The 57,671-nt window shown below is 38.5% G+C and carries 56 protein-coding genes, 15 tRNA genes, 2 rRNA genes and 1 other annotated feature (1 of these 74 running past the window's edge); of the genes, 22 read left to right on the top strand and 51 right to left on the bottom strand.

Annotated features, from left to right (window positions below; translation table 11 throughout):
- Positions 1–526 carry the 5' portion of an ABC transporter ATP-binding protein gene (locus QI30_RS14020; protein WP_126991228.1) on the bottom strand. Its footprint begins 215 nt before the window's first position, so the window shows 526 of its 741 coding nt (coding positions 1–526); its start codon is at positions 524–526; the stop codon falls past the left edge of the window.
- A 125-nt stretch (positions 527–651) separates the two neighbouring features.
- On the opposite strand from QI30_RS14020, the gene QI30_RS14015 reads away from it, so the two are divergent.
- The 7 genes from QI30_RS14015 to QI30_RS13985 all read left to right on the top strand — a co-directional run bounded on the left by QI30_RS14015 (position 652) and on the right by QI30_RS13985 (position 5,122).
- On the top strand, positions 652–1,071 hold the full coding sequence (locus QI30_RS14015; protein ID WP_126991227.1) for an HIT family protein: 420 nt from the start codon (positions 652–654) through the stop codon (positions 1,069–1,071).
- Between the two features lie 186 nt (positions 1,072–1,257).
- A complete protein-coding gene (locus QI30_RS14010; protein ID WP_126991226.1) occupies positions 1,258–1,785 on the top strand; it encodes a tryptophan transporter in 528 nt (175 codons plus the stop codon).
- A 201-nt stretch (positions 1,786–1,986) separates the two neighbouring features.
- On the top strand, positions 1,987–2,391 hold the full coding sequence (locus QI30_RS14005; protein WP_126991225.1) for a YtxH domain-containing protein: 405 nt from the start codon (positions 1,987–1,989) through the stop codon (positions 2,389–2,391).
- A gap of 157 nt (positions 2,392–2,548) precedes the next feature.
- A complete protein-coding gene (locus QI30_RS14000) occupies positions 2,549–3,067 on the top strand; it encodes an HTH-type transcriptional regulator Hpr (protein ID WP_186439678.1) in 519 nt (172 codons plus the stop codon).
- Positions 3,068–3,229: 162 nt separating this feature from the next.
- Positions 3,230–3,769, top strand: coding sequence for a DUF3267 domain-containing protein (locus QI30_RS13995; protein WP_126991224.1), 540 nt, complete (start codon positions 3,230–3,232; stop codon positions 3,767–3,769).
- Positions 3,770–3,832: 63 nt separating this feature from the next.
- Entirely contained in the window at positions 3,833–4,018 is a 186-nt protein-coding gene (locus QI30_RS13990) for a hypothetical protein (protein WP_029500876.1), read from the top strand.
- Between the two features lie 189 nt (positions 4,019–4,207).
- Positions 4,208–5,122: a peptidylprolyl isomerase gene (locus QI30_RS13985; protein ID WP_126991223.1), complete on the top strand. Its 915-nt coding sequence runs from the start codon at positions 4,208–4,210 to the stop codon at positions 5,120–5,122.
- 88 nt (positions 5,123–5,210) lie between these two features.
- Here the strand turns inward: QI30_RS13985 and yhaM are convergent, their stop codons facing one another.
- Entirely contained in the window at positions 5,211–6,146 is a 936-nt protein-coding gene (gene yhaM / locus QI30_RS13980) for a 3'-5' exoribonuclease YhaM (protein ID WP_126991222.1), read from the bottom strand.
- Positions 6,147–6,347: 201 nt separating this feature from the next.
- On the opposite strand from yhaM, the gene QI30_RS13975 reads away from it, so the two are divergent.
- On the top strand, positions 6,348–6,533 hold the full coding sequence (locus QI30_RS13975; protein ID WP_126991221.1) for a YhzD family protein: 186 nt from the start codon (positions 6,348–6,350) through the stop codon (positions 6,531–6,533).
- Between the two features lie 51 nt (positions 6,534–6,584).
- On the opposite strand, the gene QI30_RS13970 is transcribed toward QI30_RS13975, so the two are convergent.
- A complete protein-coding gene (locus tag QI30_RS13970) occupies positions 6,585–7,367 on the bottom strand; it encodes an enoyl-CoA hydratase (protein ID WP_126991220.1) in 783 nt (260 codons plus the stop codon).
- 369 nt (positions 7,368–7,736) lie between these two features.
- Positions 7,737–7,977 (top strand) — a binding site (T-box leader).
- A 72-nt stretch (positions 7,978–8,049) separates the two neighbouring features.
- Between QI30_RS13970 and QI30_RS13965 the strand changes: the two genes are divergently transcribed.
- Positions 8,050–9,222, top strand: a complete 1,173-nt coding sequence (locus QI30_RS13965) for a pyridoxal-phosphate-dependent aminotransferase family protein (protein ID WP_126991219.1) — start codon at positions 8,050–8,052, stop codon at positions 9,220–9,222.
- Positions 9,223–9,236: 14 nt separating this feature from the next.
- Complete coding sequence (serA, locus tag QI30_RS13960) at positions 9,237–10,823, top strand: phosphoglycerate dehydrogenase (protein ID WP_126991218.1); 1,587 nt, start codon at positions 9,237–9,239, stop codon at positions 10,821–10,823.
- A gap of 243 nt (positions 10,824–11,066) precedes the next feature.
- Here the strand turns inward: serA and QI30_RS13955 are convergent, their stop codons facing one another.
- The 14 genes from QI30_RS13955 to QI30_RS13890 all read right to left on the bottom strand — a co-directional run bounded on the left by QI30_RS13955 (position 11,067) and on the right by QI30_RS13890 (position 28,469).
- A complete protein-coding gene (locus QI30_RS13955) occupies positions 11,067–11,858 on the bottom strand; it encodes an HAD family hydrolase (protein WP_126991217.1) in 792 nt (263 codons plus the stop codon).
- A 170-nt stretch (positions 11,859–12,028) separates the two neighbouring features.
- Positions 12,029–13,660: a peptide ABC transporter substrate-binding protein gene (locus QI30_RS13950; protein ID WP_126991216.1), complete on the bottom strand. Its 1,632-nt coding sequence runs from the start codon at positions 13,658–13,660 to the stop codon at positions 12,029–12,031.
- Between the two features lie 200 nt (positions 13,661–13,860).
- The gene (locus QI30_RS13945; protein ID WP_126991215.1) at positions 13,861–14,778 is read right to left on the bottom strand and encodes an ABC transporter ATP-binding protein; all 918 of its coding nucleotides are present in this window, start codon (positions 14,776–14,778) and stop codon (positions 13,861–13,863) included.
- A 1-nt stretch (position 14,779) separates the two neighbouring features.
- On the bottom strand, positions 14,780–15,859 hold the full coding sequence (locus QI30_RS13940; RefSeq protein WP_126991214.1) for an ABC transporter ATP-binding protein: 1,080 nt from the start codon (positions 15,857–15,859) through the stop codon (positions 14,780–14,782).
- Positions 15,860–15,870: 11 nt separating this feature from the next.
- Positions 15,871–16,788: an ABC transporter permease gene (locus QI30_RS13935; protein WP_126991213.1), complete on the bottom strand. Its 918-nt coding sequence runs from the start codon at positions 16,786–16,788 to the stop codon at positions 15,871–15,873.
- Positions 16,785–17,717: an ABC transporter permease gene (locus tag QI30_RS13930; RefSeq protein ID WP_126991212.1), complete on the bottom strand. Its 933-nt coding sequence runs from the start codon at positions 17,715–17,717 to the stop codon at positions 16,785–16,787. Before QI30_RS13930 ends, QI30_RS13935 begins: the two co-directional genes overlap by 4 nt.
- A gap of 192 nt (positions 17,718–17,909) precedes the next feature.
- Positions 17,910–19,553 carry a peptide ABC transporter substrate-binding protein gene (locus QI30_RS13925; protein WP_126991211.1) on the bottom strand — a complete coding sequence of 548 codons (1,644 nt, stop codon included), beginning with the start codon at positions 19,551–19,553 and terminating at the stop codon, positions 17,910–17,912.
- A gap of 284 nt (positions 19,554–19,837) precedes the next feature.
- Entirely contained in the window at positions 19,838–20,737 is a 900-nt protein-coding gene (locus QI30_RS13920) for an ABC transporter ATP-binding protein (protein ID WP_126991210.1), read from the bottom strand.
- 1 nt (position 20,738) lies between these two features.
- Positions 20,739–21,818 carry an ABC transporter ATP-binding protein gene (locus QI30_RS13915; RefSeq protein ID WP_126991209.1) on the bottom strand — a complete coding sequence of 360 codons (1,080 nt, stop codon included), beginning with the start codon at positions 21,816–21,818 and terminating at the stop codon, positions 20,739–20,741.
- A 20-nt stretch (positions 21,819–21,838) separates the two neighbouring features.
- The gene (locus QI30_RS13910) at positions 21,839–22,774 is read right to left on the bottom strand and encodes an ABC transporter permease (protein WP_126991208.1); all 936 of its coding nucleotides are present in this window, start codon (positions 22,772–22,774) and stop codon (positions 21,839–21,841) included.
- Entirely contained in the window at positions 22,774–23,703 is a 930-nt protein-coding gene (locus QI30_RS13905) for an ABC transporter permease (RefSeq protein ID WP_126991207.1), read from the bottom strand. The genes QI30_RS13910 and QI30_RS13905 overlap by 1 nt, the downstream gene beginning before the upstream one ends.
- An 86-nt stretch (positions 23,704–23,789) precedes the next feature.
- Positions 23,790–25,418 carry a peptide ABC transporter substrate-binding protein gene (locus QI30_RS13900; RefSeq protein WP_126991206.1) on the bottom strand — a complete coding sequence of 543 codons (1,629 nt, stop codon included), beginning with the start codon at positions 25,416–25,418 and terminating at the stop codon, positions 23,790–23,792.
- Positions 25,419–25,971: 553 nt separating this feature from the next.
- The gene (locus tag QI30_RS13895; protein ID WP_126991205.1) at positions 25,972–26,802 is read right to left on the bottom strand and encodes a DUF2785 domain-containing protein; all 831 of its coding nucleotides are present in this window, start codon (positions 26,800–26,802) and stop codon (positions 25,972–25,974) included.
- A 143-nt stretch (positions 26,803–26,945) separates the two neighbouring features.
- The gene (locus QI30_RS13890) at positions 26,946–28,469 is read right to left on the bottom strand and encodes a coproporphyrinogen III oxidase (RefSeq protein ID WP_126991204.1); all 1,524 of its coding nucleotides are present in this window, start codon (positions 28,467–28,469) and stop codon (positions 26,946–26,948) included.
- A 213-nt stretch (positions 28,470–28,682) separates the two neighbouring features.
- Here QI30_RS13890 and QI30_RS20265 point away from each other — a divergent pair, with 213 nt between their 5' ends.
- Together QI30_RS20265 and QI30_RS13885 are read left to right on the top strand one after the other, a co-directional pair.
- Positions 28,683–28,880 carry a protoglobin domain-containing protein gene (locus tag QI30_RS20265; RefSeq protein WP_233600604.1) on the top strand — a complete coding sequence of 66 codons (198 nt, stop codon included), beginning with the start codon at positions 28,683–28,685 and terminating at the stop codon, positions 28,878–28,880.
- On the top strand, positions 28,831–29,862 hold the full coding sequence (locus QI30_RS13885; protein ID WP_233600599.1) for a globin-coupled sensor protein: 1,032 nt from the start codon (positions 28,831–28,833) through the stop codon (positions 29,860–29,862). Before QI30_RS20265 ends, QI30_RS13885 begins: the two co-directional genes overlap by 50 nt.
- A 54-nt stretch (positions 29,863–29,916) precedes the next feature.
- Here QI30_RS13885 and QI30_RS13880 read toward each other — a convergent pair whose 3' ends face one another.
- Together QI30_RS13880 and QI30_RS13875 are read right to left on the bottom strand one after the other, a co-directional pair.
- Positions 29,917–30,264, bottom strand: coding sequence for a YlbF family regulator (locus tag QI30_RS13880; protein WP_126991203.1), 348 nt, complete (start codon positions 30,262–30,264; stop codon positions 29,917–29,919).
- A gap of 12 nt (positions 30,265–30,276) precedes the next feature.
- Positions 30,277–31,419, bottom strand: coding sequence for a DUF445 domain-containing protein (locus QI30_RS13875; RefSeq protein WP_126991202.1), 1,143 nt, complete (start codon positions 31,417–31,419; stop codon positions 30,277–30,279).
- 142 nt (positions 31,420–31,561) lie between these two features.
- On the opposite strand from QI30_RS13875, the gene QI30_RS13870 reads away from it, so the two are divergent.
- Positions 31,562–31,765, top strand: a complete 204-nt coding sequence (locus tag QI30_RS13870) for a DUF5342 family protein (RefSeq protein WP_126991201.1) — start codon at positions 31,562–31,564, stop codon at positions 31,763–31,765.
- On the opposite strand, the gene QI30_RS13865 is transcribed toward QI30_RS13870, so the two are convergent.
- From QI30_RS13865 to QI30_RS13855, 3 genes are all read right to left on the bottom strand, one after another.
- A complete protein-coding gene (locus QI30_RS13865; RefSeq protein ID WP_370323620.1) occupies positions 31,756–33,024 on the bottom strand; it encodes an MFS transporter in 1,269 nt (422 codons plus the stop codon). The two genes, QI30_RS13870 and QI30_RS13865, sit on opposite strands and share 10 nt — an antisense overlap.
- A gap of 62 nt (positions 33,025–33,086) precedes the next feature.
- Positions 33,087–34,814, bottom strand: coding sequence for an ABC transporter ATP-binding protein (locus tag QI30_RS13860; RefSeq protein ID WP_126991199.1), 1,728 nt, complete (start codon positions 34,812–34,814; stop codon positions 33,087–33,089).
- On the bottom strand, positions 34,807–36,552 hold the full coding sequence (locus tag QI30_RS13855; protein ID WP_126991198.1) for an ABC transporter ATP-binding protein: 1,746 nt from the start codon (positions 36,550–36,552) through the stop codon (positions 34,807–34,809). The genes QI30_RS13860 and QI30_RS13855 overlap by 8 nt, the downstream gene beginning before the upstream one ends.
- A gap of 438 nt (positions 36,553–36,990) precedes the next feature.
- Between QI30_RS13855 and QI30_RS13850 the strand changes: the two genes are divergently transcribed.
- The gene (locus tag QI30_RS13850; RefSeq protein ID WP_233600598.1) at positions 36,991–38,334 is read left to right on the top strand and encodes a hemolysin family protein; all 1,344 of its coding nucleotides are present in this window, start codon (positions 36,991–36,993) and stop codon (positions 38,332–38,334) included.
- Between the two features lie 36 nt (positions 38,335–38,370).
- Here the strand turns inward: QI30_RS13850 and QI30_RS13845 are convergent, their stop codons facing one another.
- From QI30_RS13845 to QI30_RS13835, 3 genes are all read right to left on the bottom strand, one after another.
- Positions 38,371–39,021 (bottom strand): response regulator transcription factor, encoded by a 651-nt coding sequence (locus QI30_RS13845; protein WP_126991197.1) that lies wholly within the window; start codon positions 39,019–39,021, stop codon positions 38,371–38,373.
- 14 nt (positions 39,022–39,035) lie between these two features.
- Positions 39,036–40,151: a GAF domain-containing sensor histidine kinase gene (locus tag QI30_RS13840; protein ID WP_126991196.1), complete on the bottom strand. Its 1,116-nt coding sequence runs from the start codon at positions 40,149–40,151 to the stop codon at positions 39,036–39,038.
- Between the two features lie 127 nt (positions 40,152–40,278).
- A complete protein-coding gene (locus QI30_RS13835) occupies positions 40,279–41,826 on the bottom strand; it encodes a bifunctional GNAT family N-acetyltransferase/carbon-nitrogen hydrolase family protein (RefSeq protein ID WP_126991195.1) in 1,548 nt (515 codons plus the stop codon).
- A 132-nt stretch (positions 41,827–41,958) separates the two neighbouring features.
- Here QI30_RS13835 and QI30_RS13830 point away from each other — a divergent pair, with 132 nt between their 5' ends.
- From QI30_RS13830 to QI30_RS13820, 3 genes are all read left to right on the top strand, one after another.
- Entirely contained in the window at positions 41,959–42,387 is a 429-nt protein-coding gene (locus QI30_RS13830) for a disulfide oxidoreductase (RefSeq protein ID WP_126991194.1), read from the top strand.
- A gap of 3 nt (positions 42,388–42,390) precedes the next feature.
- Positions 42,391–42,963: a thioredoxin family protein gene (locus tag QI30_RS13825; protein ID WP_126991193.1), complete on the top strand. Its 573-nt coding sequence runs from the start codon at positions 42,391–42,393 to the stop codon at positions 42,961–42,963.
- Positions 42,964–43,424: 461 nt separating this feature from the next.
- The gene (locus QI30_RS13820; RefSeq protein ID WP_126991192.1) at positions 43,425–44,102 is read left to right on the top strand and encodes a DUF554 domain-containing protein; all 678 of its coding nucleotides are present in this window, start codon (positions 43,425–43,427) and stop codon (positions 44,100–44,102) included.
- Between the two features lie 46 nt (positions 44,103–44,148).
- On the opposite strand, the gene QI30_RS13815 is transcribed toward QI30_RS13820, so the two are convergent.
- Entirely contained in the window at positions 44,149–44,997 is an 849-nt protein-coding gene (locus QI30_RS13815) for an aldo/keto reductase (RefSeq protein WP_126991191.1), read from the bottom strand.
- 160 nt (positions 44,998–45,157) lie between these two features.
- Between QI30_RS13815 and QI30_RS13810 the strand changes: the two genes are divergently transcribed.
- Both QI30_RS13810 and QI30_RS13805 read left to right on the top strand, forming a co-directional pair.
- On the top strand, positions 45,158–46,462 hold the full coding sequence (locus QI30_RS13810; protein ID WP_126991190.1) for an NCS2 family permease: 1,305 nt from the start codon (positions 45,158–45,160) through the stop codon (positions 46,460–46,462).
- Positions 46,463–46,551: 89 nt separating this feature from the next.
- Entirely contained in the window at positions 46,552–46,953 is a 402-nt protein-coding gene (locus tag QI30_RS13805; RefSeq protein ID WP_126991189.1) for a hypothetical protein, read from the top strand.
- 35 nt (positions 46,954–46,988) lie between these two features.
- Here QI30_RS13805 and QI30_RS21130 read toward each other — a convergent pair whose 3' ends face one another.
- The 3 genes from QI30_RS21130 to queG all read right to left on the bottom strand — a co-directional run bounded on the left by QI30_RS21130 (position 46,989) and on the right by queG (position 48,833).
- The gene (locus QI30_RS21130) at positions 46,989–47,123 is read right to left on the bottom strand and encodes a hypothetical protein (protein ID WP_255411574.1); all 135 of its coding nucleotides are present in this window, start codon (positions 47,121–47,123) and stop codon (positions 46,989–46,991) included.
- 84 nt (positions 47,124–47,207) lie between these two features.
- Positions 47,208–47,684 (bottom strand): tRNA (uridine(34)/cytosine(34)/5-carboxymethylaminomethyluridine(34)-2'-O)-methyltransferase TrmL, encoded by a 477-nt coding sequence (trmL, locus tag QI30_RS13800; RefSeq protein ID WP_126991188.1) that lies wholly within the window; start codon positions 47,682–47,684, stop codon positions 47,208–47,210.
- A gap of 15 nt (positions 47,685–47,699) precedes the next feature.
- Positions 47,700–48,833, bottom strand: a complete 1,134-nt coding sequence (gene queG, locus QI30_RS13795; RefSeq protein WP_126991187.1) for a tRNA epoxyqueuosine(34) reductase QueG — start codon at positions 48,831–48,833, stop codon at positions 47,700–47,702.
- A gap of 59 nt (positions 48,834–48,892) precedes the next feature.
- On the opposite strand from queG, the gene QI30_RS13790 reads away from it, so the two are divergent.
- Together QI30_RS13790 and QI30_RS13785 are read left to right on the top strand one after the other, a co-directional pair.
- Positions 48,893–49,582, top strand: a complete 690-nt coding sequence (locus QI30_RS13790) for a B3/B4 domain-containing protein (protein WP_126991186.1) — start codon at positions 48,893–48,895, stop codon at positions 49,580–49,582.
- Positions 49,583–49,593: 11 nt separating this feature from the next.
- A complete protein-coding gene (locus QI30_RS13785) occupies positions 49,594–50,106 on the top strand; it encodes a hypothetical protein (RefSeq protein WP_126991185.1) in 513 nt (170 codons plus the stop codon).
- 215 nt (positions 50,107–50,321) lie between these two features.
- Here QI30_RS13785 and QI30_RS13780 read toward each other — a convergent pair whose 3' ends face one another.
- The 3 genes from QI30_RS13780 to QI30_RS13770 form a co-directional block, all read right to left on the bottom strand.
- Positions 50,322–51,227, bottom strand: a complete 906-nt coding sequence (locus tag QI30_RS13780; RefSeq protein ID WP_126991184.1) for an NlpC/P60 family protein — start codon at positions 51,225–51,227, stop codon at positions 50,322–50,324.
- Positions 51,215–52,303 (bottom strand): mandelate racemase/muconate lactonizing enzyme family protein, encoded by a 1,089-nt coding sequence (locus tag QI30_RS13775; RefSeq protein WP_126991183.1) that lies wholly within the window; start codon positions 52,301–52,303, stop codon positions 51,215–51,217. Before QI30_RS13775 ends, QI30_RS13780 begins: the two co-directional genes overlap by 13 nt.
- Positions 52,304–52,515: 212 nt before the next feature.
- A complete protein-coding gene (locus QI30_RS13770; protein ID WP_126991182.1) occupies positions 52,516–53,436 on the bottom strand; it encodes a S66 peptidase family protein in 921 nt (306 codons plus the stop codon).
- Between the two features lie 121 nt (positions 53,437–53,557).
- Between QI30_RS13770 and QI30_RS13765 the strand changes: the two genes are divergently transcribed.
- Positions 53,558–54,238, top strand: a complete 681-nt coding sequence (locus tag QI30_RS13765) for a gamma-glutamyl-gamma-aminobutyrate hydrolase family protein (RefSeq protein WP_126991181.1) — start codon at positions 53,558–53,560, stop codon at positions 54,236–54,238.
- 37 nt (positions 54,239–54,275) lie between these two features.
- On the opposite strand, the gene QI30_RS13760 is transcribed toward QI30_RS13765, so the two are convergent.
- From QI30_RS13760 to QI30_RS13670, 19 genes are all read right to left on the bottom strand, one after another.
- On the bottom strand, positions 54,276–54,758 hold the full coding sequence (locus tag QI30_RS13760; RefSeq protein ID WP_158621039.1) for a GGDEF domain-containing protein: 483 nt from the start codon (positions 54,756–54,758) through the stop codon (positions 54,276–54,278).
- 177 nt (positions 54,759–54,935) lie between these two features.
- Complete coding sequence (locus QI30_RS13755; protein WP_126991179.1) at positions 54,936–55,667, bottom strand: hypothetical protein; 732 nt, start codon at positions 55,665–55,667, stop codon at positions 54,936–54,938.
- Between the two features lie 144 nt (positions 55,668–55,811).
- Positions 55,812–55,893 (bottom strand) — tRNA-Leu (locus tag QI30_RS13750).
- Positions 55,894–55,922: 29 nt separating this feature from the next.
- Positions 55,923–55,996 (bottom strand) — tRNA-Cys (locus QI30_RS13745).
- Positions 55,997–56,015: 19 nt separating this feature from the next.
- A tRNA-Gly gene (locus QI30_RS13740) sits at positions 56,016–56,090 on the bottom strand.
- A gap of 3 nt (positions 56,091–56,093) precedes the next feature.
- Positions 56,094–56,168 (bottom strand) — tRNA-Gln (locus QI30_RS13735).
- Positions 56,169–56,172: 4 nt separating this feature from the next.
- Positions 56,173–56,248: transfer RNA gene (locus QI30_RS13730), tRNA-His, on the bottom strand.
- A 67-nt stretch (positions 56,249–56,315) separates the two neighbouring features.
- Positions 56,316–56,389: transfer RNA gene (locus QI30_RS13725), tRNA-Trp, on the bottom strand.
- A gap of 5 nt (positions 56,390–56,394) precedes the next feature.
- A tRNA-Tyr gene (locus QI30_RS13720) sits at positions 56,395–56,478 on the bottom strand.
- A 7-nt stretch (positions 56,479–56,485) separates the two neighbouring features.
- Positions 56,486–56,558, bottom strand: a tRNA-Thr gene (locus tag QI30_RS13715).
- A 3-nt stretch (positions 56,559–56,561) separates the two neighbouring features.
- Positions 56,562–56,637: transfer RNA gene (locus QI30_RS13710), tRNA-Phe, on the bottom strand.
- 18 nt (positions 56,638–56,655) lie between these two features.
- A tRNA-Asp gene (locus QI30_RS13705) sits at positions 56,656–56,732 on the bottom strand.
- 2 nt (positions 56,733–56,734) lie between these two features.
- Positions 56,735–56,809 (bottom strand) — tRNA-Met (locus tag QI30_RS13700).
- 19 nt (positions 56,810–56,828) lie between these two features.
- Positions 56,829–56,904 (bottom strand) — tRNA-Val (locus QI30_RS13695).
- Positions 56,905–56,908: 4 nt separating this feature from the next.
- Positions 56,909–56,983: transfer RNA gene (locus QI30_RS13690), tRNA-Glu, on the bottom strand.
- Positions 56,984–57,040: 57 nt separating this feature from the next.
- Positions 57,041–57,132 (bottom strand) — tRNA-Ser (locus QI30_RS13685).
- Positions 57,133–57,147: 15 nt separating this feature from the next.
- A tRNA-Asn gene (locus tag QI30_RS13680) sits at positions 57,148–57,224 on the bottom strand.
- Between the two features lie 20 nt (positions 57,225–57,244).
- A 5S ribosomal RNA gene (gene rrf / locus QI30_RS13675) occupies positions 57,245–57,360 on the bottom strand.
- Between the two features lie 119 nt (positions 57,361–57,479).
- Positions 57,480–57,671, bottom strand: a 23S ribosomal RNA gene (locus tag QI30_RS13670); the annotation flags it as partial.

The following is a 57,671-nucleotide window of genomic DNA, read 5'->3' as shown; positions in this document are numbered from 1 at the left end:
GTTCTAGCAATAAACTAATCGCAAGCGGATCAAGTCCTAAGAAAGGTTCATCAATAATGTAAAGTGATGGGTTGACTAAAAATGCACACATAATCATTACTTTCTGGCGCATTCCTTTTGAAAAATGTGATGGAAACCAATTCAAACGTTTTTCCATACGAAATTCTTTTAATAAAGGTGCAACGCGTTCTTCCATAATATTAAGTGGGATATTATAAGCCATTGCTGTCATTTCTAAATGCTCACGTAATGTTAATTCGTCATATAGTACTGGTGTTTCTGGAATGTATGAAAACGATGTACGATAAACATCCATATTTTCTTGCATCGTTTTCCCGTTAATACGAATTTCACCTTTTTGCGGCTGCATCATTCCAATAATATGTTTAATCGTTGTACTTTTCCCCGCACCATTTAAACCAATTAAACCAACAAGCTCACCAGGTTCTAGCGAAAAATCCAAATCGTGAATGACCGGCTTACGCGTATAGCCCCCTGTTAAATCTTTTACTTCTAAAACTGTCATTAATATCGTCACTCCATTTCGAGTCGTACTTTTCAAACTCCTGCCATTAGTTTAGCAAAAATCATCCTATCACGCAGTTGTCATATGGTAAAATAGAAACAAATCATTGAAAGGTGTGAATTTACATGTCAGATTGTCTATTTTGTAAAATCATTGCTGGAGATATTCCAAGCACGAAAATTTATGAGGATGAGCATGTATTTGCCTTTATGGATATCGGTCCATTAACAAAAGGCCATACATTACTTATTCCAAAAGAACATGCAGCAAATGTTTTTGAAATGTCAGAAGAAGTTGCAAGTCATCTATTCTCTGTCGCTCCCAAAATTGCAAATGCTATTAATAAAACGTTCAATCCAGTCGGCATGAACTTATTAAATAATAATGGTGAAGCTGCTGGACAAAGTGTTTTCCATTTTCACCTACATTTCATTCCTCGCTATGATGAAACAGATGGCTTCAAAGCTACATGGAATACAAAACAAGATGAATTTACACCAGCGATTTTAGCTGAGCTTTCTGAAAAAATCAAAGCAAATCTATAAACTGTACATAACCTCGCATAATGCGGGGGTTTTATTGTGACAAATTATTTTTCAAAATGTTCACGCTTTTAAGATTTGGAACCTTGCTTTTACATGCTTCGAAATGTAGAATCATAGTAAGTTTCGCTAATGCTCATAGGAGACATTAGGAGACAAACACAAGCATAGCTTAGGAGAGATGAGATTATGAAAACGAAAAATTTAGTGTTAATGGCTTTACTGGTTGGGGTTGGATGCGCATTGTATCTAGTAATTCCTGGCATTATGGGTGGAATGAAACCAGACTTTATGTTAACGATGATGTTTGTCGGCATTCTATTATTCCCAAATACGCGTGATGTCTTTTTACTAGCTTTAACAACGGGTATTTTATCTGGTCTATTTTCTACATTCCCTGCAGGTTTTGTACCAAATATTATCGATAAATTCGTCACAGCATTTATTTTCTTTGCATTAATTGTCGTACTGAAAAAAGTATCACAAAAAGTTGCAGTATCTGCTGTTCTTGTCGGTATTGGTACATTTATTTCAGGCAGTGTCTTTTTAGGATCAGCCATCTTAGTCGTTGGTGCAGAGATTCCATTCACAGCATTGCTCGTTTCTGTTGTATTACCAGCAATCGTCATTAATATTGTAGCTTTTGTGATTATCTATCCGATTATCACAGGCTTAGTCAAACGTTCAAACTTTGATACTGCTGCCTCTCACGCGTAGGTACTCTAAAAGAACCTTTATCTTAAAAGATGAGGTTCTTTTTTATGCTCCGATAATGAAACCCAGCTTTTTCAAATCTTTTTTTTGCGTTGAAATCGCGCTACGACGCTTATTTCATGGCCAAGCATAGCTTTATATTGTAATAATATGTTTTAATAGAGTAAATCAAGGCAATAATATGTTTGAAAGGGGTCGTAACATATGAATATGAAATCATCACTTTTAGGTCTAGCAGTCGGAATCGTTGGAGGAGCTACAGCTATGCTACTATCAACGCCCCAATCAGGTAAAGACGTCCGCCAATCATTTAAATCGACAAAAGAAGCTAGTCAGGAAGTCGGTAGTGAACTACAACAACGTTTTTCTAGTATAAAGGATGCAGTAGATATGATTAAGTCTGAAGTACAGACAACTCTGCCAAATGTAGTCGCTGATGTCAAAACTTCTGTGCAGAAATTCCAAGAAGACACTGCACCAATTCAAAATCGTTTAAAAGGTAATATTGATGCAGCAAGCCAATCTGCTAACGAATTAGGTCAGGCAGCGAGCGAAATGTCGATGGAAGTAGAAAAATTAGTCAATCGATTAACATTTAAAAAACAATAAAACGTGCAATAAAAAACATTCATGACATGTAGTGGATTACAATACATGTCATGAACCATAAATTTTTAGAATTATTCGTATTTTTATTAAAACCAACTTGTATACTTTTGGGAAATAATGTTATAATATAAAGAAAATTGCGAAAGTGGTGATAGCTATGTCTGAAGAAATAAACTCGGCACAAGAAGCCATGTTATATACTCAACGCATCGCTCATCTTTCAAAGGCGCTTTGGAAAGCTGTCGAAAAAGATTGGCAAGCGTGGATTAAACCATTCGATTTGAATATTAACGAACATCATGTCCTAAGCATCGCAGCAAATTTACAAGGTGCTTCTATTTCGGATATTGCAAAGTTTGGCGTAATGCATGTTTCGACTGCGTTCAATTTTTCTAAAAATTTAGAAGAACGTGGCTTGCTATCATTCTCAAAACGTGATGATGACAAACGAAATACATATGTGGAGATTACAGAGAAGGGTCAAGCGTTATTGAAAGAAATCGATGACAGCTTCAATTCTACTAACCACGCTGTATTAGAGGGGTCTCTTCCTTTAAAAGAAATGTACGGCAAGTTCCCGCAATATCTAGAATTAATGGCTGTTATTCGTAATATTTATGGCGACGATTTTATGGATATTTTCGAAAAATCATTCAAAGACTCTGAGAATGGCTAAATAAATTGTTCCAAGTAATCCCTCTATTGTAGCAACTACAATAGAGGGGTTATTTTGTCTTTAAATCATTTTTTATCTGATAGTAGTTAAAAAGCTTGCTTTTCACTATGAAAAAGATTAATGTTATGTATCGAGAATTTTAAATGAATGGAGATGCGTAACTTGCATTGCTGGAAAACCATTAATGTACAAAAACACTATGGCCACGATCGTATTTTATTGATGTCAATCATAAGTATGCTCGCTGTATTTTCTGTTTTTTATATCGCATTAAATGTATTTCGCCATGAACCAGTTTCAGATAAACTGTTTCCATTGTTCATCATTGTATTATTGATGATCTATCCCGTGCATAAATTATTACATTTCTTGCCGCTAATTAAAGAAAAAAAACATATTCGTTTTCATATAAAGTATTATTTAAAAATCGTACCAATATTAAAGTTACACGTAACAGAACCTGTCCTTAAATCTCGTTATATCACATCATTAATCGTACCATTTATCGTAATCAATATAATTTTGATTATAGGTGCACTAGTGTACCCATCATTCCGTCATTATTTCACACTTTTACTCGCTTTTCATAGCGGATTATGTTTAATTGACTTGTTATATGTGAAACATTTACTAAAGGCACCTAAAAAAGCATTAATCGAAGAAAATGATAAAGGTTTTCAAATCTTAATTCCCTTGCGTTAATGTTGTGTTTTTGCCCTGGCATTTGATATGCTTAGTAAATAGTACGAGAGAGGAGGAATGGACATGATCGTATTATTCGTTATTTTATTTTCTGTCTTTTATTTATTCCAAATTAATAAAATGACAGCGACTTTATGTGCAAGACGTGAAATCCCTGAGGAGAAGCAACCTAAAGTCTACAAAACGATTAATATTTTAATCACGATCCTGCTCGTTTCTTTCTATATTGAAGTGACGATGGCTGTATAAGAAAAAGAAGCAATTATGTAGATATACATAGTCGCTTCTTTTTTTATGCTATTTTATACCAACTTTTGTCATAGTAAAATCAGTTTATAATTATAATATAGGCAACCTTTTCCTTTTTTAAAACGTTTATGTTATAGTTACAAAAGTAGATATATTCTGAAGCAAAAGTTGGGAGAGAAAACGATTATTATGAACATCAAAAAAGGTATTTTAGCAGCAACATTAGCTACATCTGTACTTACTCTTGCAGCATGTGGTAATGGCGGCATGGATGAAAAAGTAGCAACATCTAAAGTGGGCGACGTTACAGTCGAACAATTATACAAAGAAATGAAAACATCAGCTGGTAGCCAAGCACTTCAATTAATTATGCTTGAAAACGTATTGTCTGATAAATATAAAGTTACTGATAAAGAAGTAGACAAAAAAGTTGAAGACCAAAAGAAACAAGTGGAAGCACAAGGAACAGACTTCAAAACATACTTAACTTCTCAAGGTATGACTGAGGATACGTTTAAACGTTATGCAAAACTTTCTTTACTACAAGAAGCGGCTCAACGTGATGGCGTAAAAGTTTCGGATGAAGAAATTAAAACATATTACGATCGTCTAGGTAAAGAAGTAAAAGCAAGCCATATTTTAGTAGCTGATGAAAAAACAGCGAAAAAACTTAAAAAACAATTAGATGATGGTGCTGATTTTGCTAAATTAGCGAAGAAAAACTCAACAGATACAGGTTCTGGCGCTAACGGCGGTGAACTAGGTTGGTTCGGTCCTGATGAAATGGTTGGCGCATTCACTGATGCTGCTTACTCAATGAAAAAAGGCGAAATTTCTGACCCTGTAAAATCTGATTATGGTTACCACATCATCAAACTTGAAGGTACAAAAGACAAAAAAGTCGATGGTACTTTAGACGAGAAAAAAGATGAAATCAAAAAGACTCTTCAGTTAACAAAAGCAAAAGCAGAAGATCCTAACCAAACAAAACTACAAGAAAAAGTTTCAAAACTGATGAAAGATGCAGACGTTAAAATCGAAGATAAAGATTTAAAAGACGCATTAGCTAGCTTCTTAGGCTCATCAACTACTGAAAGTAAATAATTTTATAACGAGAAAGTCGGTTCTCTATTGAGAGCCGACTTTTTTGCATACAAAAAAAAGAACTGCCAAAGCAGTTCTTTTCGTAGTATTAAATAGTTGGTTTATAGAATGAACGGTTATCTAACGCAAATAGGCGCTCTGTAAATTCACCAGGCTCTGTTTTGCTTAATGCACGTTTTAGCATATTCATCTTCGCATCGATATTGTCAATGTAGAATAACATTTCTGCCTCTTGCAGCATTGGTTTTTTCGGGCTGCCATATTCTTCTTTACCATGATGAGACAGTACCATATGCTCTAATAACATGACTTCTTCTCCATCGATTTCAAGCTCTGCGGCTGCCTTTTCGATTTCAGATACCATAATGTTAATATGCCCAAGTAAGTTCCCTTTTGCCGTGTAAACTGTCGAAATCGGACCTGATAATTCAATTACTTTACCGATATCATGTAAAATAACTCCTGCATACAATAAATCGCGATTTAATGTTGGATATAGGTCACAAATCGACTTTGCAAGACGTAGCATTGATGTTTCATGCTCTAAAAGTCCAGAAGCATACTCATGGTGATTTTTTGTAGCTGCAGGGAATGTCATTAGTTGCTCTTGGAATTTGCGTACGATATGACGTGTGATACGTGAAATATTTGGATTTTTAATTTCAAAGAAATATTGACTAAATTCTTCGTATAATTGTTCTTTTGGTGTTTCAGATGATTGAATTAAATCTTCTACGCCAATTGTTTCGTCTGGGCGTAATGGGCGAATTTGTTTAATACGCAGTTGCAATTTACCACGGTAATCTTGAATTTCCCCACCAATGTGTACAACAATTCCTGCTGGATAAAGACGTACTTGTTCTTCGCCTGCATCCCAAAGTTTGGCCTCAATACTACCACTTTTATCTTGTAAAATCAGTGTCATAAATGGTTTCCCCATTGTTGTGACACCTTTTGTTGATTGTTTAATCAATAGATATTGATCGACTGAATCTCCTACTTTTAACGTTGCAATACCGCTCATGTGGAGTTCGTCCCCCTTCATTTTCAGCTTGCCAAATAATTCGGCTTCACTTCATTTATTTACATTATTTATTGTACCATTTTGCCCGATTGAGTAACATAAAAATGCCGAAACCAATTGTTTTTTGATGAATTATTTTCCATTTTTTTGTATAATGAATATAAGTTCATTTACAATTTTAAACAATTAGGGGTGGAGAAAATGACATCATATCGTTTTACAGCATTTGAGAAGACAGGCGAATCATTATTCGATGAGGATTGGGAATTCGAATCAGACGATATCGCAAAAGAACAAGGTGCACAAAAGATTGAAGAACTAGGACTGACAGATAAAACACATCGTCTAGTGAATAATAAAGGAAAATTAATTGTTTTTCATGTGTAACGCGAAATAAAAGGAGAATGCGCACGAATCAGTTGCGCATCCTCCTTTTTTCTATTCTCCATTAAATACTGGCTGGCGTTTTTCTACAAAGGCTTGAATTCCTTCTAAATGATCTTTCGTTGCACGCATACGCGGTTGTATTTCCGCTTCCTGTGCTAAATATTTGTCTAGTTTATTTTCTTGCGAACCGTTTAATAAAAGCTTTGTTTCAATCTTCGCTACTAATGGTGTTTGAAGTTGTTGTGCAACAAACTGCTGCGCTACTTCTTTTGCCATACCATTTTCTACTACAATATCTGCCAAATCCCATTCAACAGCCTCTTCACCGTCCATAACGCGACCTTCCCAAATCATTTGCTTCGCCTTCACAGCGCCTACACGTTCTTTCATAAAGAAATGGCCGCCACCATCTGGAATAAGTCCAATGCCGATAAAATTCATCGCTAACTTTGCATCTTGCTCAACAATCACATAATCACAAGCAAGCGCCAAACTTAAACCAAAACCTGCTGCTGCACCGTGTACGACCGCTACCGTCACCGCTGGAAGCATATACAACGCCTTAATCGCACGCGTTAAATACGTCATGACCTGTTCGGTATCCGCTCCTACTGAAGCACCTTTTAACATTTCTTTAATATCACCACCTGCTGAAAAAACTTTTTCAGCTCCTTGTAGCATGAGAATCTGAACATTCTCTTTGTATAGTGCTTCAAAACATTCAGCTAAATCTACGGCCATTTGTTCATTTAATGTATTCATCGCCTGTGGACGGTTTAAGGTAACAACTGCTACCTTATCATTCACTTCACATAAGATTGTTTCGTATGTCATTGTTAACACTCCTTTATGAATAGTCATTCACTTCTTTTGCTATATTCGCTACATAACCGAGAAATTCCTTTAATATTCGTAGAATTTTCTAATTATTTAAACTTTTATTGCTTTAGGAAAATGAAGTTTTCTTAACCAGTCTCTATTGTAAAAGATTCGATAGTTGTATAGGTTGATTTTTTTGTTTTCAATAAAAATGCTTAATTTATGTCCTCTCATAAAGGACGAACATTAATTACAATAAAAACGTTATTTGTTCGTTTTTTATCTTTTTAGTTACCTTTTTCTAGTTATTTTAAAATTAATAATGAAATAAATATTGACATTACTGAATAATCGCTTTAATATTGTGTTAAATTCAAATCACGCAAAAATACGTTGAAAGAGACATACTTATATTTTTGAAAGCCTCACAGCGAGCTGGTGGTCGGTGCAAATCAGCGGTTTCAATTATAAGTTCCACTCCCGAGTAGATCTTCTGAAAATTCCAAAGTAGGAAGATTCGTCACATGCACGTTACGCATAAAGCAAAGCCTCGTTCTTATTTTGAACAGGAAAATTAGGGTGGTACCGCGTTACTAGATTGTTAATTTAGCCTTTCGCCCCTACAGTCATAGACACACGTCTGCGATTGTATGGGATGAAAGGCTTTTATTTTTAACTTTGAGAGGAGCTTTTGTTTATGTTACAAGATTATCAAGTGTTACGTATTCCAGGTCCAACTCCAGTTCCACCACGTGTGAACCGCGCAATGACACAGTCAATGGCTGGGCATCATGCGCCGCAAACTTATCAAATTATTCAAAATATTAAACCTAGACTGAAAAATTTTTTTGGGACATCGCAAGATATTTTAATGATTGCAGGTAGCGGTACATCCAGTCTTGAAGCTGCTGTCGTCAATGTAACGACGAAGGGCGATAAAGTACTTGTTCTTTCAACAGGTGTTTTTGGCCATCGTTTTACAGAGATTTGCGAAAGCTATGAATTAGATGTAGACGAATTTACTACCGAGTGGGGCCAACCGTTCCCACTTGATGAAGTAATTGAACACATCAAACAACATTCTGATATTAAAGCAGTGTTCTCAACATTTTGTGAAACGTCAACAGGTGTTCTAAACCCTGTTGGTGAACTTGCTAAAGCCGTCCATGCCATTAATGATGACATCATCGTTATTGCTGATGGTGTTTCAGCCGTTGCTTGTGCTGAAACAAAAATGGACGAATGGGGTCTCGACATTGTCGTTACTGGCTCACAAAAAGGCTTTATGCTCCCTACTGGTTTAGCATTTATTGCCGTAAGTGACCGCGCTTGGAAAGCTATTGAACAAAATGATACAAAGGGCTACTACTTAGACCTAACAAAACATCGCGATGCCCTCGAAAAAGGTAACACCCCTTTTACACCTGCTCTTGGCCTTTTCCATGGTCTTGATGCAGTCCTGGATCAATTAGAAGAAGAAGGCGTTGAAGAAGTATATGCTCGTCACACGTTAATGCGTGACATGACACGTGCAGCTTTAAAGGCGCTCGACGTGAACTTACTTGTTGAAGATGCTTATGCATCCCCTTCTGTGACGGCTGTTGCCCCTACAGATTTTGATGCACAGGCCTTCCGCAAAGTGCTGAAAGAAGATTTCAATATCGATGTCGCAAGCGGGCTTGATAAAATGACCGATACCATTTTCCGCATTGGTCATATGGGCTATTGCTCACCTGCTGACGTACTTCAATATATTAGTGCATTTGAAATTGCCTTAACGAAAGTTGGAAAAACAATCGAGCTTGGCGCCGGTACTCGCGCCGCTCAAGAAATTTACTTACAAAAAACTACAACAACTGTGACACAATAAGGAGAGAATTAACGATGGCTATTAACATTTTAATCAGTGACCCACTAAGCGAAGATGGTATTTACCCACTACGTCAAGAGAAAGAATTAGATTTAAATATTGACATTAAAACTGGCCTTCAACCAGAAGAATTAAAAGCGATTATTGCTAACTATGATGTATTATTAGTACGTTCTCAAACAAAAGTAACGCGTGACATTATCGAAGCTGCTGACAACTTAAAACTTATCGGACGCGCTGGCGTTGGTGTGGACAACATCGACCTTGAAGCTGCAACTGAAAAAGGGATTATCGTTGTTAACGCTCCAGATGGTAACACAAACTCTGCTGCTGAGCATACAACAGCGATGATTTTCGCTCTTGCTCGCCACATTCCACAAGCGTTCATTACACTAAAAGAAGGCCGTTGGGATCGTAAAAAATTCGTCGGCGTTGAGCTTAAAAACAAAACGCTTGGTGTTATCGGCTTCGGTCGTATTGGTCAAGAAGTGGCACACCGTGCAAAAGGTAACCGCATGAACGTTATCGCATACGATCCATTCTTAACTGCTGAAAAAGCTGAAAAAGCGGGCGTAGATTACGGTTCAGTAGAAGATGTTGCGAAGGTAGCAGATTTCATTACTGTTCACACACCATTACTTGATTCTACTCGTCATATGATTAACGAAGATATCTTTAACGTCATGAAAGATGGCGTTCGTATCATCAACTGTGCACGTGGTGGTATTATCGATGAGGAAGCACTATATAATGCAATCGAATCTGGTAAAGTAGCGGGCGCTGCATTAGATGTTATGGAGGAAGAACCATTCGTAGGTAACCGCCTATTAGATCTTCCACAAGTTATCGCAACACCTCACTTAGGTGCATCTACAGTAGAAGCACAAGAATCTGTAGCAGTAGACGTAAGTAATGATATTCTATCTTACTTCAACGTTGGTACAGTTCAAAACCCTGTAAACATGCCTTCAGTTCCTAAAGATGTTGTAGCAAAAGTTGAACCATTCTTTGAATTAGGTGAAAAAATCGGTGCATTCGCAATGAACTTAACAGAAGAAGCTGTAAATGAAATCAACATCTACTACTCTGGTGACGTCGCAAACTATGATGTGCGTCCATTAACGAATAATACAGTAAAAGGTGTACTTACTCGTAACTTAGGTAACCATGTAAACAACGTAAACGCTCGCTACCTTGCTGATCGCAACGGCATCAAAATTAGCGAACAAAAATCTACACAAGCTCGTGCATTCTTAAGCTCAATTACAGTTGAAGTTATCACTGAAAACGAAAAACATTCTGTAAAAGGAACATTACTAAACGGCCTTGGTGCTCGTATCGTACAAGTTGACCAATATGTAGTAGACGTTGTTCCTGAAGGTAACTTACTATTCATCAAGCACACAGATAAACCTGGTGTAATTGGTCGTGTAGGTACTTCATTAGCTGAGCAGAACGTCAACATTGCAACAATGCAAGTTGGTCGTGCTGATGAAGGTGGCGATGCAATTATGATGTTAGCAATTGACAACACAGTTGAAAGCTTAGACTTCGTTATCGCAACAGAAGGCGTATTCGACGCAAAAGAAATCAAACTATAAAGTATACGTAAAAGAGGCTTAGGAAAATTCCTAAGTCTTTTTTTATGCGCTAAAAAAGCATGTCTTGCGAAATAATTCCGTAAGACATGCTCAGTAGCACTAACTATATAATCGATACAAAACAATCGCAATTGTTAAAATCATCGCAATAACTGCCATAGACATTTTTTTATTTGATTTGTTAGGCATCGCTCCCACTCCTTTTCTATTCGTTTAGAACGTTTAAAAAAGGTGATAAGTTCATTATAATGAGTCGATTAATGGTTTTAATTTTGTTAAGGTATCAATTTCATATGTAGGTACGACAACATCGTTAGGTGCCTTATCCTCACGGTTTATCCATACATTACGCATATTGACGCGAGATGAGCCTAGAATATCTGTCATTAAGTTATCGCCTACCATAAGACATTCTTCCGCATTCCCATCTGCAAATGTCAAAACATGTTCAAAAATAGAGGCATCTGGTTTCCCGATACCAAAATCACCAGAAATAATAATTTTATCGAAATAAGGTACAAGCTCTGGTGTAATTTCTAATTTTTTATTTTGAAGGCTCGGTGCCCCATTTGTTAAAAGAATTAATTGATAGTCTTCTTTTAAACTATCTAACACCGCGTATGTTTCATCATATACACATGGACTTGCAATACGATTCTCGACAAATTTTTCACCTAGCTCATGTCCAAAATCCTTATCATCAATACCATATTCTTTTAAACCTGCTGTCCATGCATCACTACGATATGTTGGCACGATGGCTTTCATCTTTTGAAAATCCTCTGTCGGGTCATCAAAATGGCCCCATAAACCTTCAAATGGATTAATTCCGATTTGTACCGTATAATCATATGTTTCATAGCCTTCATAAAGTGTACGTGCTGCACTGCGCACATAGTCTTCTAATTTCGCTCCATCAATTTGAGGATATTTTTGCGCTGCTTGTACACAAGTCTTCGCAAAGGCATCTGCAATACTTTTTTTATCCCATAAAAGCGTATCATCTAAATCAAAAATTACTGTTTTAATTGCCACTAAAGCCAGCTCCTTTAAGCATTATGTATGTTTGTATCGTATCATAATTCTCCGCTTAAAAGTCTGAAATTTCAAAGAATAATAGAATCTCTGCATAACAAAGGAATAGATTATTATTGTTCGTAACAAAAAAACAAGAGCTGCATTATGCAACTCTTGTTTCATCTTCATTATTTTTCTACTGAAACCCATTTTAAATCGATGAAGCCCATTAAGTTTGGTTCCATATTTTTCACATAATCTTTTTGTACATAGGTTGTTGTGTAGTAGTAAACAGGAATGACTGGGAATTGCTTCATCGCAATATCCTCTGCTTGTTGTAAATACTCTAAGCGCTTGTCTGTATCTGTTTCTTTTACAATTTTACCCATTAACTCTTTATATTCTGCATCTTCCCAGCCTGTATCGTTATTGCCGTTATTTGCAGATGTAAACATTTCTAAGAATGTGTATGGGTCGTTAAAGTCAGCAATCCAACCTTGGCGACCAAGATCGTATTCTTTTGCACTTAATTTATCTAAGTACACTTGCCATTCTGAGTTATCGATTGATACATCGATACCTAGATTTTTGTGCCAGCCTTCTTGGATATATTGTGCAATCGCTGAATGTGCTTCAGATGTGTTGATTGAAATACCAATTTTAATATCTTTTGCATCTTTAATACCTAATTCTTTCATTCCTTCAGCTAAAGCTTTTTTCGCACCTTCAATATCATTATCTTTGAAGTATTCTTTTTCTTCATAGTTTTGAATTGCTGGTGGTACCATGCCTAGCGCTGGTTTTTGGTCTGCTTTTAATACGTTATCAATTAATCCTTGACGGTTGATTGATAATGCTAAGGCTTTACGGATATTCACATTTTCCATGTATTTCGCTGTTGTGTTCACTTTGTACCAGTATTCTGCTGCAAAGTCTTGTACTTGTAATGATTTATCTTTTTTGTAGCCTTCAATTGCATCAAGTGGAATCGCTTGGAAGTCACCACCAATGAAATCGATGTCACCACTTGTGAACATACGATTTGCTGTTGCTTGTGATTCGATCATTTGGATATTTACGTTGTCTAATGATACGTTGTCTTTATCCCAGTAGCTATCGCTTTTAGCTAGAACAATTTTGTCATTATGCTTCCACTCTGAAAGCTCAAATGCACCATTTGTTACGAAGTCTTTACCTGCATCAGAGAACCATTTGTCATTCCCTTCAGCAACTTTATGATTGATTGGCATATATGTGTAGAATGCTGTTAATTCTAAGAAATAAGGTGTTGGGTTTGTTAATGTTACTTTTAATGTTTTATCATCAACTACTTCGATGCCAACATCTTCAACTTTCCCTTTACCTTCATTGTAGTCTTGTGCACCTTTAATCGCATATAAGATTGAAGCGTACTCTGAAGCGTTTTTTGGATCTAATGCCCATTTCCACGCATAAGCAAAGTCTTCAGCAACAACTGCGTCACCATTTGACCATTTTGTATCACGTAATGTAAATGTATATGTAAGTTTATCGTCACTTACTTGTACATCTTCTGCTGCTGCATTTTCTGGCTTTCCGTCTTTACCAACGCGTGTTAAGCCTTCAAATACGTTTTTAATAACTGTTCCTGATGTTGCATCTGTTGCCATCTGTGGATTTAATGATGGTGGCTCAGACATAATGGATACATTTAATTCTTGTGCTTTTTCTCCATTTTCTTTTGTACCAGAATCTTCTTTTGAATCGCCGCCGAAATTACATGCTGCTAAAATACTCATAACAAGTACTAACAATAATAAAGGTAATAAGCGTTTCTTCATGTTGTCATCCCCTTTGTTGTTAGAAAATAATTAATTTTCTAAAAAATTATAACTCTAAAAGTATTTTACCATAAATATCTATAATTTGAATATGCTGATTTTCGATTCATTTATTCTCAGAACGAGAAGTGTCTATAGACTTATTTGTGCTACATAAAAAAATCAGCACGTGATAAGCACATGCTGACTTCATTAAAAAATTATTGTAGTTTAACTTTCTTACCAGTATACCAACGACCAATTTGCTCATCTGTGGCATATACAAAATGTCCCTCGAACACTTCATGCATAGACAATTCTCCTTCAGGCTCTTCATCCTTATAAGGAATACGCTTACGCGTCGCCTCTGATAATGGATCAGGTAACGGAATTGCTGATAATAATGACTTCGTATATGGATGCACTGGATAATTATAAATATCTTCAGATGTTCCAATTTCAACGAGCTTACCACGATGCATTACTGCAATACGGTCTGAAATATATTTAACCATCGATAAATCATGTGCAATAAATAAATACGTTAAATCGCGCTCTTTTTGAAGTTGCTTTAATAAATTGACGACTTGTGCCTGAATCGATACATCCAGCGCCGAAATCGGTTCATCCGCAATAATAAACGATGGTTCAAGACTAAGCGCGCGTGCAATGCCAATACGTTGACGCTGACCACCTGAAAATTCATGCGCATAACGATTAGCATGCTCTCGGTTTAAGCCAACCGCCTCTAGTAGCATCCCTACACGCTCACGACGTTCTTTTTTATTTTTATACATCCCATGAATTTCAAAGCCTTCTGAAATGATTTCACCGGCAGTCATACGTGGATTAAGTGATGCGTATGGATCTTGGAAAATCATTTGCATTTCTTTATTAAAACTACGTAGCTCTTTTGACGACATTTTATCCTGTACATTGCGTCCATTAAATTTGATTTCACCGCCTGTAATATCATACAAACGAATGATTGAGCGTCCTGTTGTAGATTTACCAGAGCCTGATTCTCCTACAAGGCCAAGTGTTTCACCTTTATATACATCAAAACTAATACCATCAACTGCTTTAATGGTGCCAAAGTGCTGCTTCAAATCTTTTACTTCTAAAATCTTCTCCGCCATACTATTCACCGCCCTTTCCAAGTTCAATACTAGTTTCATCATTTTTTTCTAAATACCCTTCAATACGCTTACGCACCGCTTCTGGTACTGGTACATGAGGTGCGTCTGGATGAAGTAACCATGTTTTCGCAAAATGCGTCTCACTTACTTGGAACATTGGTGGCTGCTGCTCATAGTCAATCTGAAGAGCAAATTCATTTCGTGCCGCAAAAGCATCCCCTACTGGTGGATGAATTAGATCGGGTGGAGATCCGGGAATCGTACGTAATAATTCATCTGCATCATTATCAAGGTCTGGCATAGAGCCAAGTAATCCCCAAGTATAGGGATGCTTTGGATTGTAGAAAATTTCATTTGCAGTACCATATTCAACAATTTGTCCAGCATACATAACTGCCACAGTATCGGCTACATTAGCAACAACACCAAGGTCATGGGTAATGAAAATAATCGACGTATCACTCGTACGTTGAATTTGCTTCATCAGTTCTAAAATTTGAGCTTGAATCGTTACATCAAGTGCCGTTGTTGGTTCATCTGCAATTAGAATTTTGGGTTCTGCTGCAAGCGCTATCGCGATTACTACACGCTGACGCATCCCACCTGAAAACTCATGTGGATATTGTTTAAACCGTTGTTCTGGAAATGGAATGCCTACCTCATCTAATAATTCAATCGCACGTTTTTTTGCTTCTTCTTTTGTAGCTGCTTTTTTATGCTTCAAAATTACTTCCATGATTTGTTTTCCGACACGCATTGTTGGATTTAATGCTGTCATCGGATCTTGGAAAATCATTGCAATATCATTCCCACGAATTTTCGTCATTTCCTTCTCTGTTGCCTTCACTAAATCCTTACCCTCAAATAAAATTTCACCTTCTGCATAGATTGCTGGTGGCTGTGGTATTAACTTCATAATCGCATTACTCGTCACTGATTTTCCTGAGCCCGATTCTCCTACGATTGCAAGAGTCTTCCCTTTTTCAAGTGAAAAATCAACTCCGCGTACGGCTTGGACAAGGCCCGCATACGTTTTAAAATTAATCTTTAAATTCTTTACTTCTAAAATCGTTTCACCCATTGTCGTCACCTCTATTTTCGTAGTTTAGGATCGAGCGCATCACGAAGACCATCGCCGACTGCATTAAATGCAAAGATTGTTATTGAAATTAAAATAGCTGGGAAAATTAAACGCCAAGGCGCTGTATCAATGGCATTATTACCATCTGATGCCATCGTCCCCCAAGAAGCCATTGGTTGTGGTACACCTAAGCCTAAAAAGCTTAAAAATGCTTCCGTAAAAATCGCACTTGGAATTGTTAATGTCATCGTTACCAAAATGGCCCCTAATGCATTCGGAATTAAATGTTTCGAAATAATATGCCCTGTCGAAGCTCCGAGTGTACGTGCCGCTAAAACATACTCTTGATTTTTTATTGATAATACTTCCCCACGCACAATACGAGCCATATTTACCCAACCTGTAATTGATAGCGCGATAATGATTGGCACTAAACCTGGCTTTAACACAACTAACAAAATAATCACGACTAATAAATATGGAACCGCTGTTAATACATCGGCAATACGCATCATGATATCATCGACACGACCGCCAACAAGTCCTGAAATAGAGCCCCATAAAACACCGATGATTAAATCAATGACAGCGGCTGTAATTCCGATAAATAATGAGATACGCGCGCCAAACCACACACGTGTAAAAACATCCCGCCCAAGGTCATCTGTACCGAACCAATTTTTCGCAGATGGCGGTCCATTATAGACACCTAGTTGCTGACTATATGTGTACGGTGAAAATATTGGCACAAAAATTGCCATTAATGCAACAATCGCTAAAATAATAATGCCAATGATTGCAAGCTTATTATGACCAAAGCGCAGTCGCACTTCCTTCCAAAATGATACGGATTTTTCAGCAAGCTGGTCAGTTGCTGCATGGTTTCCGCCTACAACAGTGAATTTTTCTCTTGGAATTTGTTGTGTCATGCTTTTTTGCCTCCTTTGAGCTTGATACGTGGGTCAATAAAGCCGTATAAAATATCAACTAATAATACTGCTAAGAGTAAAATAATCGAATAGAATACGGTCGTCCCCATAATAACGGTATAATCACGGTTTGTAATACTCGTTACGAAATACTTACCAAGCCCTGGGATAGCAAAAATTTGTTCAACGATGAAACTACCTGTAATAACCCCCGCAAATAATGGCGCTAAATACGTGACAACGGGTAGTAATGCATTACGTAATGAGTGCTTAAATAATACGCCCCATTTTGACAAACCTTTTGAACGTGCCATCTTCACATACTCACTATTGTTTTGCTCAAGCATCGATGAACGAACAAGTTTCGCGATAAAGCCCATATGTGTAACCGCTATCGCTGTTGCAGGTAAAATACTGTAAATAAACCCGTTCCAACCACTGATTGGGAAGAGCTGTAATTTGAGGCCGAGGAAATATTGCAAGAGTCCAGCCAAGATAAAGGATGGTACAGATATGCCGAGCACAGCAATGGTGGTGACAACATAGTCTACACCCCGATTATGATAGAGCGCCGCAACGGATCCAAAAAGCACACCGAGCCCGACAGCAAGTATCATTGCTTCAATCCCAAGTGTTAATGAAATTGGGAAACTTTCCGCAATCATATCGTTTGTTGAGCGACCTTTGTATTTCATTGATTCACCAAAATCTAATTGTGCTGTTGATACTAAATAATCCTTATATTGAATATACCAGGGATTATCGAGACCATACTCAGCATTTAATTGCGCTTCAATTTCTGGTGGGAAGCTTTTCTCGGATGCAAATGGACTACCAGGAGCTAAACGCATGAGGAAGAATGTAATTGTAATAATGAGAAACAGCGCGATAAATATATACACAAACCGTTTCATAATATACTTAAGCATAAAAACCCTCCATTCTGTTGTACGTCAGTCATTTTATTTGAATGACTGGTTCCCGTTGACTGATACGACACTACTTCGACAATCTATACCACAAACCCATAAATTTCATGTCTAATTTCACAATAACAAAAGCTGTTCATAATCAATGATTATAAACAGCTTTGTCAGTGTGATTATGTGTTACTCATAATCTTATTTTTCGATATCTACATCTTTCAAGTTTACGTTACCAAGTTTATCTGGTCCCATGTTCTTCACATAGTCTTGAGCTACGTATTCATTAGAATAGAAGTAAATTGGAATAACGGGCATTTCATCCATTAGGATTTTTTGACCGTCTTTTAAGAATTCTGTACGTTTTGCTTCATCTGTTTCTTTCATAGCTTTAGCCATTAACTCTTTGTATTCTTTATTTTCCCAACCAGTATCGTTGTTACCATTCTTAGCTGTATCATAACGCTCTAAGAATGTGTAAGCATCGTTGTAGTCAGCAATCCAACCCATACGAGCTACTTGGTAATCAAGAGCAGATACTTTATCTAAGAATACTTGCCACTCAGCATTATCGATTGTTGTTTCGATACCTAAGTTTTTCTTCCAACCTTCTTGAATGAACTGTGCAACTGCAGCATGTGCTTCAGAAGTGTTGATTGAAATACCAATTTTTAAATCGGACGCATCTTTAAGACCTAGCTCTTTAAGACCTTTTTCAAGGTATTTTTTCGCTTCGTCTGTATTGTTACCTTCAAATAAGTTGTTGTCATTTTCGTAGCCTTCGATTGCTACAGGAACATCAGCTAATGCTGGTGTTTGACCACCTTTTAATACATTTTTAATTAAGCCTTCACGATCGATTGACATCGCTAATGCTTTACGGATGTTAACATTTTTCGTTGGACCTTCTTTAGTGTTTAATTTGTATTCATAAACAGCCGCATAAGGTTCAGATTTTAAGATACCTTTGTCTTTGTATGTGTTCATTTTGTCTAAAGATACCACATTATATGGAGCACCTAAATAATCTAAGTTACCGCTATCGAATTCACGGTTAGCAGTTGCTTCAGATTCGATCATTTTTACGTTTACTGTAGATAGAGCTACATTGTCTTTATCCCAGTAATCTTCGTTTTTCTTCATTGTGATTGAATCATTGTGTTTCCATTCGTCTAATGTGAATGGACCATTTGTTACATACGTATCGCCTGCTTCAGCAAACCAGTTATCATTTTCAGAAACTACTTTTTCATTTACTGGCATATACGTATAGAATGCTGTTAATTCTAAGAAGTATGGTGTTGGATTTTCTAGTGTTACTTCTAATGTTTTATCATCTACAACTTTAATACCTAAATCTTCAACTTTCCCTTTACCTTCATTGTAAGCTTGAGCGCCTTTAATTGGGTATAGGATTGAAGCATACTCCGATGCATTTTTTGCATCTAATGCCCATTTCCAAGCATAAGCGAAGTCGCCTGCTACTACTGGGTCGCCATTTGTCCATTTTGCATCACGAAGTGTGAATGTATACGTTAATTTATCATCGCTAACTTTCACATCTTCCGCTGCTGCGTTTTGAACCTTACCATCGCTATCCACACGCGTTAAACCTTCAAAAACATTTTTTACGATGGCACCAGAAGTGCTATCTGTTGCTTTTTGTGGATTTAATGACGGTGGTTCTGAAGTAATTGATAAGTTCAATGTTTTGTCAGCTGATTTGTCGCCGCCAGATGATTTATCGCCATCTGACTTATCATCGCTGCCGCCAAAGCCACAAGCTGCTAGTACAAGCATTAATGCTGCTAATAAAGCAAGTAATGAGAACTTTTTCTTCATTGTTATCCCCCTTGTCTGTTCGACACGTTTTTTCCGTTACCACCCGAATCAGTAACTACTTATACTATACCAAAATCTTTTTCAGAAAAAAACAAATATATTAATTTTTCCGAAAATTATCTTATTTAAACTTACTTATGCTCTTCTGCCCATTTTAAAACTATTTAAGAATATTATGACTTCCGTAATAATTATGCAAAAAAACGTATTAAAAAAGCGCTCCAACAACTGTTGAAACGCTTTTTTTGACTATTAAATGAATACATTATTTTCTAGTAAAAAAATTAATGTTTATACCATTGTTTTACTTGCGCATCTGTACCGTATACAAAGTGTCCTGGGAATACTTCATGACTTTTCGCATCGTCTCCTACTTCTTCGTGTTCATATGGAATACGTGTACGAGTTGCTTCTGAAATTGGATCTGGTAATGGGATTGCTGATAGTAACGATTTCGTATAAGGATGAACCGGATAATTGTAAATATCATCCGCAGTTCCTAATTCGACAATTTGACCGCGACGCATTACCGCAATACGATCCGAAATATATTTAACCATTGATAAATCATGAGCAATAAATAAATACGTTAAGCCACGCTCTTTTTGCAGTTGACGTAGTAAGTTTACTACTTGTGCCTGAATCGATACATCAAGCGCCGAGATTGGTTCATCCGCAATAATAAATGATGGGTCTAAGCTTAGTGCACGTGCAATACCGATACGTTGACGTTGACCACCTGAAAATTCATGCGCATAACGATTCGCATGTTCTCGGTTTAAACCTACTGATTCGAGTAATGTACCGATCTTTTCTTTACGTTCTTTTTTATTCTTATACATACCATGAATATCAAAGCCTTCAGAAATGATTTCACCAGCTGTCATACGAGGGTTAAGTGATGCATATGGATCTTGGAAAATCATTTGCATATCTTTATTAAATTGTTTTAATTCTTTTGCTGATTTTTTTCCGTGAATATCTTTCCCTTGGAATATAATCTCCCCGTCTGTAATATCGTACAGACGAATAATTGAACGACCCGTTGTTGATTTACCACAGCCAGACTCACCTACAAGTCCAAGTGTTTCACCTTCATAAACATCGAAACTGATACCATCTACGGCCTTGATTGAACCAAAATGCTGTTTTAAATTTTTTACTTCTAAAATTTTTTCAGGCATTTTATTCACCAACCTTTCCTAAATCAATACCTGCTTCTTTATTCTTTTGAATATACCCTTCGATACGTTTAAGCACCGCTTCTGGTACTGGTACATGAGGTGCATCCGGGTGAAGTAACCATGTTTTTGCAAAATGCGAATCACTAACTTGGAACATTGGTGGATCTTGTTCGTAATCGATTTGCATCGCAAATTCATTACGTGCTGCAAAAGCATCCCCTACTGGTGGATGGATTAAATCTGGTGGTGAACCTGGAATCGTACGCAATAATTCATCCGCATTATTATCAAGGTCTGGCATTGAGCCAAGTAAACCCCAAGTGTATGGATGTTTTGGATTATAGAAGATTTCGTTCGCTGTACCATATTCAACAATTTGACCCGCATACATAACAGCCACACGATCCGCAATATTTGCGACAACACCAAGGTCATGAGTAATGAAAATAATCGCTGTATTACTTGTACGTTGAATTTCTTTCATTAACTCAATGATTTGTGCTTGAATCGTTACATCAAGTGCCGTTGTTGGTTCATCCGCAATTAGTAATTTTGGTTCCGCTGCAAGCGCAATCGCGATAACAATACGTTGACGCATACCACCCGAAAATTCATGTGGGTATTGTTTAAAACGTTGCTCTGGGAATGGAATACCGACTTGATCAATTAATTCAATTGCACGTTTTTTCGCTTCTGCTTTTGATGTATTTTTTTTATGTTTTAAAATAACTTCCATGATTTGCTTACCAATACGCATTGTTGGATTCAACGCTGTCATTGGATCTTGGAAAATCATCGCAATTTCATTACCACGGATTTTCGTCATTTCTTTTTCAGTCATTGGTACAAGGTCACGACCATCAAATAAAATCTGGCCTTCTGCATAGATACCAGGTGGCTGAGGAATGAGTTTCATTAACGCATTACTTGTTACAGATTTACCTGAACCTGATTCACCTACGATACAAAGAGTTTCACCTTGTTTGACTTCGAAGTTTACGCCACGTACGGCTTGTACGATACCTGCATATGTTTTGAAGTTGATTTTTAAATTTTTTACTTCTAATAAATTTTCACTCATTTTCTCACCTACTTTATTATTTACTTACGAAGTTTTGGATCTAGCGCATCGCGTAAGCCATCGCCTACTGCATTAAATGCAAAGATTGTGACAGAGATTAAAATAGCTGGGAAGATTAAACGCCACGGCGCTGTATCTAACGCGTTGTTACCGTCAGATGCCATCGTACCCCAAGAAGCCATTGGTTGTGGTACACCTAAACCTAAATAACTTAAGAATGATTCTGTGAAAATCGCGCTTGGAATCGTTAATGTCATTGTTACTAAAATAGCACCTAATGCATTGGGTACTAAGTGTTTCATAATAATATGTGTTGTATTAGCACCTAATGTACGGGCTGCTAATACATATTCTCGACTCTTAATAGAAAGAACTTCGCCACGAACAATACGAGCCATGTTTACCCAACCTGTGATTGAAAGTGCAATAATCATTGGTAATAAACCTGGTTGTAATACAACTAAAAGGATGATTACTACTAATAGGTAAGGTACTGCAGTTAATACATCGGCAATACGCATCATGATATCATCCACACGACCACCTACAAGACCTGCAATAGAACCCCATGCAACACCGATAATTAAATCGATAACTGCAGCTGTAATACCAATGAATAGAGAAATACGGGCACCCATCCAAGCACGTACAAAGATGTCACGACCAAGGTCATCTGTACCGAACCAATGTGAAGCTGAAGGTGGTGCATTGTAGACACCTAATTGTTCGCGATAGCTATAAGGAGATAACCATGGTACGAAAATAGCCATTAACGCAACGATGATTAAAATAAAGAACCCAACAATCGCTAGTTTATTATGCATGAAGCGTAAACGCACTTCTTTCCAGAACGATACTGATTTTGCGGCTAGCTGATCTGTTTGATCATGCTTACCACCAACAACCGTAAATTTATCTTTTGAAATTTTCGGTAAATTCTCATTTGATTGAGTCATTATTTTTTTCCTCCTTTCAGATTAATTCGTGGATCGATTAATCCATAAATAATATCGACGATTAATACTGCTAATAATAAGATAATTGAGTAGAACACTGTCGTACCCATGATAACCGTGTAATCACGGTTTGTAATACTTGTTACGAAGTATTTACCTAGACCAGGAATCGCGAAGATTTGTTCGACGATGAAACTACCTGTGATAACCCCTGCAAATAGTGGTCCTAAGTAAGTAACTACTGGTAGAAGTGCATTTCGAAGGGTATGTTTGAAGACGGTCGTCCATTTACCGAGCCCTTTTGCACGTGCCATCTTCACATATTCACTACTGTTTTGTTCAAGCATAGATGAACGCACAAGTTTAGCGATAAAGCCCATATGTGTAACGGCGATTGCAAAGGCCGGCATAATACTGTAGATGAAGCCGTTCCATCCACTAATTGGAAGGAGCTGCATTTTCAGACCTACGAAGTACTGTAGAAGACCCGCTAATATAAAGGAAGGGACGGATATTCCTAGCACGGCAATTGTCGTACCGAGATAATCCGGGAATCTATTATGATACAGCGATGTAATAACTCCGACTAAAACGCCGAGTCCGACCGCTAAAATCATCGCTTCAACACCTAGTGTTAACGAAATTGGGAAACTTTCCGCAATCATATCATTTGTTGAGCGACCTTTGTATTTCATTGATTCACCAAAATCAAATTGTGCTGTAGATACTAAATAGTCCTTATACTGGATGTACCAAGGATTGTTTAAACCATATTCTTCTTGTAGCGCTGCTTCAATTTCTGGCGGTAAGCTTTTTTCAGAAGCAAACGGGCTACCAGGGGCAATTCTCATTAGGAAGAATGTTAGTGTTACGATGACGAATAATGCGGCAACAATGTACAATAAACGCTTGAAAATATATTTAATCATTCTTTCAGCCTCCTTAACCTCTTAATAATAGAATAAGAGGACTGCTAGGCTTAGCCTGCAGTCCATTGGTAAATCTAGTGTGCGAATTATTTCGCAATTTTTACATCTTTAAGGTTGATGTTACCTAATACATCTGGCTCCATACCTGTGATTCCGTCTTTCACTACGAATAGAGAAGTGTAATCATAGATTGGTGCAGCTGGATAATCAGCCATAAACACAGCTTCTGCTTTTTGTAAGAATGCTAGACGTTTTTCAACATCTGTTTCTTTTTGTGCTTTCGCCATTAATGATTGGTATTCTTTGCTTTCCCAACCAGTTTGGTTATTGCCGTTATCAGCTGTTGTGTAAAGATCTAAGAATGAAGTTGAATCATTGTAGTCAGCTGTCCAACCCATACGAGCTACTTCGAAGTCACCGCCGTCCACTTTGTCTAAGTAAACTTGCCATTCAGAGTTGTCAATTGTTACATTCACACCTAAGTTTTTATGCCAGCCTTCTTGAACATATTGTGCAATTGCAGCATGTGCTTCATCTGTGTTGATTGAAAGTTTGATGTTGATGTCAGAAGCATTTTTGATGCCAAGTTCTTTCATCCCTTTAGCAAGTGCTTCTTTCGCACCTTTCATGTCGTTATCTTTAAAGAATGTTTGTTGAGAATCCCATCCATTGATTGACATTGGTACGATACCATTAGCAGGTTTTTGTTCACCTTTAATTACATTGTCAATTAATCCTTGACGGTTGATTGCTAATGTTAAAGCTTTACGAATGTTTTTGTTTTTCATTACGTCATCTTTTGTATTGAATTTGTATAGGTATACAGATGCAATATCCGAGATTTGTAGTGATTTGTCTTTTTTGTATGTATCAATTTTATCAAGAGATACTGATTGGAATGGAGAGCCTAGGAAATCTAAGTCGCCACTTTCAAACATACGACTAGCTGTTGCTGAAGATTCGATCATTGCAATGTTGATTGTATCAACATCTACACTGTCTTTATCCCAGTAGCTATCTGATTTAGCTAATGTTACTTTGTCGTTGTGTTTCCATTCTTTTAGTGTGTATGGTCCGTTTGTTACGTAGTCTTCACCAGCATCTGCGTACCATTTATCATTTTTCTCAGCCACTTTTTTATTGATTGGCATATAAGAATAGAATGCTGTTAATTCTAAGAAATAAGGTGTTGGGTTATTAAGTGTTACTTCTAATGTTTTATCATCAATCGCTTTCACACCAACAGCGTCTGCTTTACCTTTACCTGTGTTGTAAGCTTCTGCGCCTTTAATAGCGTAGAAAATGTAAGAGTATTGAGACGCATTTTTAGGTTCTAAAGCCCATTTCCAAGCGTACTCGAAATCTCCTGCTGTTACTTGGTCACCATTTGACCATTTTGCATCGTCACGTAATGTGAACGTATAAGTAAGTTTATCATCGCTAACTTTTACATCTTCTGCGATTGCGTTTTCAACTTCACCTTTTTCATCTACACGAGTTAAACCTTCGAATACCCCGTTTAAGATTGATCCAGATTGTGTATCTGTCGCTAATTGCGGATGTAAGCTAGGTGGTTCTGAAGCAATTGAAAGATTTAATGTTTTGCCATCAGATTTAGAATCTTCAGACTTTTCATCTCCGCCGCCAAAGCCACATGCACCGAGCACTAATGTAAGAGCTGCGAGGATTGCTACCCATAAAAAGTTTTTCTTCATGTTGTGTTCCCCTCTAATGCCTATAAAGATTTGCGTTATATTTATAACGTATTAATACTATATCAAACAAATAAATAGAAAGAAAGAAGTATTCCGAAAATTTTCAAATCAGAAACAATTTATTTAATTTAGAACAGTTTATTTTAATGAAACATTTTTAAAGATTATGTATTTTTATAAAATAATTCTCTTTCAAACGGCTTTTTAATGCTATTTTTATTAATTTCACTGCATTTTTATAGTTTTCTGAATAGAATGAATATCGTCACAATTCAATAAAATAATTTACCATATTTTTTATAAAGTCACTTTTTTTATGTCTTTTCTATTTTTTATATCTTTTTTTCATCTCTATTACCTATAAATTTTTTGAATTATTGCTATTATAATAATATTTTTTCTGAATTTTACGATAATTTTGTCGTTATCAGATGTCATTTTTTAGTATTTAAAAATAAAATCATTTAATTATTATACAAATATATCTTTCTTATGAATATTCAAATAAAAAAGGCTACGTCAAACGTAGCCTTTTTGTTTATTTAATATCTTTTTATTTCATGGAAGGTACTAATTTCTCTAAGCAATGTTCAATGCTTTTGAGTAGCGAATTATGCATATTTCTACGATAAATGTACAAATGGAATACATATAAAAAACCCGTAACATTTTTATACAAATACAATTGCTCGTCTGAACGTAACTTTTCATTCTGTGAAGTCATAAATTTCGGAACACGTATAAAGAAATCCTCAATCACTTTTTCATCCAAATGAATTTTTAATAATTTCATAATCGTTTTTGATAATACCTCTTTTTCATCACCAATATAAAGAACAGATGAACATGCAATTTTATTAGCTACTACACGAAAAAGATTCGCGCTTTGTTCTTTTGGAAAGCGCTCATCATCCATTAATTTCTCAAGTGCATCCACTGCATAAGCTACAGGCTGCACAAGTCCTCCTTCTTTACCGTAACTACGTACATCTTCTTCTAATTGAAGGTACAACATCACTGCACGATATATAGCATCATATGTTGCATTGTCTATAAAAGGTACTTCGTTATGTGCATCAATAAAAAAGCCAAGTGCTTTCATACTGTAAGAACGTTTATATAGCTCGTTACTATTAAGCATTCCTTGATTATAGAATAAATAATCGTCACTAATCAGCTCCAATATAACGCGTTCTTTTCTCGATGCATTAATATTTTCGTTCGTTGCAAATCGCTCTAAAAAAGCTAATAATTGTGCTCGCAGTTGTTGATCGAGTGTTTCAAGTGATGGCAGTACTTGTTGAATCAGCTCGTCATCATTCATACGATGCAATGTAACATCTTGTTCAATTAGTTCTTGTAGTCTTTCTATTGTAATGGTCATTTTCTCAACCCCATTCTATACTCTATTCATCAAGCCTATTGTAGCAATTTCCAAGTCGCTCGCTCAAAGAATTTTTCACTTTATATTGTGAAAAAGAAAAAGACAGTCGCAACGACTTTTTCGTTGTTACTATCTTTATTCCCTTATTTTTGTACTTTTTTACCATAAAGTTCATTTAAAATCTCAATTTTCTTTTCAATGGCCTCTTCATACGTCAAAATGTATGCGGCTGGCTCTTTTGGATTGTGGTGTTGGGTGATGCGCCCTGTTTGTGCATCAACGAATTTACTTGAAGCACCGCAGCCCAGTCCAATGATTGTTTGTACTTCTTCCATAATGACAATATTATAGATACTTTCCTCGCCAGGTTTTGAGTAACCGACGTTTTCTAAATTGCCTAAAATATTTTTTTGACGGTATAAATAGTACGGCGCGTAATCATGCTCATCTGTCCATTCATGTGCACGATGCATCATCGCTTCAGCCGTTTTACGGTCCGCGACTTGATATTTATCACGGTTATGCGTCATTTCTGAGGCACGCTTGAACGATAATGTATGCACTGTTAAAGATTCTGGCATCATTTTTTCAGATTCTGCTAATGAATGTTCAAACTCTTCAAGACCCTCATTCGGTAAGCCGATGATTAAATCCATATTGATATTATTCATGCCTTCTTCACGTGCAAGCCAGAATTTATCAATTGTTTCTTGTACGCTATGATGACGCCCAATGGCTTTTAATGTTTCATCTGTATACGACTGTGGATTAACACTAATACGATCAATGCCCCATTTACGTAATACGGCTAATTTTTCAGATGTAATCGTATCCGGACGTCCTGCCTCTACCGTTACTTCACGAATTGTTTCAGGATGTGGGAAATGTTTGTACATTGTTTCATATAAAGCGTCCATTTCATCTGCCTCGATCGAAGTAGGCGTACCCCCACCCCAGTAAATCGATGTAATCTTCATATCATTTTCAGTAAGCCATTGCCCCATACGTTCAAGTTCAATATGCAATCCATCGAGGAATGTATTTACACGACCTTGTTTACGATTACTTTGAATCGCATAAGCTGGGAACGTACAATACGCACATTTTGTCGGACAGAATGGAATACCAATATAAATACTAACCTCATCGCCAATCGTGTCTAAATCAGGAATTGTTTTCAATTGTACGGCTACAATACGCTCTAATAAATCGATTTTTTCATGTGACAAACGGAATTCTGTCACCAGTTTTTCGCGAATAGCTTCCTTTGTATAGCCTTGCTTACGAAACTTATGATAAAGCTTCGTTGGACGAATCCCTGTAAGGATGCCCCATTTTTGATGCATATCCGTTAATTGCTCTAATGCCTCTAACAATACATATGACACGGCGCGTTTTAAACGAATATTCTGCTCATGGTCTGTTCCTAGTGTTTCGTATGGTTGGTCAAACGTTGTATAAAACGTCGCACCACTTGCTTGCTCTTGTAATTCACAGGTAGCATGCACGGTATAATCTTCGTCTACTTGCGATGTGAAATGAACTTTCAAGTCAACTTCTTGCTCTTTTTTCGCTACTTTCGAATCCTCAAAAAATAGATTGGCGATATGCGTAATTTGACGTATCCAATCTTGAGGATACGTTTTATTTAATGAAATTAATTTCATTTGATTGGTTCAACTTCTTTCGAATTTAGTTTAAATAAAAATTTTTATAGGTATAAGTAAATAAAATTAATAAAAAATGGGGGTTTTATCATAATCTTTAACACATGGAATAAAGTATCTTATGAATTATCTATTGAAAATAGTATAGAGTCTGAATTACCTAATGTGTGTATTGAAAATAATTTAAGTAACGATATCTATACACAGCTCGAAATGATTTCCTTAACCTTACGTGATTTAGCGATTTTGCGTTTGATGCGGCCCATTTTAAAAGAAAATTTAACGTCCCTTGTTGAAAATTTTTATTTAAATCTTCAAAAGGAGCCATCTTTACAACAAATCATTCAAGATAATAGTACATTTGAACGCCTCAAAAAAAACATTATCTCATCATCTCGGAGAATTATTTGATGGGGTCATTGATGAACAATTTGTAGCAAAAAGACAGCGTATTGCATCTGTTCACGCACGTATTGGTTTGGCACCTAAATGGTATATGTGTGCATTTCAAGATTTGTTAAACGGCTTTTTTATTATTGTTGAAAATACAGCTTATAACACAAAAGAACGTTTTGAAATTTTAAAAGCGATTTTAAAAATTTTAAATGTGGAACAGCAAATCGTTCTAGAATTATATGCATCTGATTATGAACAAGCCTTGATGAAAAAAAATGAAGTGAATTTAGCGATTGTAGAATCCGTACGCTCAAACTCTTCTGCGCTTAGTACAGTTGCTGCAGAAACAAATGATTCGATTTCATCGATTGTTACGGTATTAAATGACCTAAAAAAAATGTCTGCACATAATCATACATTATCCGATGAAGTTGTTCGCTCTGCAACGGAAGAGCAACAACGCTTATTTGCCACTGAAGAAAATAGTACCGAACTTCAGGAAACGATGCAACTAGTTAAACATGACATCGATGAACTTCATGACTTAAATAATCAAATCAACGATATTGCGAGTCTAATTGCTGATATCGCGAGTGAAACCAATTTACTATCATTAAATGCATCCATTGAAGCCGCGCGTGCTGGTGAACATGGCAAAGGCTTTGCTGTTGTAGCTAGTGAAGTACGTACACTAGCTGAAAATACAGCAAAAGCGGTGAAGACTGTTAATCGTATTGTTTCTAAAAGTTTGATAAAAACGAAAGAAATTGCCGAAACCTCACTAGCGCTAGAAACACTTGTTGTGACATCTAATGCAGATATCCATGAAACTGGTTTATCTTTCACAGAAATTTCAACGCGTATGCAAGCGCTACGTCAAAGCAGTGATGCACTCATGCATAATGTCGAATACCTTAATACAGCGGTCTCAACTATTCAAGAAAATGCGAATCGTATTCATATGGCATCAGTTGATTTAGTAGCACAATCCAAATAAATAGAAAAAGAGCACTTTCATTGTCGAAAGTGCTCTTTTTTTATGAAGAAGGTATTATTGAATACCATCATACATTGCTTGGATTGGTTTTGTTAGTACACGATTAATTTCCTGTACTAATTCGCTAAGTGCCATTTCAGCCATTAGCATTTTTGAAATCGCTTGGTTTTGTTGAGCAAGTTGCGCTGTTTTTTGTGCGTATTGTAGCTCGTCCTCGCCGATTTCTTCACCCTTCATTTGCTTTTCTTGAAGTGTCATTTGTAGTTCACGGAATTTCGCAAATAATGCAACCGCTGCTTCATCTTGTTTCACTTCTTCAATCGCTGTTTTTAATGCATTGAATTGTTCCGTTTGACGGAATGTGCTTTCTAATTTGTTTAAATCATCGTAAATATTAATCATGTGTAAATCCCCCTACATAAAGTATGAAATAATCCCTTGGAAAATCCCGATAAAGCCACCAAGCACAAAGCCAAGAACTGTAATCATTTTTAGTTCACGACCTGTGATACCTAGTACAAGCTTTTCAAGAACTTCTAGCGGGAATGTATCGACTTGCTCACGCACAAGCTCCTCAATATCAAGACGAGCGATAGCTGTCTCTAAGTTTGCTTCTGCTTTTTCAAAACCAACTGCTACAACTTGTGGCACAACCTTGTCAGCTAAATGCTGCGCGCCTTTTGGCCAGTAATGTACAAGTGGTTTGTCTAAATGTGTTTCAATGGCTAATTCTTTTTTCGCGTATGACTGGATGTTGCGTGTGACACTTGTGAAATCAAGATTACCTAAAATTTGTGGCACGGTTTGAACGCGTAGCTTACCCCATTCAGTTATTAAAATATTATTGACCATATTAAAGGTGCCAGGTGCTACAAGGAAATTATGAATTTCCTTTTGAACTTTTAACACAATCGAATCACTGTCACCTAAAAACATTTGAACCATACCGCCAAGTGTTCCTTTTGATTCAAGGAAGTTGTCGATAAGCCCTTTAATTGTTAAGTAACCTTCACTTGATGCAAAATAATCGTCGCCACGCATTAAAATATAACTTGAGACTTCTGGAATTTTCGCATCGACTTTTTCAGTCCAGCTTGGCGGCAGTAATGCTTCAATCGCATCCTTTGAAAGAACGTTTTTGAAATGCATGACTTGTTGGTCGATAACCGTATCGATTTTCTGTTCAATCAATTGCGGTGCATCAGCTACACCAGCTTGCTTTAGCCAATCATTTAACGTTTTATCTTCTGCAAAAACATATTGTTGAATAAGTTCATTTGCTTTCGCTTCAATCTTTTGTTGATTATCAGCATTAAAGAATTTTTTGCGGAACATTTCTGGTGTTAATAAATAATTGACGACTGTTTTTCCGAGTTGCTCTGCAATCGCGCCACGTCGTTTTGGAATAATCCCTGGTGTGAATGGCAAACGCCAGCCGAAAAGATATTTTGCCTCTAACGGACGGAATAACATTTTAATAGCGATATGATTTGTAAAGCCACCAATAACGGAGCCAATCACAGCCATGACGACAATTTTCCATAATAAATCTAGCATATAGCTGTCACCCTTCTTTACGAATATCATTGCCTGTTCACATTATAGCAGAGGCAAAAAAAATCGCATATCAAAATCCTTTGTTCGCAAAAAGTTAGAAAAATAGGTAAACTATTACAAATAGGAAATGGAGTGATATACGATGATTCAACATTTTAAATTTAAGCCTCTATACAATTCGAAGCTGCCAGGTTGGCAACTGAACTTCTATAATAAGAGCATCTATTACGAAGTCATCTACAATTCAGATGGCTCGCTTACATGCGTATCGCCGAAAGATATGGTGCTTGATGAACAGTTAGAAAAAGAAATTCAAGCACTTATGGCGTTTCACGTTTACGATTGAGTTTTTAAACGTTCAAATCGTTTACCAAACGTGAAGTAGAAATAAGTAGACGCTGTTAAATAAAGCGCCGACGTTAAAATAAATGTATATACATAGCCATAGTAACTACCAAAGGCGGTTACTAAATATGTCGCTGGAATCCCCATTGAGGCCCAGCCGACTTGGAATACCATTTGGTTGACCGAGTTGGCGAGGCCTTTATATTTGTCATGGACAATATCCATCGCGACAGCACTCTGAATTGGTGATGCAGCATTCATGAGTGCCTGACGGAATAAAAAGCCAATTGATGCGACCCATAGATTCGTTGTAAAGGCCGTTAATAATAGGAAAGGAATCGACGCATATTGGAAAATAATAATGGCCTTTACCTCACCTACTTTTTTAACAACAATTGGTCCGATTAGTTGTGCGACAGCTGTCATCGCTGAGCCAATTGCTAAAATAAAGCCAATATACGAATTCGACGCATCAAAACGATTGGCAAAATAAAGGTTTAAATACGGAATAACTAGCCCTGAGCCTGTCCCAATAACTAGCTGTGCAATCCCAAATAATACGATGATTTTTAAATTACTTTTAAAATCGACCGCATGATGGTCTTGTACAAGTCGCGGTGCCTTCGGTTTATTGTCCTCAACAGGCACAGCTTTTTTCATCATAAGCATTGGTAGTAAGCCAATAAGGAAAAAGACAACCCCGATTAACAGCGCAACACGAATCCCTGCCGCTGCACTAATATCGAAAAGATCACTCGCACCATCAGCAATGACACCGCCGAATAAATTCCCGGCAACGCCTGCAATGGTCACAAGCGAAAAATGTACACTAAACAACTGCATACGTTCTTTTGGTTTTGAATTTTCTGCTAAAAACGGTACACTGGCCACTTGTGGAAACGCCCAAACAAGTCCAGTTAAAAATGCACCAATGAGCATCGTTTGCTCGGTTACCGTCACACTCCGTACAACTAGTGTGATGGCGGTAAGACCTGCACCAATGATGATCATCCATTTGCGTCCAACACGGTCGCTAAGTAACCCTGCTGGCACAAGTATAATGGCCGTAGCAAGCGCCGTCATCGCAATGACGTGTCCGCTTACTTCGCCAGCGAGACCTAGCTCGCGAATATATAAATTGTACATAACGCCAAAAATCCCCATACCCATCTGGATTAAGACGTTCCCAAACATAAACAACTTCACATTGCGATTGAATGAGTTCAGTTGATGAACCCAATCTCTCCACCAATTCGTAATGCCCACCCGCTTTCTTCCATTTCACGAGTATACATGCTACGCTCGTTCACATAAAAATTCAATTAGTTTGTTTGCATCCCTGACTGTAAGCGATACATTTGATAATATTTTCCTTGTTTTGCGAGGAGTTCCTCATGAGTCCCTCGTTCGACAATGCGCCCCGCATCTAGGACTAAAATCAAATTAGCATTTTTAATAGTAGAAAGTCGGTGTGCAATGATAAATGTTGTACGGCCCCGCTTTAAAACATCCATTGCGCGTTGAATCATTTCTTCGGTCTCAGAGTCAATATTCGACGTTGCTTCATCTAATATTAAAATTGCTGGATCGAAGGCAAGTGCACGTGCGAATGAAATCAACTGGCGCTGACCAGAAGATAATGTCGTACCACGCTCTACTACCTTATCATCGAGTTCAATGCCTTTTAATCCACCAACTGCTTCAACGGCTGCTTTCACCTTGGCATCTGAAATTCTTGGATCATTTAAGCTAATATTCGATGCGACGGTTCCTGTAAATAAATACGGGTCTTGTAGCACAATGCCCATATGCTCACGCGTCGTTTGCACTGGCTTGTCATTCACATTTTGCCCATCAATGGTAATCGAACCTTTTGAGACATCATAAAAACGGAAGAGTAAATTCATAATCGAGCTTTTACCTGAGCCTGTATGACCCACTAATGCCACTGTCTCTCCTGGTTGCGCCTCAAAATCAATATTTTTCAGCACATACTCCTCGTCCTTATAAGCAAAGCTCACATCATTAAATGCGACATGTCCGTTATAACGTGGCATATGCTCATTGCTTACTTCTGTTCCGTCATACTCTAATAGCTCGAGTACACGCTGTGCCGATACACGCGCACGTTCAAGACGATTTAACTGTCCGACAATTTGCATGAATGGATTAAATAGTCGTGTAATATAATCAATGAACACATAAAGTAGACCAACTGAAAATGCTTCTGAGCCTGACAATGCTTGTGAACCAAAATACCAAATAAATGCAAGGAACACCACAGAACGTAATAAGCCGATTAAGTTATGCGTTGTCGCTGCATCAAGGACGAGCATCTTATTTTGATAATCATAATGGTCCTTATTAATCTCTTCAAATTCTTGTTCCATTTTCTTTTCTTGCCCAAATGCTTGAATAATTGTCATCCCATTAATCGACTCATTTAACATACCGTTCATATCCGATAATCGCGTACGAATAATATGATTAAATTTTGTCGCAAATTTATGGTAGAACCACACGAAGGCAATTAAAATTGGTAGTAAACATAATACGATTAATCCCATGCGCCAATCTAAAATAAACAGCATGATGTAGACGCCAAAGATTGTTAAAATACTTGATGCAAACTGTGATAATACCGTCACGAATAAATCACGAACAGCTTCGGTATCATTTGTAATACGTGATACGACCTTCCCAGCTGGGAGACTATCAAAGTAACGAATCGTTAGGCGATTAATATGCTCATATACATCGTTACGCATCGTTTTAATAATATTATTCGCACCTGATTGTAATATAATGTACTGCGTATAACGGAAAATCGCGGATACTACGGATAGTCCAAAGAAAATCGCTAGCAGCACAGAAAAGGGTTGCCACGGAACGCCATCTGCTTTGGCATCCGTAATATAACGGTCAATCATTTCTTTTGCAATTAAAGGTCCTGCTAAATCTGCCGCAACAGCGATTAATAAAAAGCTGACACCAATAATTAGTTGTTTCTTATATAAGTTTGCGTAGTGCATGAGTCGCTTTTTAAACATCGCCATCACCTCCAATTTGTTGTAGTGCAAACTGCTCGCTATACCAGCCACCTGCACGAACTAACTCGTCATGTGTGCCTTCTTCTATAACATGACCATCTTCTAATACAATGATGCGGTCTGCATGCATCACTGCAGATAGGCGGTGTGTAATAATTAATGTCGTTTTATCATTGCGTAGCGCCTGGATATTATGAATAATTGTACTTTCTGTTTTCGCATCAACGGCTGATAATGAATCATCGAGAATTAGAATTTCCGGATTTCGAATTAATGCGCGCGCAATAGAAATCCGTTGTTTTTGTCCACCTGATAGAGAGATTCCTTTTTCACCAACCATCGTTTCAAGTCCCTGTGGTAGACGTTTTAAATCTTCTTCAAAATTAGCCATGCGAATGGCAGCACATAGTTCTTCCTCTGTCGCATCTGGTTTTCCGAAAAGAATATTTTCCCGTACCGTACGTGAAAATAAAATATGCTCCTGTGGTACATAGCCAATCCATTTACGGACTTGTTCTTTTGATTGCAACTGAATTTTTGTATCGGATAACGCCACGTCGCCTTCTCCAAGTGGATACTCACGTAGTAGTTGCTTTACAACGGTTGTTTTCCCACTGCCGGTTTTTCCGACAATACCAAGTGTTTCACCGCGCTCTAGACGAATGTCCATATCCACTAAATTTGTCTGCTTAGCTGTTGGATATGTGAAACTAACGCCATCAAAGACAATATTACTTGGCTTCTCAATATCGATTGGCTTCTCTGGGTCTGGTACATCCTCATGCTCTGCCAATGTTTCGCGAACACGATCTGCTGACGCATTGCCACGCTGCATAACATTAATCATTTCACCAATTGCCATCATTGGCCAAACGACCATCCCCAAATAAACATTAAAGGTAATGAGCTCACCAACTGTAATAACGCCCTGCGATACGAGGTATGCACCATAGCCAAGGCCTAGCATATAGCTAAGCGCCGTCAAAATCTTACTAATCGGTGCAAATAAAGCATCGACTCGCTCTACACGCATATTTTTATCGTAAACGTCTTGCGTCATATCTTTGAACTGCGCTTCCATTGAACGTTCCTGCACATAAGCTCGTACAACACGCACACCTTCAACCCCTTCTAGCACGCGGTCATTCATATCGCCAAAGGCTGCCTGTGCTTCAACGAAACGCTCATGAATTTTTTTACCGATAATTTGCATCGCATAAGCTAAAAATGGTAGCGGTAAAATCGCCACAAGCGTTAGTTGCCACGATACACCAAAGCCCATCATTAAAATAATCGTTACTAAATAAAATGATGAATCAAGCATCGTCATAATACCGTAACCCGCTGTTTCAGAGACAGCATTTAAATCATTCGTTGAGCGCGCCATTAAATCGCCTGTACGATTGCGCTCATAAAATGGTGGTGCCATACGTAAGAATTTACGCATGAGATTTTGGCGCAGTTGATATTGTAAAATATTCGAGCCGCCAAATAATTGATACTGCCATATATAGTTTGTAATATAGCCAACAACTGTAATGCCTACGAGAATAAAAGTATATTGCCATAGCAAATCACTCGTAAGTTGCCCACGATGAATCGCATCGATTGTGTCCCCAATCAATTTTGGCGGTACAATTTCAAGCACACTTGAAATGATAAGTAGTAGAATTGCTACACTATACCGCTTCCATTGTTCTTTAAAAAACCAATCAAGCTTTTTAAATATGTCGAACATAGTGTCATGTTCTCCTTTCTCTCCGCTCCGCAAACACAAAAAGGCACGCACTCCTAGTTAGAGCGCGTGCCTAAACAATAGAAGTGTACAGAAAATCCCTGCACACTTAAAAAGTCGAGTTACATAATGTGTTGTGCGGAGATATGTTTTGTAGTTGTGTTGTCATGTGAATGCTTTTTGATGTGAATCATAGTACATACCTCCTTTTTATTAGTTGCCTTTCATGCTACGCCGTTTCCATTAAATTGTCAATATATTTTTAATTTTCCGTATAAATAAACTATTTTAATCATATAACAAACTTTTTGCTCATTTAGTTGAGAACATTTGAAAAATCATTCTAACTGGTCTATATTATTTCTATTAACTAATTTTTTATTATAGGAGGTGTACACTTTGTCCTTCCCCTCATTCGGGCTTTAAGGACAAAGGAAGTCTTTGGACATAGCCATACGGTTGACAGCAGTTGCTGTCTTAATCGCGATCTCCGCGTTCTTCGTAGCAACTGAATTTGCTATCGTACGAACGCGAGCTACTCGAGTAAATCAGCTGGTAGCTGAAGGAAATAAACGAGCGTTAAACGCTAAAAAAGTAGTCGATAATTTAGATGAATATTTATCCGCCTGCCAATTAGGTATTACGATTACATCATTAGGTATTGGTTGGTTAGGGGAAGAGGCCGTAGCAGCAGTTATCGAGCCTATCTTTCACTTAATCGGTTTAGAAAGCGGCGCTGTCTTAACATTAGTGTCATTCATCATCTCATTCTCAATCGTGACGTATATTCACGTTGTTATGGGTGAACTTGCACCGAAAACATTAGCCATTCAAAAAGCCGAATCTGTTGCACTTGCAACGGCCAAACCATTAATCATTTTCCATAATGTTATGTTCCCATTCATTAAATTATTAAATATTTCTGCACGAGGTGTCGCAGCAATGTTTGGTTTAAAAGGTATGGGCGAATCTGAAGGCGCAATGTCTGAGGAAGAGCTTCGTTTAACATTATCGGATAGTCTAAAGGGCGGCGAGATTAATCAAGCTGAATATCGCTATGTAAATAGCATTTTCGAATTCGATGATCGTCTTGCCAAAGAAGTCATGGTACCTCGTACAGAAATCGTCGGTATCGATAAAGACCTTACATTGAAAGAGGTCTTTGAAGTAATCGGTGTAGAACAATACACACGTTACCCCGTTATCGACGGCGATAAAGACCATGTGCTGGGTCTTGTTAATATGAAATCATTATTAACAGCCTACATTAAAAACCCAGAAGTCAACGGGCCAAAACCTGTGACAACGTATATGCGACCAATTATTCGTGTATTTGAAACAACACCAATTGGCGATTTATTACTTAAAATCCAACGTGAACGTATTCATATGGCCATCTTAATGGATGAGTACGGTGGTACGTCTGGTTTAGTAACAATCGAAGATATTATCGAAGAAATTGTCGGCGATATTCGCGATGAATTCGATACAGATGAGATTCCTGAAGTACGTAAAGTAAAAGAAGGTCATTACATCCTTGATGCGAAAATGCTACTAGAAAGTGTGAATGATTTTCTTGGCATTAACATCGAAGAAGATGATATCGATACAATTGGCGGTTGGGTCATGACGAAAAACTTTGATGCAGTAAAAGGTGAAAAGATTATCGAGCAAGGATATCAATTTGTTGTCAAAGAGCTAGAAGGACATCATATTTTATATCTTGAAGTGACAAAACTTGCCCCTGCACAACCAATTGAGTCGGACGTTGAAACAGCCGAATAATACGAAAGAGCTGGAGATTATATCTCCAGCTCTTTTTTATACTTTGCCACTTGGCTCTGTTAAATTATGTTTTACAGCATAGAGTGCTGCTTGTGTACGGTCTTGCACTTCTAACTTAGCAAAAATATTGGAAATATGCGTTTTAACCGTCTTCTCTGTCACAAATAATGAGGACGCAATTTCTCGATTGCTTTTCCCTTTTGTAAGCTCTGCTAATACATCACGTTCACGCGGTGTTAGTGGATGTTTCACATGGGGGCTATTTTCTTCTTCTTTTTCCGCTTCTTCTAGTTGCTCACTAGCATCTGGGTGCAAAATATTTTCGCCTGCAATGATTTTGCGGATTGTTTCTACAAGCTCATCTGGCTCAATATCTTTTAGCTGATACCCTGCCGCACCTGCCTCAATCGCTGGCACGACATGGTCACGGTCTGAAAAGCTCGTTAGCATAAGCACATGCACTGCTGGAAACTGCGCTTTAATTTTTTTCGTTGCTTGAATACCATCCATCTCAGGCATCACTAAATCCATTAATACAATATCAGGCTGTAGCTCTGCTGTTAATGCAACGGCCTCTTTGCCATTTGCCGCCTCACCGACTACTTCAAAATCCTTTTGCGTTTTTAAAAAGAATAATAAGCCACGGCGTACAACATGATGGTCATCTGCTATTAATACACGAATCATGACAAATCCCCCTTCTAATATGGCATACGAATTAAAATTTCCGTACCCTTTCCTATATCACTTACCCAATCAATCGTGCCACCTAATGACGTTGTACGGTCACGCATGCTTTGAAGTCCTAATGATGGTAGCTGGACACGGTCTGGTAATTGGAAGCCACGTCCCTCATCTTTAATAACGAGTAAAACATCCGTTGACGTCAGCGTAATATAAAGCTCCGCCTCCTTCACACCCGAATGCTTACGGACATTATTCAGCGCTTCTTGTGCTAAACGGAATAATGCCTCTTCTACTTTAGATGGCAACTGCACAACACCTGTGACATTTACTTTCAATTGAATCCCTAGCATATCTGCATAGCCTTTAATGGCTTCCAAAATACCACTCTCTAAACCTTTTGGGCGTAGTTGCCAAATGAGTGCACGCATTTCTGTTAAAGCCTCTTGTGTTAAATCTTGAATTTCTTTAAATGTTTCTTTCACCATCGGCTCGTCACTCATCTCAACGCCTGCACGTGATGTCAGTGTCACCGAGAATAGTAGCTGATTGACCGAGTCATGTAAGTCACGCGCTAAACGGTTACGTTCTTGCACTAATGCCATTTCCTGCTCCTGCTTCGTCAGCATAATCCGTTTAATCGATGAACCAATTTGAAAGGCCACAGATTCAAGTAATGCTAAATCATCATCTGAGAAGCTTACCGTATTAGGCGATGCTACATTAAGTAAGCCAAAGCGTTCATGTCCTGACTGCAGCGGTACGGTTGCATGATGCGTAATGTCCGCATTATCGCCTACATCTGCTGCATTGGCACTTTCAATTCGTTGACATTCGATAATATTTGACGCTTTCTCCAGTTCATTATTACGAAATTTCGATAAGCACCAGCAGCCGCCCTTACATAAGTAACGACAATTATCATGCGCTAATGCTTCTGGTAAATTTTCATGTGCAATCATCTCATGTTTTCCGCGGCCATTAATAAAGAAAATCCATCCTGTCTCAAAGCGTGTACCTGCTAATAATTTACGCAGCGCGCCTTGTAGCATCGGCTGTAATTCGGTTTCTTCGTTTAATAGCTCTGCAATTTCTTTTAATAAGCTAATATTTGAATGATCTGTCGGCTGCATAAAATGCCCCCTAATCGTTTACTTACTTCTATTGTACCGTTTATTGCGAGTAGTTTGTATCACGAGTCCCTCATACTTTTGAATGAAAAAAGAACCGCACACGAGGTACGGTTCTTTTTAGTACAGCTTAATCTTCTTTTGTATAGTGTAATGAATACACATCATGGCGACGGTCTTTTAAGTGCGCTACTGTACCATCTTGGCGTTTACGACGTAGAATTTCTAAATCGACATCGCCGATTAACACCATTTCTAAGTTTGGACTTGTTTCACCGACAATACCATCGCGAGCAAATTCAAAGTCAGAAGGTGCAAAAATCCCTGACTGCGCATATTGAATGTCCATATTTTCTGTTTGTGGCAAGTTGCCGACTGTTCCGGCAATGACTGTATAAATTTGGTTTTCAATGGCGCGTGCCTGTGCGCAATAACGTACACGTAAATAGCCTTGGCGGTCATCTGTACAGAATGGTGTGAAAATAATATTTGCACCTTTATCGGTTGCGATACGTGCCATTTCTGGGAACTCAATATCGTAACAAATTTGGATGGCGATTTTACCGCAGTCTGTATCAAAGACACGGACTTTATCGCCACTTGAAATCCCCCACCATTTACGTTCATTTGGTGTGATATGCACTTTATATTGCTTTTCAATTGTGCCATCACGGCGGAATAAGTAGGCGATATTGTAAATTTCATCGTCTTCCTCTTTAACGAAGTGAGAGCCGCCGATGATATTGACATTGTAGCGAATCGCTAAGTTTGTAAATAGCTCTAAATATTGCTCCGTATATTCCGTTAGGCGGCGCACGGCTAAGCTTGGTGATTTTTCGTTCATAAAGCTCATTAATTGGGTCGTGAAAATCTCTGGGAATACGACAAAGTCCGAGCTTGCATCACTGGCTACATCAACGAAATATTCACATTGGTGTGCAAATTCTTCAAAGCTTGAAATTTTACGCATCATATATTGGACAGCACAAATACGTACTGGGTAGCTCGTTTTATAGTGACGCTTTGTACGTGGTAAATAATCAACATTATTCCACTCCATCAATGTCGCGTATTTTGCAGAAGCCACATCATCTGGTAAATAGTTTGGATTTACACGCATTAGTGTAAATCCATTTTTAATTTGGAATGTTAACACTGGATCATATACTTTATGACGAGATACGGCATCCACATATTCGCGTGGTGTCATTTCATCGATATGTTTATGGTAGTTTGGAATACGGCCACCAATAATTATTGATTTCAAGTTATGCTCACGCGCTAAATCTTTTCGCGCGTCATATAAACGTTGGCCGATTTTCATACGGCGGTAGGCTGGGTCTACCATTACCTCGATACCGTATAAATTATAGCCGTTTGGATTGTGGTTTGTAATATAGCCATCATCTGTTAAATCTGACCAGGTAGCGCGGTCATCATATTCATCAAAGTTAATAATTAAGCTTGAGCATGATGCAATGACTTTACCGTCTAATTCTGCGACGATTTGGCCTTCTGGGAAAATATCTAAATGGCTATTTAAATGCGCTAATTCCCATGGGTCCATTCCTGGAAAAGATTTGCGTTGGATTTCTAAAATTTCATCAAAGTCTGTACGCTGCATTTTGCGAATGACTAGGTTTTTTTCAAACTGTGATACGTCTAATTGTTCTGACATGGTTAGTCCCCTTTCATAATCAAGGCGTACCCTTATTCTACTACTCTAAAACAAAAGGGAAAAATTATTTTACTTATGACGCTAATCCCACTATAATCGAGTAAGAAATAGACTAAAATTAGGAGAATTTTCATGCAACGAAAACTCGAAAATGCACTACTATTTATGTGGACCGTTTCACTAGTTGCGACGCTCGGTTCACTGTACTTTTCTGAGGTGCAACTATATGAGCCTTGTAAATTTTGTTGGTTCCAACGAATTTTTATGTATCCACTTGTACTAATTTTGGGTATCGCATACATACAACGCAACGTAAAAATTGCGGCCACAAGCGCGATTTTTTCCGTAATCGGCGCTTGTATTGCGCTCTATCACTATGGTATACAAAAGATTCCATACTTACAAGACAATGCCGCTTCTTGCGGACTTGTCCCTTGTACTGGTCAATATATTAACTGGCTTGGCTTCATTACGATTCCATTCCTATCGTTAACCGCTTTTATTTTAATTGCAGTTACAAGTTTTTACATGTTAAAACAACTTAAAAAAGGAGCACACTAACTCATGGCGAAAAAAACAACCGCACAGAAAAAAGACAATCGCTTAACGCTTTTATTAATCATCGCAATTGTTGTTGTACTTGGTTTTACAGCGATTTACTTCATTAACAAATCGCAAAACGAAGCAAAAATTGAAAATTCAACGAGTGCCGCTAACCAAACAACTGGCGAAAAAGCAACAGGTGATACCGATACACATGGCTTATATGGTGACTACAAACCGAAAACACAAGCAACAATCAATCAATTAGACGATAAAAATTATCAAAACATCATCTTACCGGATGATTTAAAGAAACGAATCGATGCGGGGAAAGAAACATTCGCATACTTCTTCAGCCCAACTTGCTCTCACTGCGTGGCAACAACACCAATCCTAATGCCTGCAGCGGATAAAGCGGATGTGCATATTTATCAATACAATGTTTTAGAGTTTGAAGAAGGCTGGACAGACTACGCGATCAATGCCACACCAACACTTGTCTACTTTAAAGACGGCAAAGAAGTTGGACGTGTCATCGGCGAACAAACAGCTGAAGGTTTCACTGAATTTTTCAAAACAATGGAAAATTCATAAAAATAAACTGACCTAAAAAGAAAAGGACACTTTCAATGAGAAAAATCGTTGGAGGTGTTTTTTTGTTGAGCAAAAACACGCGTATTCACACGGAACAAAATTGAAAGCCATTAAGATAAAGTGGGCAACCATACCAGTGAACGAAATAATAGCTCAACGACTATACTCGAATTTCGGTAAAATCAAATCCTAGTTGCATACAAAAAAAGATGGTGAAAAAAGAATTTGACGGCGACTCCTAGGAGAATAGCATGAGCGAAAGACCCCACAGTGAGCTTGCGAACGAGGAGGCTTCCGCCATGCTAAAGGAAAGCGTCCGTCAAATTCAATTGAAGGAACATGTCTTTTTCTTTATCTCATTTTCTAGCGTGATTTCTTCTTTTTCTGTGCAAGCCGCTAATTGAATAGAGCTAGGAGTCCCTGTCTCTTTTTTGTTATACTAAACGAATTGGAGGGATTGGATGATTGGAACGATTTTTAACTGTTTGACGATTATTGTCGGAAGTTTAATAGGAAGTTTTCTGAAAAAAGGTATCAAGGAACGCTATCAGGAGATTTTGATGCAGGCAATGGGCTTTGCGGCAGTGGCACTTGGTATTAATGCGATTGTACAGTATATGCCAAAGAGCGATTTCCCTGTACTATTTATCGTAAGCCTCGCAATCGGTGGACTCATTGGCGAAATGATTGATATTGAAACACAGTTTAATAAGCTTGTCGGTAGATTTTCAAAAAGTGATTTAGCGAAGGGGTTATCAACCGCCATTTTACTGTTTTGCATTGGCACCTTATCGATTTTAGGACCGATTAATAGTGCACTTCATGGTGACTATACATATTTATTTACGAATGCTATTTTAGATTTTGTAACATCGATTGTTTTGGCCTCTACATTTGGTATTGGCATTGCCTTTGCGGCAGTTGTACTATTTGTATGGCAAGGCTCATTTTATTTATTAGCTATTTATTTAAACGATTTCATGTCAGCACATTTACTGACGGAGATTTCAATTATTGGCGGAATTTTGATTTTAGCTTCTGGCCTTAGTATTCTCGGCATTAAAAGTTTTAAATCGCTCAATATGCTTCCTGCCCTACTCGTACCGCCCTTATTTTTTATTATCACGCATTTTTTCTAATCTATACAAAAAACACTTCCGCCTAACTCATGGAAGTGTTTTTTCGTTAACGATTGTATTTTGGGTCATCGTATGGGAATAAATCTGGATGATTCCCTGTACGCTCATCTTTATTAAGTGAATCCATTAATGCCATATCTTCTTTAGTTAATTCAAAATCAAATACCTCCGCGTTGGCACGAATGCGACTTGGTGTCACCGATTTTGGAATGATCAGTGTGTCATTTTGTAGATGCCAGCGAATCACAATTTGCGCCGCTGATTTATTGTAGCGCGCTGCTATGTTTAAAATCGTTGGATCCTGTAGTGCCCGCCCGCGACCAAGTGGCGACCATGCTGTCACTGCAATTTGATGCTCGGCGCAAAATTGCTGTAGTGCTTTTTGTGATAAGTATGGATGGCATTCGATTTGATTGACCATGGGCTGTACATTCGCTTGCGCAAATAATGCCTCCAAATTATGTGCCTCATGATTTGATACCCCTGTTGCACGAATAAGCTTTTCATCATATAAACGCTCAATCGCACGATATGTGTCCTTATACGTGTCCGGCTTTGGCCAATGGGTTAAATATAAATCCATATAATCCATATTTAAATTTTTCAACGATACTTCAAATGCGCGCAATGCTTCATCATAGCCTTGGTCGTTGTTCCACACCTTTGATGTAATAAAAATATTGTCGCGTGCGACACCAGATTGACGTACAGCCTCGCCGACTTCAACTTCATTATCATAAAATGAAGCCGTATCAATCGCGCGATATCCTGCCTGAAGCGCCGTTACCATCGCCTCGATTGCCTCGTCCTTATCGGTCATTTTATAGACACCTAGACCAAAACGCGGCATATCGACGCCATTTACTAATGTTTTTGTTGAATCAATTGTGAACATTTCCATCACTCCTTTTTTTTATTATAGCGAATCCTTCTAATTACTTGCGAATTATTGCCTGAAAACTTAAATTACAATTAAACCCATTGCTTTTTACGTCATAAACGAATATTATTATATTTGGCTTTTTTAATGTTCGTATTTAGAAAGGAAGTTTCCATTGTTCCACTTAGAAAAAAATAACACAACAGTTAAGCGTGAAGTCCTTGCAGGGATTACAACATTCTTAACAATGGTATATATCATCATCATTAATCCAGCGATTTTAGCACAAGCTGGCGTTCCAAGTGATCAAGTATTTATTGCAACAATTATTTCAACTGTTATCGGTACATTATGGATGGGGCTTGTTGCCAACTATCCAATCGCAATCGCACCAGGTATGGGGTTAAATGCCTTCTTTACATTCTCTGTCGTGCTTGCATCAAAAGGCGAAATCAGCTATATGACGGCATTCGCTTCTGTCTTTGTAGCCGGTATTATTTTCGTTATTCTTTCATTAACACCGTTCCGTGAAAAATTAATCGATGCTATTCCAAACAACTTAAAATATTCAATTACAGCAGGTATCGGTTTATTTATCGCATTCTTAGGTCTTCGCTCTGCAGGCGTTATTATCGCAAGTAAAGACACGAACCTACTTACATTAGGTGACTTAACATCTCCTAGCGTCTTATTAACATTCTTTGGCTTATTATTTACCGTTATTTTAATGGTACGCCGTGTGCCGGGCGCGATTTTCGTCGGTATGCTCGTAACAGGTATTATCGCGTACTTCACAGGTATGCTACACATGCCAGAGAAAATTATTGCAGCACCACATTTACCAGAAGGTATTTTAATGTGGAACCCAATTGAAGCATTTGGTGAAATTATCGAATACAGCCTATATGGCGTTGTATTCTCATTCATCTTAGTTACATTATTTGATACAACAGGTACAATGGTCGGTGTCGCAAAACAAGCTGGCTTATTAAAAGAAGATGGCAAGTTGCCTCGTGCACGTAAAGCATTATTAGGTGACTCAATCGCTACAACAGTTGGTGCAATGTTTGGTACAAGCCCAAATGCTGCGTTCGTTGAATCTTCTGCTGGTGTTGCTGCTGGTGGCCGTACGGGGCTTACAGCTGTAACCGTTGCTGTTTTATTCATCGTTGCCTCACTCTTCGGTCCATTAGTAGGTGCTGTTTCAGGCGTTGCTGCTATTACGTCTCCTGTATTAGTTATCGTTGGTGCGTTAATGATTAGCTCAATTAAAGATGTTGATTGGTCATCAATGGACGAAACATTACCAGTATTCCTAGTAATGTTAATCATGCCTTTAACATCTAGTATTTCTACAGGTATCGCATTTGGTTTCATTGCCTACCCAATCTTAAAAATCGCAAAAGGTGAATGGAAAAAAGTTCACCCACTACTTTACTTATTCGCTATATTATTCATTGTCCAATTAGTATTTTTATAAGATATTAAACATTTAAAGAAGGATTCCTATTACAAAAACAGGAATCCTTCTTTTTTTATGGTAATATGGAAAATAAAGGAGGTGTAGTAATGAAGAAAATTATACTGCTACTAGCGGTCATTTTAATTGCGGCGATTGCCTATAGTGTGTTTATGCCAAAACCCGTCGCCTTTGAAAAAGATATTTTATCAGATGTCAATTTTTCAAAAGTAAAGGTCTCTCATGTGCTAACAGATGACGATAAAATCAATACGGTATCTACAAAGCAGTCGGATACCATTCTTACGCTCTTAAAAATGGTAGAAGCAAAGAAAGTATTACGCAACCCGGATGTAACATCTGGTACATCCTTTAAACTTGGTGGCTCTGGTGGCTCTGAATTAGTTACTGTTTATAAAGAGGGCTACCTTAGTATTGGCAGTGACCCTGATACATATTATGAAATTGACCAAACGACTTGTGAGGCTTTAATCACCGCACTTAAACCATAAAAAAAGGAAGCACCCATATCCGGGCGTCTCCCTTTTTATTGTGCAGGATCTTGCTGCAAGCCTTCCTCACGTGCTTCCTCCGCCTGCTCACTCACCTGTTCCATTTGTTTTCCTAGTTCTTCAACTTCTTCCATGTCATTCGCCATATTGCCACTTTCACGCTCTTTCATGCGACATTCCCCCTCAAACGTATTTACTTATCTATACCCATTTCAAGTATAAAAAAAGCCCCACAAATGCGAGGCTCTACCATTTTATTTAATCATATTTGGGAAATCACGTTGACGTAATGCTTCGAAAATAACGATTGCAGCGGTATTAGATAAGTTCATTGAACGAACATTTTCACTTTGTGGAATACGTAGGCACATATCCGTACGTTCAGCGATTAATTCGCGTGGAATACCGGTTGTTTCTTTACCAAACATGAAGTAAATGTCTTCTTCTACATTTGAATAATCAAACTCTGAATACATTTTCGTACCGAATGTTTCGATAAAGTAATGCATGCCACCTGCTGTTTTTTCAAAAAACTCTTCGACATTATCATAGTACGTAATGTCGACGCTTGACCAATAATCAAGGCCTGCACGTTTTAGCATTTTATCATCTGTTGAAAAGCCTAATGGACGAATTAAATGTAGGCTTACATTTGTAGCGGCACATGTACGTGCAATATTTCCTGTATTGGCAGGAATTTCTGGTTGGTATAATACAATATTTAAAGACATTTTTCTAACTTCCTTCTAATTTTTTAACAAAGTTAAGCCTTTGTCGATTTCATTTAACACATCTGGGTCTTGCTCAAGCTGTAATGCAGCCAGCAACACTTCTTCTGCTTCTGCTGCAGCAATTTTACCGATTGCCCAGGCTGCAGTTCCTCGAATCATCGGACGTTCATCTTTTGTTAATAGCTCAATGAGTTGTGGCATAGCATCTTCTTCCTTGAAATGTGCGAGTGCAATAATCGCATTACGCTGAATCGGCTTTTTGCCACGCCATGAGCCAGACATATGTCCAAACTGCGATTTAAATTCCTTATTCGTCATTGATAATAATGGTGCTAGAAGTGGCTTCGCAAGCTCTGGCTCTGGCTCAAAGGCCGCATGTAGCCAGTTTTTCTTGCCCTTATTTTTTGGACAAACTGTCTGACACGTATCACAGCCATAAATTCGATTTCCGATTTTCTCACGGAATTCATCTGGTAAAAAGCCCTTCGTTTGCGTCTGAAATGCGACGCAGCGATTGGAATCAAGCTGGCCGCCCTGCACGATAGCACCTGTTGGACAGACATCGATGCACAGCGTACACTCACCGCATTGGTCCTCAATTGCTTCGTCTGGCGCAAAGGGAATATTCGTAATCATTTCACCAAGATAGACATACGAACCAAATTCTGGCGTGATAATTGAGCAGTTTTTACCGCTCCAGCCAATCCCTGCGCGCTCTGCGACTGCACGGTCTACAAGCTCACCCGTATCGACCATCGAGCGAAATTTAATGCCTGGCACGCGCTCAACTAAAAAGCCTTCAATTTCCTTCAACTTCTCGCGTAAAACGGTATGATAATCTGTTCCCCATGAAGCGCGGCAAAAAATACCACGACGAGCGCCTTTTTTCCCTGTTGGTGCATTTTCCATACGGGATGGATACGCTACCGCAATCGCAATAATGCTCGCGGCTTCTTCTAGTAGTAACGTCGGCTCTGTACGTAACTCAATATTTTCTTCCTCAAAACCTGACTGATAGTTTAATTCCTGCTGTTGCTTCAGCAAATGCTTTAAATCGACGAACGGTGCAGCCGTCGTAAAACCAATTTTATCGACCCCAATGGATGCCGCAAAATCGCGTAGCTCCTGCTGTAATGTAAGTACATTCATTTCGTCGTGTACTCCTTCTATGTTACAATTTCATAAAATACGTGGAAAAAGGTGATCCGATGCATATTCATTTAGATTCTTCGTTAACGACAATTATTCCCGAATTTAAAATCGGCATTATACATTATACCAAAATTACAGCGGGAGAATCGCCTCAAATGATTCTCGGACGTACAAGATTATATCAGGAAAGCTTGTACTTTGACTTACAAGATGCCCCTGTGACAGAGCGCGCTGGTGTTAGTGAATGGCGAGACGTCTGGAAAAAACTTGGCGCAAGTCCTAGCCGCTATCGTCATTCGACAGAAGCAATGTTACGCCGCATTGCAAAAGGTGATTATTTACAACCAGTCAATTCAGTAGTGGATTTAAATAATTTCTTCTCGCTACAATATGAAATTCCTGTCGGTAGCTACGACGTGGCAAAATTAGACGGTGCTATTACGGTAGCACTAGGAACGAAAGAAACGGGCTATGACGCACTTAACGGCCGGTTCACGACACTTGATGCGATTGCTTACGCAAAAGATGCGACAGGGGCATTTGGGAGCCCATACGTCGATTCTGCACGTACTGCAGTGAATGAGCACGCAACGGACGTCTTACAAATCTTTTATTTACGTCCATCTATGTCGACAGAAGAGGCAGATAAGCTATTAACGGCGGCTGGACATATGTTTACGCAAATTAACGGTGGGGAATATGAAAAGACCGTTTTGGATGCGGACCATGCATCCACTACTGTATAGGGGGACTTAAAATGGCAAATATCACATTAGCAGAGGCAGTAAAATTGAAGAGTATTTTACGCAAACGTATTCAAGAGCTTGAGCTTGAAATGTATCGTGTTGCTTATACGAAAGTAGAAGGCGATGCGGCGCCTGAAAAGCCAGCGCGCGCACTTGAAGTCGTTGATGCGGAGCTACTAGACGTACGTGCAGACAATCGTACACTTGACCGTTTAATTTATGAGGCGAACAGCTATCATACGATTAACTTTGACGGGAAGGCATTAAAGCTTGTAGAGGCGATTGAGCTCGCAACACAGTTCCGAGCTCATGCTGAAATTTATAAAAATTTATCGCACGCTGAAAAACGTGAGCTTGATTATATGAGCGACGAACTTCCGATTTATACAGTGGCGTTATTTGACCCAGAGGAGTACCGTGTGAAGGCACTAACTTTCGAGCGCAATGCTCATAAATTATCAAATTCAGTAAATGCGAAAAACTATCAAATCGAGCTTGATTTTGATGAGGATAAATATTTCTAATCTTCGATAAGGTGAGACTCCTTGTCGAGGCATTGTGACTGCTTTTCAAACCTTTCTAGGTGACTATGCAAACCAATAACTCTTTCCCAGTTACAACGTGACCAATGACCACTAACCAACCAAGGACATGGGCATGTTTACAATTTGTGTAATCTTTTCAGCAGTCCAATGAAAAAAAGGATGGCACTCCGCTTTGGAGTAGCCATCCTTTTTTATTAGAAGCGACGCACTGCGCATACTTCTTTATCTAACTTAGAACCTTCAAGTGCGAGAATTTCAACCGGCAGTCCTGTTGAATGAGAATGAAGAATTTGACCATCTCCAAAGTAGAAAGCGACGTGACGCACCGGTTTTACACCTGGTTCATCTGAGAAGAAAACAACATCTCCTACTTGCCACTCAGAACGATCTAGGTGATTCACTTCCTTCCCCTCTTTCGCCTGCTCATCAGCATCGCGTGACATTAAAATACCGACAGAGCGCGCCATTTGATAAGTAAATCCTGAGCAATCATAGCCATATGAACTCATCCCACCCCATAAATACGGTAGGTCTAAAAATGCGAGACCATGCTGTACAGCTTGTGCCATCGTGCCAGGATTTCCCACTGCATTGGATGCCGTTACGGTCGATTGTGCTTTTAAAATTTGTTGCAGACCATGTGGCGTTTCAACGGTGAAATGCTTATCATCCTCTACGACATACGGTAGCATCGTATTAAATGACACGACAATGGTTGGCTTACCATGCTGCCAAAGCTGTGCGCGTGGTGCTGTTACGATGACATAGCGCTCACTCGTTTGCACCGTTGCCTCCTGTAGCTGTGCTACTGGAATATACCCTGGGTAGCCACGGTCATCCTTGTCACTCTTTTGATGTACGACACAAACCTTTGCCCAGCCATCCTGCTCCTCATCAATTAAAACGTATTCACCATATAGCACCTGTGATTGAATGCGATTCCCATCACATAAATCAAGACGCTCTGGCTTCGGTAATTTTTCTAGCCATTTATTTAATGTTTGTGGATTGGTTAATGCCTCTGCATCTAGTTCGCGGGCTTTACCTGGTGCTGTCCATAGTGTTGCGACGGGTACGTTGACGATTGCTAATGTTGACATGATTTGATTCCCCCAATTCCTAGTCCTGGTGCATCTGTAAAGGTCACTCGGCTACCATCGTATACGATGCCTCCATCGACCGTTTCTTCTTTTAACATAAGTGGTGCATCAAAGTCATAATATAAAATATTCGACTGACTTGCCGCAAAATGAGCAGCTGCGGTTACGCCAAGCTTCGTCTCAATCATACTACCGACCATGCAAGTCATATCATAGCTCTGTGCGAGTGCGTTAATTTTTAGCGCCTCGTAAATGCCACCCGCTTTCATCAGCTTAATATTAAACATATCCGCTGCGCGTCCTTCGATAATGCGACGTGCGTCGTACAGTGAAAAAATACTCTCATCTGCCATAATTGGCGTCAGTGTATGATTTGTCACATAGGCTAAACCGTCGATGTCATGTGCAGGTACTGGCTGCTCGATTAATTCAATGCCAAGGTCTAAATCTTCCATGCGCCCAATAATACGGACAGCATCCTTCGCTGACCAGCCCTGATTGGCATCTAGGCGTAACACGACATCATCGGGTACAACTTTGCGAATCGCTTGAATACGACGAATGTCATCCTCAGGGCTCCCAATACCGACTTTGATTTTTAACACATCAAAGCCATTTTCCACATAGCGCTGTGCATCGGCTGCCATTTCTGCTGGTTCATTGACACTCACCGTAAAATCCGTTTTTAATTCACTTCGTGCGCCACCTAAAAATTGATACAGTGGCATGTTCGCGGCTTTTCCTAGTAAATCATAAAGTGCCATATCCACTGCGGCCTTTGCACTCGTATTACGTACCATTGCTTTATGTAAAAGTTTAAATACATGATCGTGATAGCGTAAGTCTTGTCCGATTAATTGCGGCGCAAAAACTTCCTCAATCGCAAACTGAATGCTCGCCATTGAATCCCCTGTCACAACATGTGTTGGCGGTGCCTCGCCGTAGCCCTTCATGCCGTTATCAAGCGTCACCTCGACATAAATCGCCTCCGCTACCGTCACTGTTCGAAGTGCCGTTTTAAACGGCTTATTTAGCGGTACTGCTTTTTTAAATGTTTTAATTTGTTGAATAATCACGCGTCCATCCCCCTATCACATCTTTCTCTAAGGGTAGCGTAATTTTTAGAATTTTACAAATTCATTACATAAAAAAGAGGCTTGGACAAAACACTTTATTTTTCTTTTTTAGTGTTCGCAATGAAAAAACCGAAACCGCGCCCCAGCGCGATTCCGGTTTTTCTTATGCTCATAGGAGTATTTGTTTTACACGTATGTCAAAGCCTCTGTCATTATTCTACGCCTGGTAAAACAGCTAAATACTTTTCATCCGCATCTAAAATAACATCAACACCTAATGGTAAGCCAACATTCAATGCATCATGGCCAATTTTAAAGCCGCTGACAACGGGTTTATTAATATGTGCAAAATATTCATCTAAAAGCGCGTCAACTGATGGTGAATCCTGATAGTCGCGTGGCTCTGCTAATGTGAAGTCACCAATAATGATTCCGGCTGCTTGCTCTAGTTTACGCGACTGCTTTAATTGATTCAATAATTCATCGATTTGCGCTGGCTCAATGCCAATATCTTCAATCAGGAGTACTTTATCCTTCGTATCAAGCTCAAACTTCGTGCCGATACCATTAACGATACGTGTTAAATTCCCACCAACAAGCTCACCGCGTACACGTCCACCATGAATCGTTGTTAGCTTCGAAATATTTTTATCGTAGTAAATCTCTGCTGGTGCAAATAATTGCTTAAACATCATTTTAGTACGTTCTGGTAAGCCTTCATGACCAATGCTTGAAATCGTTGGACCATGAAATGTTACTAAATTACTTAGCTGACCGATAGCTGTGTGTAAAAACGTGCTATCAGAGAAGCCCCAGAAAATTTTTGGATTTTCTTCTAATAGCATATAGTCGATTTTATCTGCGACACGCGCAGCCCCGTAGCCACCGCTTGCGCAGAAAATGGCTTTCACCTCTGGATCTTCAATCATTGCTTCAAAATCACGTGCACGATCACGGTCTGAACCCGCTAAATAATGCACATGCTTTTGTACACTTTCTCCTAAAATATAACGTAAGCCAAGTTCCTCTAAATACTGTAGGCCACGCGTTAAATTATCCATATTAGGTGGTGATGACAAAGCGACGATTCCTACTAAATCGCCCTCTTGTAAATGTGCTGGTCTTGTTCTCATGACTGAAAACTCCTTTTATCGTTTACTTCCCTTTTAACTGTATCAAAAAAGCGACTTTCTGACACTTTTTTTCCTCTTAGTATTAAGCTATAGTTAAAAAAAGGAAATGGAGGACGACAAAATGAAGCCAATTATCGGTGTTACGATGCAACCTGCTAAAGGGACGCAGCAAATTAATAATCGCTATATTACATCTATTTTAGAAGCAGGCGGGATTCCGCTTTGTATTCCAAACAATACGCCTATTGACGACGTACTATCACGACTAGACGGTTTGCTTGTTATTGGTGGCGACGATATTCACCCGAAGTTTTTTAACGAGGATCCACTTCCTGGACTGGGTCATGTTGATGTAGCACGCGATAACAGCGATATTGCAGTAGTTCATGCGGCCATCAAACATACGCTTCCTCTTCTCGCAATTTGTCGCGGGGAGCAAATTTTAAATATCGCGCTAGGTGGCACACTTTATCAAGATATTCCGCGTCAATTACCACAAGCCATTCAGCATAAACAAGCTGCCGACCGTGCGACACAAATTCATTCCGTAAACATTGTAAGAGAGACAAAACTTTCAACAATTGTTGAAGCTGAATCGATTATGACCAATTCATTCCATCATCAGTCAGTAAAGGATGTTGCGTCTACCTTAACTATTAGCGCTACCACCAATGATCATGTCATTGAAGCTATTGAGCATCCAAATCATCCATTTTGCATTGGTGTACAATGGCATCCTGAAGAGCTTAATGATGAAGCTTCAAAACGTCTATTCACAGCATTTGTCAATGCTTGTCACTAAAAAAAGAGGAAATCGTATTTGGTACGACTTCCTCTTTTTATTTAATTTCTTTCACAACAACTTGTCCGCGTCTTACTTTTGCTTCATAGATAGCTGCATCTGCCACACGAAATAGCTGATCAATTAATTGATAACGTCCTGCAGTATATGCGACCCCTATACTAACTGATAATGAAAACGTTTCAATATCGGCTAACTTAAAAGGTGTTTGCATCAGTTTTTCATGCAGCTCCTTAATATCTTCTTCCACCACTTCATAGCCATATGGAATAAGTCCAATAAACTCATCACCACCATAGCGCACAATTGAAATATCATGTTTAGGATTCCAACTTTTTAATCGATCGGCTACAAATTTAATCGCCTCATCACCTACCGCATGGCCATACGTATCATTGATTAATTTAAAACGGTCGATATCGAGTACAAACAATGTATAATTCTTTACTTGCTGCTGCTTCTTTAATAAATCTTCATAAAAATTACGATTTTGTACTTTTGTTAGTTGGTCGACATACAATTGAGATTCATAAAATTGACGTGAAAAATTTTGAATAATGGTTGTACGTTCACTACTATTTTCAAAATCATAATGTTCATTTAGTAAATCAATTAAAATCGATTGATATTTAATAACATCCTTATAGCGTTCATTTTCTTTTAATACGTTAATTACTAAGTTTAATTCAAACTTTATTTACATTAAATCCACAGTTTGAGCTAGTCCATCATCAAAATAAGTAAGTGCTTGATCAATTGATCCCATACGCATTTCTAATAGCGCCTGGCATATTGGATACATAAAATAAAAGCTATCAACGATGATGTCGCGTTCTTTTAGCCATATTAAAATACGCTGGCATTCCTCATAATCTTTATTTAAATATAAAAGTTCAAACGAATAAATCCAAAACATATAACGTGCCATTCGACTAATTGTCGTGTTGTCTTCATACAATGACTTCATTTGATAATAAAGACGTAATCCCTCTTGATGTTCACCTATATCTACAAAGTAATACATTAAATTATTCGCTACCGTACAAATTAAATCGGTATATCCCTTAGCAGAAACTTCACATAATAATTTTTTATATGCTTCTTGTGGCTGTCCTATACGATTATATGCATTGAAGATAATACAACTTAACTCATGCCGTTCTTTAATTTCTTCATAGCCATATTTTTCAATTAATGGATTAACTAAAATAATATATGGATATACCTCAGACATACGACTCGTATTAATTAAAATACGCTCTAACCATACCATCGCAGATACATACATATCATAGTCCTCGTGTTGAAATGCGCTTTCAATAACTAAACGAAACAAAGGTTCTGCTATATGATAGTCTCCATCTTTAAAAGATTGTTGTGCTAATAAAAATTTACGCTGTTGCTCTTCAAGTGTAAATAATTTTTCCATTTAAAATCTCCTTACACACGACTTTTAACTTATATCTATTTTACCAAATTTTGGTCTCATCAAACCATTCATTTGGAATAGATACGAAAATATCGACAAAAAAAGACTCTAATCACAATGGATTAGAGTCTATATAAACCTTGATACCGGTGGTCGGGGTCGAACCGACACTCCTTACGGAACACGATTTTGAGTCGTGCGCGTCTGCCAATTCCGCCACACCGGCATATATAAAAGTTAAATTAAATAAAAAAATGGAGGCGGCAACCGGATTCGAACCGGTGGTAGAGGTGTTGCAGACCTGTGCCTTACCACTTGGCTATGCCGCCATCATTAAAAATATAAAATTGGAGCGGAAGACGAGGTTCGAACTCGCGACCCCCACCTTGGCAAGGTGATGTTCTACCACTGAACTACTTCCGCATATGGCTGGGGTACCAGGATTCGAACCTGGGCATGACGGAATCAAAATCCGTTGCCTTACCGCTTGGCTATACCCCAATAATGGGGCGACTGATGGGAATCGAACCCACGAATGCCGGAACCACAATCCGGTGTGTTAACCACTTCACCACAATCGCCATTACATTATATGTTTGTCTCGGTGACTGTCAAACAATCACCTAAACGTTATAGGTTTAATTAAATTGGCAGGGGCAGTAGGAATCGAACCCACACCAAAGGTTTTGGAGACCTCTATTCTACCGTTGAACTATGCCCCTATAAATGGTGGAGGGGGGCAGATTCGAACTGCCGAACCCGAAGGAGCGGATTTACAGTCCGCCGCGTTTAGCCTCTTCGCTACCCCTCCAAATATATGCCGGCGAAAGGAGTCGAACCCTCGACCTACTGATTACAAGTCAGTTGCTCTACCAACTGAGCTACACCGGCAAATGGTGGGTTTGGACGGAATCGAACCGCCGACACTTAGAGCTTCAATCTAATGCTCTACCAACTGAGCTACAAACCCACAATTAAATTTTTAAAATGGCGGTCCGGACGGGACTCGAACCCGCGACCTCCTGCGTGACAGGCAGGCATTCTAACCAGCTGAACTACCGGACCATTGGTTGCGGGGACAGGATTTGAACCTGCGACCTTCGGGTTATGAGCCCGACGAGCTACCACTGCTCCACCCCGCGATAATGATATTAATTTAAATGGTGGAGGATGACGGGATCGAACCGCCGACCCCCTGCTTGTAAGGCAGGTGCTCTCCCAGCTGAGCTAATCCTCCAAAATGGTGACCCCTACGGGATTCGAACCCGTGTTACCGCCGTGAAAGGGCGGTGTCTTAACCGCTTGACCAAGGGGCCATCAGAGAAATCTTTTAATTTCTATATATAAATAAGTTCTGAGTGTCGTGAAGAATATGGCGGAGAGTAAGGGATTTGAACCCTTGAGACAGGTGTACCCGCCTACACGATTTCCAATCGTGCTCCTTCGGCCACTCGGACAACTCTCCGAGAAATCATAATAATGGCTCCGCTGACAGGACTCGAACCTGTGACCCTCTGATTAACAGTCAGATGCTGCTACCAACTGAGCTACAGCGGAATAGTAAAAAAAGAATTACAGCCTAGCGACGTTCTACTCTCGCAGGGGGAACCCCCCAACTACCATCGACGCTAAAGAGCTTAACTTCTGTGTTCGGCATGGGAACAGGTGTGACCTCTTTGCCATCATCACTAGACTATTTTCTTTAAGAACAAAAATAATTATATCATTTAATAATAATAAGTCAACACTTTTTTATTATGATAAAATAATTGTTCTTTCAAAACTGGATAAACTGTGACATGAAAGTAATATTTGGTTAAGTCCTCGACCTATTAGTATTCGTCAACTCCGTACATCGCTGCACTTCCATCTCGAACCTATCTACCTGATCGTCTTTCAGGGGTCTTACTTACTTGCGTAATGGGAAATCTCATCTTGAGGGGGGCTTCATGCTTAGATGCTTTCAGCACTTATCCCGTCCACACATAGCTACCCAGCGATGCC

Origin of the sequence: Candidatus Kurthia intestinigallinarum (assembly GCF_003991225.1) — a bacterium.
Classification (GTDB): Bacteria; Bacillota; Bacilli; order Bacillales_A; family Planococcaceae; genus Kurthia; species Kurthia populi.
Note: the sequence above shows the minus strand (reverse complement) of the source record. Positions and strands in the feature narration are given on the sequence as shown.

What these genes read in the sequence shown, in the direction of transcription:
- QI30_RS14015 (WP_126991227.1), top strand. Translation starts at nt 652, where the DNA reads ATGTCAGATTGTCTATTTTGTAAAATCATTGCTGGAGATATTCCAAGC.
- QI30_RS14010 (WP_126991226.1), top strand. Translation starts at nt 1,258, where the DNA reads ATGAAAACGAAAAATTTAGTGTTAATGGCTTTACTGGTTGGGGTTGGA.
- QI30_RS14005 (WP_126991225.1), top strand. Translation starts at nt 1,987, where the DNA reads ATGAATATGAAATCATCACTTTTAGGTCTAGCAGTCGGAATCGTTGGA.
- QI30_RS14000 (WP_186439678.1), top strand. Translation starts at nt 2,549, where the DNA reads ATGTCTGAAGAAATAAACTCGGCACAAGAAGCCATGTTATATACTCAA.
- QI30_RS13990 (WP_029500876.1), top strand. Translation starts at nt 3,833, where the DNA reads ATGATCGTATTATTCGTTATTTTATTTTCTGTCTTTTATTTATTCCAA.
- QI30_RS13985 (WP_126991223.1), top strand. Translation starts at nt 4,208, where the DNA reads ATGAACATCAAAAAAGGTATTTTAGCAGCAACATTAGCTACATCTGTA.
- yhaM (WP_126991222.1), bottom strand. Translation starts at nt 6,146, where the DNA reads ATGAGCGGTATTGCAACGTTAAAAGTAGGAGATTCAGTCGATCAATAT.
- QI30_RS13975 (WP_126991221.1), top strand. Translation starts at nt 6,348, where the DNA reads ATGACATCATATCGTTTTACAGCATTTGAGAAGACAGGCGAATCATTA.
- QI30_RS13970 (WP_126991220.1), bottom strand. Translation starts at nt 7,367, where the DNA reads ATGACATACGAAACAATCTTATGTGAAGTGAATGATAAGGTAGCAGTT.
- QI30_RS13965 (WP_126991219.1), top strand. Translation starts at nt 8,050, where the DNA reads ATGTTACAAGATTATCAAGTGTTACGTATTCCAGGTCCAACTCCAGTT.
- serA (WP_126991218.1), top strand. Translation starts at nt 9,237, where the DNA reads ATGGCTATTAACATTTTAATCAGTGACCCACTAAGCGAAGATGGTATT.
- QI30_RS13950 (WP_126991216.1), bottom strand. Translation starts at nt 13,660, where the DNA reads ATGAAGAAACGCTTATTACCTTTATTATTGTTAGTACTTGTTATGAGT.
- QI30_RS13945 (WP_126991215.1), bottom strand. Translation starts at nt 14,778, where the DNA reads ATGGCGGAGAAGATTTTAGAAGTAAAAGATTTGAAGCAGCACTTTGGC.
- QI30_RS13940 (WP_126991214.1), bottom strand. Translation starts at nt 15,859, where the DNA reads ATGGGTGAAACGATTTTAGAAGTAAAGAATTTAAAGATTAATTTTAAA.
- QI30_RS13935 (WP_126991213.1), bottom strand. Translation starts at nt 16,788, where the DNA reads ATGACACAACAAATTCCAAGAGAAAAATTCACTGTTGTAGGCGGAAAC.
- QI30_RS13930 (WP_126991212.1), bottom strand. Translation starts at nt 17,717, where the DNA reads ATGCTTAAGTATATTATGAAACGGTTTGTGTATATATTTATCGCGCTG.
- QI30_RS13925 (WP_126991211.1), bottom strand. Translation starts at nt 19,553, where the DNA reads ATGAAGAAAAAGTTCTCATTACTTGCTTTATTAGCAGCATTAATGCTT.
- QI30_RS13920 (WP_126991210.1), bottom strand. Translation starts at nt 20,737, where the DNA reads ATGCCTGAAAAAATTTTAGAAGTAAAAAATTTAAAACAGCATTTTGGT.
- QI30_RS13915 (WP_126991209.1), bottom strand. Translation starts at nt 21,818, where the DNA reads ATGAGTGAAAATTTATTAGAAGTAAAAAATTTAAAAATCAACTTCAAA.
- QI30_RS13910 (WP_126991208.1), bottom strand. Translation starts at nt 22,774, where the DNA reads ATGACTCAATCAAATGAGAATTTACCGAAAATTTCAAAAGATAAATTT.
- QI30_RS13905 (WP_126991207.1), bottom strand. Translation starts at nt 23,703, where the DNA reads ATGATTAAATATATTTTCAAGCGTTTATTGTACATTGTTGCCGCATTA.
- QI30_RS13900 (WP_126991206.1), bottom strand. Translation starts at nt 25,418, where the DNA reads ATGAAGAAAAACTTTTTATGGGTAGCAATCCTCGCAGCTCTTACATTA.
- QI30_RS13895 (WP_126991205.1), bottom strand. Translation starts at nt 26,802, where the DNA reads ATGACCATTACAATAGAAAGACTACAAGAACTAATTGAACAAGATGTT.
- QI30_RS13890 (WP_126991204.1), bottom strand. Translation starts at nt 28,469, where the DNA reads ATGAAATTAATTTCATTAAATAAAACGTATCCTCAAGATTGGATACGT.
- QI30_RS20265 (WP_233600604.1), top strand. Translation starts at nt 28,683, where the DNA reads ATGATTTCCTTAACCTTACGTGATTTAGCGATTTTGCGTTTGATGCGG.
- QI30_RS13880 (WP_126991203.1), bottom strand. Translation starts at nt 30,264, where the DNA reads ATGATTAATATTTACGATGATTTAAACAAATTAGAAAGCACATTCCGT.
- QI30_RS13875 (WP_126991202.1), bottom strand. Translation starts at nt 31,419, where the DNA reads ATGCTAGATTTATTATGGAAAATTGTCGTCATGGCTGTGATTGGCTCC.
- QI30_RS13870 (WP_126991201.1), top strand. Translation starts at nt 31,562, where the DNA reads ATGATTCAACATTTTAAATTTAAGCCTCTATACAATTCGAAGCTGCCA.
- QI30_RS13860 (WP_126991199.1), bottom strand. Translation starts at nt 34,814, where the DNA reads ATGTTTAAAAAGCGACTCATGCACTACGCAAACTTATATAAGAAACAA.
- QI30_RS13855 (WP_126991198.1), bottom strand. Translation starts at nt 36,552, where the DNA reads ATGTTCGACATATTTAAAAAGCTTGATTGGTTTTTTAAAGAACAATGG.
- QI30_RS13845 (WP_126991197.1), bottom strand. Translation starts at nt 39,021, where the DNA reads ATGATTCGTGTATTAATAGCAGATGACCATCATGTTGTACGCCGTGGC.
- QI30_RS13840 (WP_126991196.1), bottom strand. Translation starts at nt 40,151, where the DNA reads ATGCAGCCGACAGATCATTCAAATATTAGCTTATTAAAAGAAATTGCA.
- QI30_RS13835 (WP_126991195.1), bottom strand. Translation starts at nt 41,826, where the DNA reads ATGTCAGAACAATTAGACGTATCACAGTTTGAAAAAAACCTAGTCATT.
- QI30_RS13830 (WP_126991194.1), top strand. Translation starts at nt 41,959, where the DNA reads ATGCAACGAAAACTCGAAAATGCACTACTATTTATGTGGACCGTTTCA.
- QI30_RS13825 (WP_126991193.1), top strand. Translation starts at nt 42,391, where the DNA reads ATGGCGAAAAAAACAACCGCACAGAAAAAAGACAATCGCTTAACGCTT.
- QI30_RS13820 (WP_126991192.1), top strand. Translation starts at nt 43,425, where the DNA reads ATGATTGGAACGATTTTTAACTGTTTGACGATTATTGTCGGAAGTTTA.
- QI30_RS13815 (WP_126991191.1), bottom strand. Translation starts at nt 44,997, where the DNA reads ATGTTCACAATTGATTCAACAAAAACATTAGTAAATGGCGTCGATATG.
- QI30_RS13805 (WP_126991189.1), top strand. Translation starts at nt 46,552, where the DNA reads ATGAAGAAAATTATACTGCTACTAGCGGTCATTTTAATTGCGGCGATT.
- QI30_RS21130 (WP_255411574.1), bottom strand. Translation starts at nt 47,123, where the DNA reads ATGAAAGAGCGTGAAAGTGGCAATATGGCGAATGACATGGAAGAAGTT.
- trmL (WP_126991188.1), bottom strand. Translation starts at nt 47,684, where the DNA reads ATGTCTTTAAATATTGTATTATACCAACCAGAAATTCCTGCCAATACA.
- queG (WP_126991187.1), bottom strand. Translation starts at nt 48,833, where the DNA reads ATGAATGTACTTACATTACAGCAGGAGCTACGCGATTTTGCGGCATCC.
- QI30_RS13790 (WP_126991186.1), top strand. Translation starts at nt 48,893, where the DNA reads ATGCATATTCATTTAGATTCTTCGTTAACGACAATTATTCCCGAATTT.
- QI30_RS13785 (WP_126991185.1), top strand. Translation starts at nt 49,594, where the DNA reads ATGGCAAATATCACATTAGCAGAGGCAGTAAAATTGAAGAGTATTTTA.
- QI30_RS13780 (WP_126991184.1), bottom strand. Translation starts at nt 51,227, where the DNA reads ATGTCAACATTAGCAATCGTCAACGTACCCGTCGCAACACTATGGACA.
- QI30_RS13770 (WP_126991182.1), bottom strand. Translation starts at nt 53,436, where the DNA reads ATGAGAACAAGACCAGCACATTTACAAGAGGGCGATTTAGTAGGAATC.
- QI30_RS13765 (WP_126991181.1), top strand. Translation starts at nt 53,558, where the DNA reads ATGAAGCCAATTATCGGTGTTACGATGCAACCTGCTAAAGGGACGCAG.
- QI30_RS13755 (WP_126991179.1), bottom strand. Translation starts at nt 55,667, where the DNA reads ATGGAAAAATTATTTACACTTGAAGAGCAACAGCGTAAATTTTTATTA.